Source organism: Bifidobacterium avesanii, assembly GCF_009299475.1.
Classification (GTDB): domain Bacteria; phylum Actinomycetota; class Actinomycetes; order Actinomycetales; family Bifidobacteriaceae; genus Bifidobacterium; species Bifidobacterium avesanii.
The window spans coordinates 1-56,949 of sequence record NZ_WBSN01000012.1 but is presented as its reverse complement, the minus strand read 5'-3'; the positions used below and the strand labels follow the sequence as shown (position 1 = coordinate 56,949).

Below are 56,949 nucleotides of genomic sequence, written 5' to 3'. Positions count from 1 at the left end.
TCTGGCACATCTACTCGGCTTTCCGAGGGCAGTGCGAGACCGATGCCTCAAGTGTTTGGACTCCGAAAACTGCCAAATACCGCCATGCGACGATGGCGCTATTCGTGGATATCGGATTTCAGATGCCCTGGGAAGGGCAAGTAGATCCTCGCAAAGCTCCGAATCTGCCCTCGGAAGGCCAGATAGACAAATCCAATGGCTATGTACGCACATGGCTGTGAGCGCATGACTCTCAGCGAGCCCATGGCGCCGTCCATCGGCTCCGCGGCACCCGCTCCCACAACGGGATTTTCCTGCGGCGTCGCGGATCGCAGATTTGACGGGTCGTCAGCCGGGCGATGAGCGGAACGGGAACACCCAAAACCGTTTCGCAACGTGAAGCGATGCGTTGCGCGAGGGCTTCCTCGCCCGATTCGTCGCGGAGATCCACGACGGTGACCTTGATGTAGATCCAGCCGTCATTCTCCAACGCTTCGCGGCGCTTGTCGTCTCGCAGCACCTGAGCCCCGCTGAACCGGTGATATCCGCCATCGTATTCAATGGCTATCTTGAGTTCCGTGTAAGCCATATCGAGGAAAACGACTGCGCCCGAACTGAGCCGTACCCGGACATTGACCTCCGGCTCGGGCAATCCATAGCGCAACAGGGCCAGACGAGTCCGCGTTTCCTGCGAGGAATCGGTGTTCGGCCGCATCATCGTCAGGGCGAGGCGGCAATTGTCCTTGCCCACGAACCTGCCCGAGCGATTCAGATAATCCTGAAAGTCGTCGAGGGACGCGCGGGTGAGGCGCCCGTCTCGGCGCATCATCGAATCCCCAAGCGTTATAAGTTCTTCCAAGGTGAGTATCGCCGCATAATGCGCCCATGTCGCCGGCGGCGAGGTGCAGAGCATATCGCCGCCAATGCGCTGCGTCTCGATGGGACCGTTCCATGTGAGGAACCGGACGCCAAGGAGATGGGTCTTTTCCCGGACGCCGCCCACCACCACGTCGGCGTCGGCGCGAAGCCGCTCGGACGCCGGCTCGATGGGCTTTTCCACGGCGAGAAGCTCCAGCGCCTCGGACCGTGCGAACACGAGTTGGCGCCCGGTGCGGCGCTGGATGGCGTCGCATGCCGCGAATCGTCGGCGCTTGATGTCGCTGAGCGCCTCCAGCGAAAATGCCGTTGCCGTCATGCTCTCGACGCTAGACGGGCGGGCGGCGAAAAGTAAAGCCGAACAGGGGCATGTGCACGAACGTGGGCGTTCCGTGCGTGTTATGCAACGGGTTATCCACCGCGGCGCGATCGACACGCGCGAACATGCAAGACCGGGGGGTACGTTCGCGCACAGAGGGCGGTTCGGCTTGAGACGGGCCGCGGCGATGCGGCACAGTGGGAATCACCGCGCAGACCGCGGCGCCGGAAGACACGACGAGAAGTCCGACCCATATCCCTCAAGCTTCTCTCCTCGTCGGGGTTCCTGCAGAGGCGCCATGGTCTGCGGCGGGCCAACTCCCATCGAAGGAAAGGAAACGCCATGGCAGCGCAGCAAGGCATCATCACCGTCAACGGATACGTGGGCGGCCAGCCCAAACGGCTTGGACAGACCGGCGGCACGCCCATCAGCGTGTTCAACATGGGCACCACGCGAAGCTTCTACGACCAGAAGACCGGCAACTGGGTGGACCTTCCCACCACGTGGCTCAAGGTCAAGGCGTTCCGGGCGCTCGCCCTGAACGTGATGACCTCCATTCACAAGGGCGATCCGGTGATCGTGACCGGCCAGCTCGGCACGGAGGAGTGGAAGGACCGCGACGGCAAGCAGCAGAGCTCCGTCGTGATCAACGCGACCAACATCGGGCACGATCTCAACACCGGTAGCACGAAGTTCACCAGAGTCGTACATCAGCGAGACCCGTTGGTGAACAACCAATCCGAGGCGCCGCAGCCGGGACCGTTCGGGCCGCCGGCGGCGACGGGGGATGCACCCATGCGGCAGGACGGCCAGTCGTCGCAGTACGCGCAGTCGCAGCGGCTCATGGACACCCAGTCCTTCGGCGGGCAGGGCGGCGACGGTTCGGATGGGCGGGACCCATGGGCCCCGCCCGAGGGGACCGCGCAGTCCGTGCAGGCTGCGTCCTCCGCGCAGACCGCCGGAGGCGCGCCGCAGCCGCCTGCGGCATTGCAGAACGCGGGCGGTTCCGCCGGCCCGGCCACCGGTGACGAAGGGGAACCGACGTTCTGACGGCCCGATGGGGGAAATGCCAGAACGTCGGGATTCTCCACGAAGGAGTCGTCATGGTGCAGGTCGGCGAAACCGCCCGTCACGAAAGCCTCCGGGCCGACCATGAGAAGGGGGTCGGCCTCGGGGAGCTTGTCCGCAGGACCCGGCTGTACCGGATGCGCGCGCCCGTGCTCTACCAGATGCGCACGCGCTCGGACGGGTCCAGCCACATGCCGTCGCCCGGCTTCACGTCGAACGCCTCGGCGAACAGGTCCACGTTCCTCGCGATGCCGTTGGTGCGGCACTCGGCGGGGGAGTGAGGATCGATCTGCAGGTACTGCTCGGCCAGCTCGTCGCGGTTCTTGGTGCGCCAGATCGAGGCGTAGCTCAGGAATAAGCGCTGCAGGCCGGTGAAGCCGTCCATCTCGGGGGCCGTGTCGAGCGCGGCCTTGATGGCCTCCGGGGTGCCGGATTCGGCGCTGGCCGGGTCGAGCGCGAACGCGTAGGCCTTGAGTGCGATGTTCACGCCGCCCAGGTCGCCGATGTTCTCGCCGATGGTGAGCGCGCCGTTGACGTGCGGGGCCTTGGCCGGGTCGTCGGCGTACTTGGCCTTGAGCTGGGTGGGCACGAAGGCGTTGTACTGCTCGATGAGCGCGTGCGTGCGGGCCTCGAAGTTTTTGCGGTCCTCGTCGGTCCACCAGTTGTTGAGCTTGCCGTCGCCGTCGTACTGCGAGCCCTGGTCGTCGAAGCCGTGGCCGATCTCGTGGCCGATGACCGCGCCGATGCCGCCGTAGTTCGCGGCGTCGTCCGCGTCCGGGTTGAAGAACGGGGGCTGCAGGATGGCGGCCGGGAACACGATCACGTTCATGGTCGGCTCATAGTAGGCGTTCACGGTCTGCGGGTTCATGAGCCACTCGTCCTTGTCGACGGGCTTGCCCGCCTTGGCGAGCTGGTAGCCGGTCTCGTACAGGGCGGCGGCCTTGGCGTTGGCCGCGTAGGGGGCGTCGGCCTTCACGTCGAGGGCGGTGTAGTCGCGCCAGTGGTTGGTGTAGCCGATCTTCGGCGTGAACTTGGAGAGCTTCTCCAGCGCCTTGGCCTTGGTGGCCTCGCCGAGCCAGTCGGAGTTGGAGATGGACACGCGGTAGGCGTCGATCAGGTTGGCGACGAGCTGCTCCATGCGGTGCTTGGAGCTTTCGGGGAAGTGGCGCCTCACATACTCGCGGCCCACGTCCTCGCCGCAGATCCCGTTGACGAGGCTCACTCCGCGCTTCCAGCGGTCGCGTTGGGCCTTGGCGCCGGAAAGTACCTTGCCGTAGAAGTCGAAGTTGGTCTCGTCGAACTGCTTCGACAGGCCGGACGCCGCGGCGATGATGGTGTGCACGCGCGCCCACAGCTTGAGGCCGTCCAGTTCGGCGGCGTCCCAGAACGCGTCGAGGCCGGTGAGGAAGCTCGGCTCGTGCACGATCACCGTGGCGAACACGGCCTTGAAGTCGATCGGCTGGGCCTTGGCGGCGTTCGTGGCGTCGTAGGCGGCCTGCCAGGCGTCGATCCACGACTTGAGGTCGAAGTGGGAGAGCGTTTGGGCGAGCTGGTCGAAGCCGGTCGGGTTGTAGGTCTTCACCGAGTCGCGCGTGGCCACGTTGTCCCAGTGGTTGGCGGCGATGCGGGTCTCCACGTCGAGGTAGCGCTTGGCCTGCGCTTCGGCGTCCGCGTCGTCCTTGGCGTAGCCGGCGTTGGCGAGCTGCTTGGCGACCATGGCCACGTAGGCCTCGCGCACGGGCGCGTAGTGGTCGTCGCGGTAGTAGGCCTCGTCGGGCAGACCCAGACCGGCCTGCTCGAGGTGGGCGACGTTGACGTCCGGATTGCCCGGGTCACCGAAGATGTACAGGCCGAACAGGTCGGGGCCACCGGCGGGGTTGAGCGAGCCGAGCACGCGGGTGAGCGCCGCCTTGTCCGCGGCGGCGTCGATGGCGTCCAGATCGGCGCGGATCGGCTCGATGCCGGCCGCCTCGATGGCGTCCACGTCAAGGAAGCTTTTGTACAGCGCTGCGGACTTGGCCGCCGGGCAGCCGTCCTCCTCGAGGATGTCGCGCACCTGCTTTTCCGCGTCCTCGGCGAGCTTGTCGAAGGAGCCGTAGCGGGAGCGGTCGTCGGGCAGACGGTAGGTGTCGATCCACGGGCCGTTCACGTAGCGGAACAGGTCGTCGGAGGGCTTGGTGACGGAGGAGAAGGATGCCGGGTCGAGCCCGGAGATCAGTGCATTGGTCATGTGGCCCAGCCTATCCGCGTTTGGCGACACGGGCGGGGCGATGCATGACGTCGTGGCGGGTGAACGCGATCGCTAAATAGACAATGTGTTGATCATCGTTGAGATTTTGAGCAAACTCCCAAGAACCGTCCTTATTCATGGAGGCGGAAGGCGGGATGGCGAGACGTCATCCCGCGCGAACGGCATACGGTGCAAGGCCAGGCACAGGGCCAAAGGAGTGATGATGACTGATTTCAACGACGGCGCGAACAGGGCGTCGAACGACAACGCCGCCAACGCCAGCAATGGCAGCAATGCCGGCAACGTCAACGGCGACGCGTCCAACGCCGCGAATACCCAAGGCGCGGGCAATCAGGGCGAGCCGTACGTGGAGAATCCCAACGGCTTCGGGGCGAACTACGCGAACCAGCCACCCGCGTCGGGGCGGGGCCCCAGCGGCGGCCAGCAGTACGGCGTTCCGAACGGCGCATACGGGCAGGGGCAGTACGGTCAAGGACAGTATGATCAAGGACAGCAGTATGGTCAAGGCCAATACGGACAGGGACAATACGGACAGGGCCAATACGGTTCCTATGGCCCATGGGCCGGGCAAGGACAGCCGGCCGCGGGACAGGGCCAGCCGGCAGGTGGGCCCGCCGGGCAAGCCGATGACCGGAACCAGCGGCAGGATCAGGGCCGGCAGACACCGTATGGCCAGCCCTACGCCTATGTGCCGCCGCAGCCGCAGCCCGGCCAGCCCGGATGGCAGGGCCAGCCCGGATGGAACGGGCAATCCAACTGGTACGCCGAGTTCTCCCGCACCGACTTCGACCCGTTCAAACTGATCGAGGAGCATCTGCCGCAGCGTGCCAAGAACTGGATTCGCGCGGTGTATGCGGTGGTCGGCGCGGCGGCGCTCGTCATCGGTCTGGCGCTGCTCGTGTGGCCCGGGCCGACGCTGGTGGTCGCCACCGTGGCGCTCGCCGTCTACTTCGTGGTCTCCGGCATCGTGCGCGCGGTCACCGCGTTCGCCGTGCAGGGCGTGCCCGGCGGGTGGCGCGTGCTCGACGTGCTCGTGGGCGTGCTGCTCACCATCGGCGGCATCGTCATGCTCAAGAACACCACGCTGTCCGCCTCCACGCTGGTGATCCTCATCACGTCGGTCGTGGGCATCAGCTGGATCATGGAAGGCGTGATGAGCCTCGCCGAATCGTGGCGCGTGCCGGCGTCCGGCTGGGCCGTCGCCTACGGGCTCATCTCCATCTTCGCCGGTTTCGTGCTGCTCGTCACGCCGGTGCAGTCCACGGCGTTCCTGGTGGTGTTCGCCGGGTGCGCGCTGGTGGTCATGGGCGTCACGGCGCTCGTGCGGGCCTTCAAATTCGGCCGCGCGCCCAAGTCCCGCTGACCGTTCGCCGTCCGTCTGCCGACCGTCCGTTTGTTGGGCGCTCGCGCTAGGGTTGGGTGTTAACTGAGAACCATGTTCGGTAGAAAGAAACTCATGATTGAACTCAAAACGCCTCAGGAAATCGAAGAGATGAAGCCCGCCGGGCGCTTCGTCGGCAGCATCCTGCGCGAACTGCGCGACATGACCAAGGTCGGCACCAACCTGCTGGAGATCGACGAGTACGTGCACAAGAAGATCGTCGACCGCAAGGGCGCCGAATCCTGCTACGTGGACTACGCCCCGGACTTCGGCACCGGCCCGTTCGCCCACTACATCTGCACGTCCGTCAACGACGCGGTGCTGCACGGCGTGCCCTACGACTACAACCTCAAGGACGGCGACCTCGTCAGCCTCGACCTCGCCATCAGCGTGAACGGCTGGGTCGGCGACTCGGCCATCAGCTTCGTGGTCGGCAAGGACCAGGACTCGAGCGACCTGCGCCTCATCAAGTGCACCGAGGAGGCGCTCGCGGCCGCCATCGACGTGGCGCAGCCGGGCAACCGCCTGGGCGACGTGTCCTCCACCATCGGCGACGTGGCGCGCGAGTACGGCTACCCGATCAACCTCGAGTTCGGCGGGCACGGCGTGGGCCACATCATGCACGGCGATCCGCATGTGGCCAACGACGGCCGCGCCCACCACGGCTACAAGCTGCGCCCGGGTCTGGTCATCGCCATCGAGCCGTGGTTCCTCAAGACCACCGACGAGATCTACCAGGACTCCAAGGACGGCTGGACGCTGCGCTCCTCCGACGGCTCGCGCGGCGCGCACACCGAGCACACCATCGCCATCACCGAGAACGGTCCGGTGATCCTCACCACGCGCGATTAGTCGTTTTATCGGCTTCGACGCGGTGAAATCCCGGTGATCTTGGCGATCCCGTCCCGACCATGTGGCTGGGACGGGATTTTTGCATTGCGGAGCGCGGCCATTCCGCAACATGGTGCGTGAAAGACGTTCTAAGCTTTCCTCGTCGGGACTACTCGGCCCTCCGAGGGCAGATTTATGGACTTGCGGACATCCACTCGGCTTTCCGAGGGCATGTCCTTGCGGATGCGCGTTTGCAGGCGTGAGAATATTTTGTTGGAAATTCGCGGAAATCAGCGGCGGAACTGAGTGCCTTTGCTCGCTGTTCGCCGATTGGGGTGCCCTCGGAAGGCCAAGTGGATGTCCGCAGCGGTGGAAATCCGCCCTCGGAAGGCCGGGTAGCATGACGAAAAGGCCGCCGGGCCAGTCCTGCCCGCATTTCAGTCACGAAACATGCGGATTTACCGCCGGTTGCTATGGTTGGCACAACCAAAAGCCGAAAGGGGTAGCAATGGCGACTGCCAAGCTTGACGTCGATTCGAGCAGTTTCAATCTGCCGGTGGTGAAGGCCACCGCGGGCCCGGACGGCATCGTTGTCTCCAAGCTGCGTAACGACGGGTGGGTCACGCTCGACCCCGGGTTCCTCACCACCGCCCAGTGCGAGTCGAAGATCACGTACATCGACGGCCAGCATTCCATCCTGCGCTACCGCGGCTACCCCATCGAGCAGCTGTGCGAGCAGTCGGACTTCCTTGAGGTGGCGTGGCTGCTGCGCTACGGCGAGTTGCCCACGCGCTCCGAGTTCGACCAGTTCGTCCGGGACATCAACCACCGCACCATGGTGGGGGAGGACTTCCGCACGTTCATGGGTTCGTTCCCGCGCACCGCGCATCCGATGAGCGTGCTCGCCTCCGCCGTCAACGCGCTGGCCACGTTCTACCCGGACACCACGGACATCGAGGACTCCGACCAGCTCGACGAGGCGGCCACGATCATCATGGCCAAGGTGCGCACGATCGTGAGCTACATCTTCCGCCGCCGCCGCGACGAGCCGATGCTCTACCCCGACTACGCGCGCGGCTACGTGGACGATTTCCTGCGCATGTGCTTCGCCGTGCCGTACGAGCCGTTCGAGTCGGACCCGCTGTATGTGCACGCGCTCGGACGCCTGCTCATCATCCACGCCGACCACGAGCAGAACTGCTCCACGTCGGTGGTGCGCATCGCCGGGTCCGCGCACGCGAACCTGTATTCGGCGGTCGCGGCCGGCATCAACGCGCTGTCCGGCCCGCTGCACGGCGGCGCGAACGAGGCGGTGCTCCGCCAGCTCAAGGCCATCCGCGACTCGGGCAAGAGCGTGCGAGAGTTCGTGGAGGACGCCAAGGCGAACGGCACGCGCATCTCCGGGCTGGGCCACCGCGTGTACAAGTCGTATGACCCGCGCGCGGCCATCGCCCGCCATTACATGGACCAGATCATGGAACGCGAGGACACCTCGAAGCTGCCGAGCGACGAGCGCGCCCTGTTCGACGTGGCCAAGGAGCTGGAGTCGATCGCCCTGCACGACGACTACTTCGTCTCGCGCAACCTGTATCCGAACGTGGACTTCTACACGGGCCTGATCTACCGCGCGATCGGCTTCGACCCGGCCATGTTCACCACGCTGTTCGCGCTCGGCCGCATCCCCGGCTGGATCGCCCAATACCGCGAGATGCTCGCCGACCCGGCCACGCGCATCGGCCGCCCGCGTCAGGTGTACACGGGGGCCACGCTGCGCGACTACGTGCCGATCGACGAACGGTGACGGTGGATTGATGGCGGATTGATGGACGACGCCGGCGGGACAGCGCAAACCAAGGCCGCAAACACGGCGAAACCGGCCTTGACTCCCCACTTGCGCCCCAACATGGTGTGACGGGGCTCCTCGACGAGCCCCATTCGTGTTAACGATAACGCTTCGTTTCCGCGTCCCGCAAGGCTGAATCTTCCGTTTCCGTGAGGATGGGGATGCGCGCGTAGCAGTTCCATTGCCATTGGCCGGAATGCCAGACGAGTTCGCCGCCGATGTGCCGGATGATGAGCCGGTGGGCGCTCAGTCCCTGACCGCCGACCTCCGGTGCGGTGATCGTGGGACGCGGGGCCGTCCAGCGGCACAGCTCGCTGATCTCGATGCGGTCTGCGGAGCAGTGCACGGACAACTCGTACACGCTGCTTGCGGAGGTGCAGTGCTTGTCCACGTTGGCGCACAGCTCGTGCACCAAGGCCAGAATCTCGTCGCGCGTGGCGGCGTCGGGTACGCGCTCGAGCTCGCCGGTCACGGTCGCCTTGCCTATGAAGCCCAATCCGGACAGCCGCCGCTGCTCCTGCTCCACGGTCTGCCGAAGCGTGCGCACGAACACCTCCGCGGACAGCTGCCGCGGGGTGAGGGCGTTGTGGTCCCGATCGGCGTCGAGCAGACGCGCGACCACACGGTGCAGGTTGCGCAGCGCCCGCGTCACGTCCGCGTTCACGGCCTTCCACGCCGCGCGCTGGTCCGTGGACGCGGTCTGCTCGCCGCCCATTTCCGCAAGCCTTATCTGGCGCTGGGACTCGCGCGCCGCGAGGGACAGCGGCCCGCTCACCTCGTCATGCAGGTACGCGGCGAGTCTGGCGCGTTTCAATTGGTCGGAATCGCGGTTCGTCCCGGCGTCCCGCTCCTCAGAGCACATAGCGCCGACCGTTCTTCTCGCTGCCGCTCCAGCGCAGCAGCGCCTGCCAGCGGGTGCTCACGCCGAGCTTGTGCATGGCGGTCTGCACGTGCTTGCGCACGGTGTCGCGCCCGATCTGCAGGCGCTTGGCGATCATCTCGTCGTCGAGCCCCTCGGCGAGGAGATCCATGGTCTGCGCCTCGCGCGTGGTGAGCATGTCCTCCACGGTGGCGGGCGCGCATTCGAGCCGGTAGTGGGCCATGGCGGCGGTCTCGAATCCGCCCTCGCCGTACGTGCCGCCGTCCACCACGGCGTTGAGGCCCGCGACCAGATCGTTCTCGTTGTTCTTGCTGGCGATGCCCTGCGCGCCGCAGCGGCCCGCGTCCTCGGCATACAGGCCGAGCGTGAAGGAGGTGATGGCGAGCATCGGCACCTCGTTGGTGGCGCGGCGGATGCGGCGGCAGATCATGAGCCCCGGCATGCTCTCCATGGACATGTCCACCATGAGCACGTCCGGCTGGGTGCGCTGGCTCGTGGCGTAGATGACGGCCTGCGGCCCCTCCTGCGTGGTCCACAGCACGGTCGCGTCCGGCACGCGTTCGGCGATGATGCGTTCCAGCGAGCGCAGGGACAACGCGTCGTTGTCCGCTATGCCCACCGTAAACGTTCCGGTACTGCCGGTTTCATCCATCGCGCGACCTCCGTGTGACGGAAGGCTCCCCCTCTTGAGCGCCTTCGTAATTCCGCGTCCCAGTATAGTTGGCCGGTTTTTCGCCATTGGCTTTCTCCCTCACGGAAGCGGAAGATACCGGGGATTCCGCGTTGCCGTCGCGGTCGCGCGGACGTAGTCTGGAAGTGTCCGTTGACGGGGTGCTCGGTGAGGAGGACCATATGGGCGGCGTGCGATCGGGGAGGATCGGGGCATGGCGTGGGGTGCCCGCGGCGCTGGTTCCGGCGCTGGTTCTGATGGCGGCGTTGGCGGGCTGCGCGGGCGGCTCGTCGGGTACGGACGGGCGCGCGGCCGGTGTGACCGACGAGATGGTGCGCGGTTCGCGCTCCACGTACGCCCAGTTCACCGCCGATATGACGCTCAGCCCCGCGTACATGCAGCGGATCAACAACGAGCTGGCCGCGGGGACGAACAAGCGCGGGCACGAGGCGGTCCACGCGGTGGTGGACGACGGGGTGATCACCGCCGACGAGATGAACGAGGCGGAGCGCCGGATGGTGGGCTGCTACGCCAAGTACGGTTACGAGGTGAACCGCGACTACTGGCTCGGCGACTACGGCGGGCTGAGCCCGTTCGTCAAGAAGAGCGAGGACACGTGGGAGCACGTGGACGAGATCAGGGCCGAATGCGAGGACGACACCGGCTGGGGATGGGTCAGCCAGTACTACTGGGCCGTCTACACGAATCCGGAGAACATCGATCTGGGGCCGTACCAGTACCAGTGCCTCAAGGAGAAGGGCATGCTGCTCAAGGACTACCCGTCGTACGAGGACTTCAAGCGCGACTGGGAGAATCCGGGCAACAACGAGCCGGTCATCAACTCGTCGAAGTCGGCGCAGGCGTTCGATGCGCGCGCCAAGTGCTTCAGCGATCCGCTGCACAACATCTCGAATGCGCCGACCGGACAGTGACGGCAGAAGGAAAGACCAATCATGAAAAATGTGGATCAAATGGTTGACGGGCAGCTCCATTGGAGATGCCTTTTGACAGGAGGATGCGATGCGTCGAACCACATGGGGAAAGACCATGGCAGTGCTTACCGTTGTATTGTGCATGTGCTGCGGTTGCTCCGGTCCCGTGAGTAAATCCGGTGCCGCCGGTGATCGGCCGGCTGGGGTCCGTGACGGCTACGGGCAATATTCGTCGGATGCGAAAGTGTCACCGGTGTGGAGGAAGAAGATCAATGCCGGATTGAGCAACGCCTACAAGGACGGTGCCGATGCCGTCAACCAGATACTGACGGACGGCGTCATCACGGCCGATGAGATGAACATCCTGGAACGGCAGGTGGTGGGATGCTACGCCAGGCACGGTTTGCAAGCCAATGCCGATTACTGGTTTTCGCAAGGGTCCGGCATTGATGTGTGGAGCACGTCGAAGGTGAAGGGAGACAACCCCTATGAACGGGAGTGCGAGATCGAATCCGGCTACCAGATTCTGGTTTACTATTACAACGCCATCCTGCGCAATCCGGACAGCATCGACTTGGAACCCTACCGGTACCAGTGCTATAAGGAGCACGATCTGCTGACGCGGGACTACTCATATGAGGAATTTGAGCGGCTCTCCGCGCAGGGGAGCGCGACTCCTCTGCTCAAGGGCGGCAATTCCGGGGATCCGGCGACGTTGCAGGTGAGTAAATGCACCGATGATCCGCTGCACAACATCTCGAATGCGACGCCCGGACGGTGACGGCGGTTTGTCGTCCGTTCGGGCGGAACGCGGCCGGCGGAGGGCGCGTGCGGGCACGGCGGAGATCGGCGGCGGTAGACTGGAGACACCGTTGAACGACGCGAATGGGATGGCGGCGCAAGGATGCGCGGAGAGGCGGTCGACATGTTCGGCAAGGGAGGAAACGGAAAATCGGACGGGCGGCGCGGGCCGGTGCTCGGCAGGCAGATGACCGCGCTCGTGGCCGTGGCGTGCCTGCTCGCGGGCATGGGCGGCACGGCCGTGGTGTTGGCGCCGCATCCGCCGCAGGTGCTGGCCCCGGCGAACACGAACGCCACCATGCCCATCGAGACGCAGCAGGTCAACGACGGGCGGTCCGTCACCATCAACGCGGAGGAGATCGCCATGGCGCCGGTCGTTGCGCCGCGCTCCGGCATGGTCACCGCCTCGAACTGCAAGCCCGGCGCCTCGCTCGCCTCCGGGCAGTCGATCATGAGCATCGACGGCAAGGGCGCGCTCATGCTCGCCACCGCCGAACCCCTGTGGCGCCCGCTCAAAGTCGGGGACAAGGGCCCGGACGCGGAGGGACTCAACAACGCGCTCAAGGCGATCGGCGCCGGGGACGTGGACGGGGACACGGTCACCGAGGCCACCATTGATGCGTTCGTGGCGGCCGCGGCCAAGGCGGGCATCACGCTCGCGAAGGACTACGCCGTGATCGATACGGCGGACGTGGCGTGGCTGCCGTCCGACGGGGTGACCGTCTCCGCGTGCCCGGCGCCCGTGGGGCAGATCGTCGGGCAGGGCCAGTCGATCGCGGAGCTGCCCGCCATGGCCGCCTCCGCCAAGGCGCAGAGCCTGCCCACGGGCGCGGTGGCGGGGGAGCGCGTCATCCAGGCCGGCGACGTCACGCTCGACATCACCGATCAGGGCGACGTGATCGACCTCGTCTCGTTCTCCCGATCGAGCGCGTTCCGCACCGCCGCCACCGCCATGCAGAGCAACGTGCGGCAGGTCAACGTGCAGTGGGTGCTCAAGAACCCCGTCGCCGTGGGCGTGGTGCCGGCGTCCGCCATCGGCGTCGTGGGTGGGACCGCAGCCGGCGGGACTGCGTCCGGCGGGGCGCAGGCGTGCATCGTGGTGACAGGCGGGACGGGCGGTGGGAATGCCGCCGCGGACACGGCCGGGGACCGGGCTGTCAACGTGAACATCGTCGGCTCCATGCTCGGGCGCACCTATATTCAGGGCACGGACGGCTCCATCCCATCCGGAAGCGTGCGCCTCACGCCCAACGCGGGAGGCTGCTCATGAACGGGGCCATGGCGGATGCCGGTCCCAAGCGCGTGACGCTGCGCGACCTCGGTCACGCCTACGCGGCCGGCGACTTCCTGTTCCGGCATCTCAACGCCACGCTCGTCGCCGGGCGCATCCATGCGCTCATCGGCCCTTCCGGATCTGGCAAGTCCACGCTGCTCGCCATCCTCGCCGGGTGGCTCGAGCCCACCGAGGGCACGGTGGAGAAGTACGGCGTGGACGTGATGAACTGGGTGCCGCAGCTGCCGCTCGGCGTGGCCAAACGCAGCGTGCTCGACCATGTGGCGCTGCCCATGCTCGTGAGGGGCACCCCGCGCGACGTGGCGAACGCGGAGGCGCGGCGCATTCTCGGCCAGTTCGGACTCGCGGACGTGGAGGACCACCGCTACGGCAGCCTGTCCGGCGGCGAGGCGCAGCGGCTCATGCTCGCCCGCGCGGCCGCCACGCGCTGCGACCTGCTGCTGGTGGACGAGCCCACCGCGTCGCTCGATCGCAACAGCGCGCGCACGGTCATCGCGCACATCCGCGGGCTCGCCGGGCGGGGCAGCGTGGTCGTGGTGGCCACGCACGATCTGGAGCTGCGCGACGCGTGCGACGACGTGGTGGATCTGGCCGCCGCGCAGCCGGTGGACGCAGATGTGGCGAATGCGGAGGCGCGGCCATGAGCGGGAAGCATCGCGACGCCTCATGGTGGTGGCCGCTCGCCGAAGCCAAGCGGGACCTCGTCGCCGGCGTGGGCAATCCCGGACTGTGGGCGTGCCTGTTCATGGTCATCCTGCTCATGTGCGGTGGCGCGGATGCATTAAGCGTGCGGCAGCTTGCGGACGCCGCGTGGGCCTACCGCGAATCCGGCGGCGACATCCTCACCATCAGCTCGCCGGGCGGCATCCGTGGACGCGACTGCGCGGCGCTGGGCTCCATCGACGGCGTTCAGGGCGCCATGGCCATGCGCGGGGCCGACGCCGTCACGCCGCTCGCCCTGCCGGACGCGCCGTACCTGGCCTACGAGGTGACCGACGGGGCCCGCAACCTCATCGACATCGACGGCGACGACGGCTTCGTCATCGCGTCGAAGATCGGCGAACAGCTCGGCATCGGCGCGGGCGACGGCCTCGTCACCGCGGACGGGATCTCCCACACGGTCACCGGCACCTACGCGTGGCCCAATGACGGGCGGCTGCCGCAGTACGCGACCACCATCCTTCTCGCCACGCCCGCCACCGAGCTGGACACCATGTTCGACTCCTGCTGGGTGCGCGCGTGGCCCATGACCGCGCAGATCCGCGACGCGCTCAACGCTGTGGTCACCAAGGCGCGGGACGTGGGGCCCATCGGCGGGACGTCCGTCCCCACACCCACGCGGCTCAACCCCCTGCTCGCCGGCAATGCGCCCGGCGCCGCCGACTACCGCGGGCGCATCACCCGCTTCGCCGTCGTGCCCGCCATGCTGCTCTCGGCGGTGGCCGGCGCCGCGGCCGTGCTGCAGCGGCGCGTGGAGCTCGCCATGCTCCGGCAGTTCGGCGCCACGAGGCCGCAGGTGGCGGAGAAGATGCTCGGCGTGGCGTTGGGGTGGTCCGTGCCCGCGGCGGTGGCGTCGCTCGGCCTGCTGGCGCTTGTGCTCGCCCCGGCGGCCGGTTCCGTATCGGATGCGCTGCGGCTGTTCGGCGACGTGGCCGTGCGCGCGGTGGCCGGCGGCCTGTGCGGGTTGTATCTGGGCACGTTGGCGGCGGCCTGTTTGATCAGCCCGCGCTCGCTGCCCGCGCTGGTGCGCATGCGGTAACGGACGGGTGCCGGACGTCGGGTGTCAGTTGCCTGGTGTCGGGATTCGTCTTCATGGCCGCGCCGCCGCACTGGATCCGCTCAATTCATGCCGTGCGGAATGTGGATTGAGCGAATCCAGTGCATAAGCGGGGGAAAATGGCCGCCACCACACTGGATTCGCTCAATGTGCCGTCATGGAGCGGCGGATTGAGCGAATCGAGTGCCGGACGCGTGAAGAGAGCGGGGGGAACGGCAACGCAGGCGCATGGGAACAACGGGAACGGCAGGCGGCCGGCGCGGCGCGGACCGTCATATGATCGGTTCGCGGGCGCATGGTGGGACCAATGAGCGGTGAATGATCGGGGCGGTATAGGGTGGTCATGGTATTGGAACGGTGCCGTGACGGCGCATGACGGTATGCGCGGGGCATGAATGGAGGGGTTATGGCTCAGGAGACCTTCCGCATCGGAGCGGACGGAACCAGCGGGGAGCTGTTCTCGTTCGAGGACGCGATCCGGCAGTTCGTATACGTGGAGATGCCGTTCGACGGCGACGGGGACGGTGGGAACGATCTGATCCGCGTGGACATCATCCGCCCGCGCGAGCTCGACGGCGACGGGCAGGTGCCGGTGATCATGGAACCGAGTCCTTATTATGGGCTCTACCCGCGCCACGGCGAGCGCAAGACCTACCTGCACGACGACGACAAGTGGAACAGTCCGCTCGTCACGTTCCCGCTGTTCTACGGCAACTACTTCGTGCCGCGCGGCTACGCGGTGCTGCTCACGGAAAGCTCGGGAACCGCGCTGTCGCAGGGGTTCTGCGACATCGGCGGCAGACGGGACATCGCCTCGGTGACCGCCGTGGTCGACTGGCTCAACGGCCGGGCGAACGCGTACTGGACGCGCGACGACCGCAGCGAGGCCAACCGCGCCACCGCCTACTGGGCCACCGGCGCGGTGGGCATGCTCGGCCAGTCCTACGACGGCACGCTGCCCATCGGCGCCGCCGCGACCGGCGTGGAGGGCCTGAAGACCATCGTGCCGATCTCCGCCATCTCCAGCCAGTACGACTGGTACCACCCGTTCGGCTGCCTGCTCGACGGCGACGACGCGGACGGCGGCTGGTACGAGCCGTACAACTTCGCCGAAGTGCTGCAATCCACGGCGAACGGGCTGCTGCAGCGCTTCGAGGTGGCGCCGAACGGATACAAGGAGCTCAAGGCGGGCAGCGACAAGGAGCACCGCTGCTACAACGACTTCTGGCGCGAGCGCAACTACCGGCTCACCATGGACAAATTCAAGGCGAGCGTGTTCATCGTGCACGGGACCAACGACCTCAACGTGATGACGAACCAGGTCGAGCCGTTCTGGAAGCTGCTCGGCGAGGCGGGCGTGCCGCGCAAGATGTGGCTGCACCAGTACGCGCACGACGACCCGTTCGACTTCCGCCGCGACGCGTGGGTGGAGACGATCCACCGCTGGTTCGACCGGTGGCTGCTCGACGTGGACAACGGCATCGACCGCGAGCCGGCCGTGTCCGTGACCGATCCGGACGACGTGTGGCGCGATTACGCGAGCTGGCCGGTGCCGGGGACTGAGGAGCATGAGTGGGGACTGCGCGCGGATGCGGAGGGCGCCGGAGCCGTTCTGGGCGAGGCCGCTCCGGGTAAGGCCGCTCCGGGCGAAGCCGGGGCAGCCGCTTCGGCGGCGACCTTCCACTTCAAGGGCGCGCGCGTCAAGGAGTTTGTGCCGCGCGGCGAATCCGCCAAGCCGCACGACGACCGCCTGCTCGCCGTTTCCGCGCCGCTGGAGCGGGACATGCACCTGTCCGGCGCGCCGAGCCTGCGCCTGCGCGTGCGGCTCGCGGCCACCGGTCTGGGCGCCGCGGCCGTCACCGAACTGGACACGAACCTTGCGGCCAGCCTGATCGAATACGGCGAGGGCAACTACCCGGAGCCGGACGCGGATCTGCACGTCATGACGGAGATGGCGGACCGGACCAGCACGTTCGGCCAGAGCGCCCCGCAGGACAAGGCCACGTACAAGCTCAAGTTCCCGCGCCGCGCCTACGAGGTGGAGCACGTGGTGACGCGCGGGTGGATCGCGCTCGCCCACCGGAACTCGTTCGAGCGGTTCGAGCCCGCGCCCGTGGGCGAGTGGCTGGATGTGGAGGTGCCGCTGCTCGCGTGCGACTGGACCGTGCGCGCGGGGCATAGGCTCGCGCTGCAAGTCGCCAACACCACCACGCGCCTCGCCAAGGTGGATCTGGCCGACTTCGACGTGGACGCCGCGTCCGTGAGGCTCACGCTGCCGTACTGCTGAGCCCGTGAGCCCGTGAGCGCGCCATCGCCGGCCTGATGCCGGGCGAGTGCCGGGCGGGTGCGATTTCTGACCTAAGCAGTCGGGAAAGATGCGGTTTCGAGCAGGCGGTGTCGTTGTGGTTCCGCCGTTTTCGCGGTCGGGCGCGGCGTCTTTCGCGGCTCGTTAGGTCAGAAATCGAAAGCTCACTTGTGATAGGGCTCGTGGGCGTTGATTTTGTACGCCCGGTAGATCTGCTCGAGCAGGATCACGCGCATGAGCTGGTGCGGGAACGTCATGCGCGAGAAGCTCAGCAGGTAGTCGGCGCGCTTGAGGACCGCCGGCGCGAGCCCCAGGGAGCCGCCGATGACGAGCTGGATGTGGCTCACCCCGCGCAGGCCCAGATCGGCCACCTTCGCGGCCAGTTCCTCGGAGCTCAGCTGTTTGCCCTCGATCGCCAGCGCGATCACGTACGCGTCCGGCGCAAGGTGCTTGGCGATCCGCTCGCCCTCGATCTCCTTGATGCGCCGGTCCGTGCCCTCGCTGGCGTTCTCCGGCGTCTTCTCGTCCGCGACCTCCACGATGGCGAGCTTGCAGTAGCGAGAAAGCCGCTTCGAATATTCGGCGATCGCGTCGCGCAGATACGATTCCTTGACCTTGCCGACGGTGATGAGCGTGATCTTCATGCGTCCCACTGTAGCCGGTGCCGCCGCATCGCAGCGCATCCTACATTATGGGATGTGGTTTCAACAATTAGTACACTTGGGTGCGGCCTCGGGCAAGGGGCCGGAGGGAACAGCCGGAGCAACCGGAACAGCCGGGGCAACCGGAACAGCCGGGGCAACCGGAATAGCCGGGGCAACCGGAATGGCCGGAGCAACCGGAGCAGCCAAGGGAGATCGAATGGGCACCGCAAGTACGTACAGGGCGTTGGGTTTCGCCGCCGGCATGGGATCGCTGCTGGGATCCGGCGCGATCATCGCGCTATCCGCCACGCTGTCCCTGTGGCAGCAGGCGCTCGGGCTCGACGCCATGCAGGTGGGCATGCTCTCCGCAGCGCTCATGTTCGCCTTCGCCGTCGGGTCGTTCTGCGGGGGACTGGTGGCCAGGCGCGTGGGGCTCACCGTCACCTTCAACCTGACCATGATCGTGTGCGCCGCGGCGTTCGCCCTGTGCGCCGGGTCACTTGACTTTGCGATGCTGCTCGCGGGCGTCACGCTCTCCGGGCTCGCCGCGGGCGTCGAACTGCCCGTGTCGCTGAGCGTGATGGGACGCGACATACGGGACGTCGCGCCGCGCACCAAGGCCATCGGCAATTCGCAGGTGCTGTGGTCCGCCGGCATCCTCGGATCGTACGTGCTGGCGTTGGCGGCCAGCCCGATGCACGCCGTCGGGGCGCGGGCGGTGTATGCCGCGCTCGCCGTGATCGCCGCGCTCGTGGGCGTGTGGCGTCTGACCGACCGCCGGTTCGCCGCACTGCACGCCGTTGCGCTTTCGGGCGACGATCGGCGCGGTGGGGCCGTCGCGGCCGGCGTGGCCGATAGGACCGACGGGGCCGGCGAGATGGCGGCGCCCGGCTCCCTTCGCGCGGTGCTGCGCGGAACGGACGGCTTCGGACGGCCCTATGCGCGCACGTTCGCGCTCATCGCGCTGTTCTATCTCATGTGGAACCTCATGGCCAACAGCATCAACCAGTTCCAGACCTACCTGCTGGTGGTGCAGCACGCCACGCAGCGGCAGGCTGTGGTCGTGGGCATCGTGGCCTCGGTGCTGTGCGTGGCCGGCGGCATGGTGTACACGCGCGTGACCTCGAAGCGCGGTCGTCAGGTGATGTTCTGGCTCGGAAGCGCCATGCAGGTGGTCGCCATGGCGGTGCTGGCCGCGGGCGGCACCATGGCGGCCACCGTGGCGGCGGTGCTCATCTTCCAGTTCTTCTGCAATTTCGCCGGCGAGATGAACGCCAAGGTGTGGACGCAGAAATCCTTCCCCGGCACGGTTTCCACGCAGGCGCAGAGCCTGATCCTCGGGCTGAGCCGCTTCCCGTGCGCGGTCGCCTCGCTGCTGCTGCCCACGTTCATGGCGCCGGGGACGATTGGCGCGTTGCTGTGGGCGTTCGTCGCGGTGGCGGCGGCATCCATGCTGTTCGGGGCGCTGTTCGTGGCCGGCGATCGGCGCACCCGATAGGGGCGTGCCGCCGGGCTTTCGGATCGTCGGGCTTTCGGATCGTCGCGTTTGCGCGTCCTTGCGGCGTCGTGATTCCGCGTCTCGGTCGCCGAACGTTCCGTGCGGACCGCCTCTTCTATGATGTCGGAAACGCCGCTGAAAACGTCGCCGGAGGGAGGTCCCATGCAGACCGTATTGACGAAGTTCCGGGTCAAGAGCGGGCGGGAGGAGCTGGCCCGCGAATGGATGCGCTTTCTGGCCGACCATCTGGAGGAGGGCAACGCCACGCTGCCGGATGAGGGCGCGCATGTGGAGACGTGGTTTCTGGGCGAGGAGCCGGATGGGCTGTGGGTGTACACGTACACGATCGTGGACGACGCGCGCGAGCAGCAACGGCGGTTCGAGGGCAGCTCCCGCATGATCGACGCCAAGCACAAGGAATACATGAAGGCGTGCGTGGACTATGGCAGCTTCGTGCTGATGAAGCCGGCCGTGGCGTTGGGCGACTATTCGGTGTTCGGGCGATAGCGTTCGTTCTTTCCCCGAATCTCGTCTCCGGCCGCGCGTTGGACACACGCGCGATTTGCGCAATGCGCGATCATGTGCCACGATGTTCGGGTTTGCCCGATAAGGCGGGCGATGCGCCCCGATAGCTCAGTGGTAGAGCACTTCCTTGGTAAGGAAGAGGTCGTGAGTCCGATTCTCACTCGGGGCTCCATGTTTGTGCCGGGTGCGTCGCCCGAGTTGCATGACGCGCGAAAAATGGTGGCGGATCGAGACGCAAAATGCGCCTTTTGCGTCCGGAATCGCCACCAATTCTGGAAATGGACGCGGCTTGAGACACACCCCCGGTGCGGTTCCGCGCGTTGGTCCGCGCCTTACGCACCGAATTCGCTCAATCCGGAAGCTTGGTGTGGCGGATTGAGCGAATTCAATGCGGTGGGGCCCTCGGAACAACTCTCATGCACTGGATCCGCTCAAAACTGGCGGCTCATTGTGATGGATTGAGCGAATCCAGTGCGGTAGGGCCTTCGCAACGGTCCTCACGCATTGGATCCGCTCAATCCGCGGAATTGGGTGATCGGATTGAGCGAATCCAGTCGCGGGATGCTTTGGTTCCGGACCGGGGCGGGCATTGAACTGGGGAGCGGAGTGTTGAACCGGGGGAGCGGAGTGCTGGACCGGGAGCGCCCGCTCCTTGTCCAACGCGGTGCGCATCGGCGTGATTGCAACGTTTTCCAAGTTGCCGGACAAGGAGTGCCCGCTCCCGGTCCGACAGGCATGCGCCCCATGGCCGCGACGGTTGCACAAGAATACCGGGCTGCTGACCGTGCGCTGGCGTGTGCGGCCTCAAGGCGCGCCGGGGAAAGGCGTGCGTCGGCACGTCGACCGAGGAGCAACGCGGAGGACGCTCCGCCAACGTGCGGTCAGTTCTTGTGCAGCTTGGCGTTGAGCTCGATTCCGGTCTTGCGGTAGCGGGCCTCGATGCGGCCGTTGACCGAGTTGCGGATGAAGAGGATGTTGTCCTTGCCGGACAGGTCGGCGCCCTTGACCACGTCGAGCGGTTCGCCGGCGGCGGCCTTGGCCTTGTCCCAGACGGTGACCTTGGTGCCGGCGGTCACGTACAGGCCCGCCTCGACGACGCAGTTGTCGCCCAGCGAGATGCCGATGCCCGCGTTGGCGCCGAGCAGGGAGTGCTCGCCGATGGAGTTGCGCAGCTTGCCGCCGCCGGACAGGGTGCCCATGATGGACGCGCCGCCGCCGATGTCGGAGCCGTTGCCCACGACGACGCCCTGCGAGACGCGGCCCTCGACCATGGAGACGCCGAGGGTGCCGGCGTTGAAGTTCACGAAGCCGGCGTGCATGACGGTGGTGCCCTCCGACAGGTAGGCGCCCAGACGCACGCGGTCGGCGTCGCCGATGCGCACGCCGGAGGGGACCACATAGTCGATCATGCGCGGGAACTTGTCGACGGACAGCACGTTGACGTCCGCGGTGGGCAGCGGAGAGCCGGCGGCTGCCTTGAGCACGTCGAGCTTGCGCAGGGCGAAGTCCTCGACGGCGAACGGGCCGTAGTTGGTCCACACCACGTTGTTGAGCTTGGCGAAGATGCCCTCCAGATTCAGCGTGTTCGGCTTGGCCAGGCGCATGGACATGAGGTGCAGCTTCAGGTAGGCGTCGGCCGCGCTCGCGATCGGCTCGTCGAGCTGGGAGACGGTGAACACCGGGACGCGGCGCACGCCGCGGGCGTCGGCCTCCTCGTGGGCCAGCGGGCCGAAGTCATGGTTCGGGCGGCCGGACTCCGCAGGCGCCTCGCCCAGCGTCAGCTGCGGGTACCACACGTCGAGGGTGTTGCCCGCGGCGTCCACGCTCGCGAGACCCCAGCCCCATGCGGTGCGTTCGTTCGTCATGGATTGCTCCTTACACATTGATGGACGGATTGACGGCCGGACGACGATATGACCGGCCCGATGGCCTCCAGTGTAACGGCCGGAGCCCGGACGCGCGGACGCCGGTTCGATTTCTGACCGCACGCCGCGCAAAGGAACCGTCCGTGGCGGAGGACGATCGTTGCGATGTCGCCGTTTTGCGATGGGCGAGGCGCGGCTTTTGCCGGGGGATGAGGCCGGAAATCGGCAAAATCCAGCGCGCCCGTTATGATATCTCACCGTGAGTGATTACCGGGTTGAACGAGAGCAGCGCGAACGCCGCCGCCGCAATGTGATGCGTGCGGTGTGCATCGTCGTGGCCGCGGCCATGCTCGTCAGCCTCGTCGTCCCCGCGATGATCTACGCGGGCCTTTGACGTTCCCGTGGCCCGGCGCACGTCCCCAACGCGAGGCGACGCGACGCCGGGGCGGCCGCGTGCGCCGTGGCGGGCCGCGAATCGGGGATAATCGAAACAATCAGGTTTTTCACAAGTAGAAATGTATGGTGGTAACGATGGCAGAATTTGATTTCTCGCAGGCGATCGGCGACGCCCGATCCAAGTACGACACGATCGCCGAGGCGCTCGACGTGGACAAGCTCAAGGCCGAGATCAAGGAGCTCGAGGCCAAGGCCAGCGAGCCGGGCCTGTGGGACGATCCCGACAACGCGCAGAAGATCACGAGCAAGCTCTCCGGCACGCAGGCGCAGCTCAAGCGCCTCACGGACATGGGCCAGCGCATCGACGACGTGGAGACGCTCGTCGAGCTCGCGCAGGAGGAAGAGGACGCCGACTCCCTCGCCGACGCCAAGACCGAGGTGGAGTCCATCGCGAGCGATCTGGACGACCTCGAGATCCAGACCCTGCTCGACGGCGAGTACGACGAGCGCTCCGCGGTGGTCACGATCCGCTCCGGCGCCGGCGGCGTGGACGCGGCGGACTTCGCGCAGATGCTGCTGCGCATGTACCTGCGCTACTGCGAGCGCAACGGCTTCAAGGCCAAGGTGATGGACACCTCGTACGCCGAGGAGGCGGGCATCAAGTCCGCGACCTTCCAGGTGGACGCGCCTTACGCGTACGGCAGGCTCAGCGTGGAGGGCGGCACCCACCGCCTGGTGCGCATCAGCCCGTTCGACAACCAGGGCCGCCGCCAGACCAGCTTCGCCGCCGTCGAGGTGGTGCCGCTCGTCGAGGCGACCGACCACATCGACATCCCGGACACGGACATCCGCGTGGACACCTACTGCTCGTCCGGCCCCGGCGGCCAAGGCGTGAACACCACGTACTCCGCGGTGCGCATCACCCACCTTCCCACCGGCCTCGTGGTGACCATGCAGGACGAGCGCTCGCAGATCCAGAACCGCGCCGCTGCCATGGCCGTGCTCCAGTCCCGACTGCTCGTGCTGCGCCACGAGGAGGAGGCCAAGAAGAAGAAGGAGCTCGCGGGCGACATCAAGGCCAGCTGGGGCGACCAGATGCGCTCCTACGTGCTGCACCCGTACCAGATGGTCAAGGACCTGCGCACCGGCTACGAGACGAGCCAGACGCAGGCCGTGTTCGACGGCGACATCGACGGGTTCATCGCGGCCGGCATCCGCTGGCGCCACCAGCAGCGCCGCGAGGCCGCCGAAGAGTAAGCCGCCGAAGGGCAAAGCGCATTCCACGGTAATTGAGGCGTAATAGGCGTAATGAAGGAGCGGGTCAAATGGCATTGATTGCACTGGACCATGTGAGCAAGATCTATCCCAAGGGGTCGCGTCCCGCGCTGGACGACATCAGCCTGGACATCGAGCGCGGCGACTTCGTGTTCCTCGTGGGCGCGTCCGGGTCCGGCAAGACCACGCTCCTGAGCCTGCTGCTGCGCGAGGAGGAGGCGACCTCGGGCGAGATCCGCGTGGCCGGCAACGACCTGCGGCGTCTGCCCGCGCGCCAGATCCCGCAGTACCGCCGGTCGATCGGCTTCATCTTCCAGGACTACAAGCTGCTCGCCAACAAGACCGTGTGGCAGAACGTGGCGTTCGCGCTCGAGGTGATCGGCACGCGCCGGTCCACCATCAAGTCGCTCGTGCCGCAGGTGCTCAAGACCGTGGGACTGACGGGCAAGGAGCGGAACTTCCCGCACGAGCTGTCCGGCGGCGAGCAGCAGCGCGTGGCCATCGCCCGCGCGTACGTGAACCATCCGCAGATCCTGCTCGCGGACGAGCCGACCGGCAACCTCGACCCGACCACGTCGCTGGGCATCATGGAGGTGCTCGACGCGATCAACCGCACGGGCACCACGATCGTGATGGCCACGCACAACGAGGAGATCGTCAACTCCATGCGCAAGCGCGTGGTGGAGCTCAAGGCCGGCAAGATCATGCGCGACGAGCAGCACGGCTCCTACGACTCCGCGCTGTTCTTCCCCGACGCCGAGGTGGCGAGCCGGGCGCACGAGGCGATCCACGGCGACGGCACGCCGGCGGCCGAGCTCAACCTGCCGGAGGGGTCGTACACGGACCCGACCGCCGTGACCAACGTGGACGGCCCGGACGTGGCGTCCGCGCTGCACGGCGCCGAGCACGGCGACGACGGCATCGCGCGGCTGGCGAGTTCCGTGCACTCGGGGCGCACCGGACGCTACGGCGAGGTGTTCCAGTCCGTGGAGGACACGCTCACGTGGGGCAGGGGCCTGAGCCTCGACGCGATGGCGGCCGCCGAGGAGGCGAGCAAGCCCGCGGACGACTTCGAAACCGTGGAGCCCGCTGTGGAGCCGGATGCGCAGCCCGCCGCGGCGGAGAAGCCCGCCGGGAACGCCGAAAACGCCGGGGATGCGGAATCCGCCGCGGCCGACCGGAACGAGACGGTCGAGCTGTCCGGGCCGCTCATGCCGCCCGCGCCGCCGGCCCCGCCCGCGCCCGCGAAGCACGACGACCACGCCGAAGGGGAAGGAAACGAACAATGAGGACGCGATTCATCCTGTCCGAAACCTGGACGAGCCTCAAGCGCAACGGGTCGATGATCCTGTCGGTCATGCTCGTCACGTTCATCTCGTTCCTGTTCATCGGCGCATCGGCGCTCATGCAGGCGCAGATCACCAAGGCCAAGGGCACCTGGTACGACCAGGTGGAGGTCGTGGTGTACTTCTGCCCCGACGGCGCCAGCCAGGCCGCCACCTGCGCGTCCGGCAAGTCGCCCAGCCAGGAGGACATCGCGGGCGTGATCGACCTCATCAAGCAGGAGCTTCCCAACGATGTGGCGAACATCACATACGTGAGCAAGGAGGACTTCTACAACGACACGTTCCTCAAGGAATACCCGAACGGCGAGTACAACGGGCGCACGCTCACGGCCGCCGACATGCAGGATTCGCTGCGCCTGAAGCTCAACGACCCGACCAAGTACCAGGTCGTCTCCGAGGTGCTTTCCGGACGCACGGGCATCGAGGAGGTCGTGGACCAGCGGCAGATCTTCGACCCGATCTTCAACGTGCTCAACAAGGCCACGGCGGTGACCGCGGCGCTGGCCGGCGTGATGGTCGTGGTGGCCATCCTGCTTACTGGCACAACGATTCGCATGTCCGCCGCCTCCCGCAAGAACGAGACCGAGATCATGCGGCTGGTGGGCGCGTCGAACTGGACGATCCGCCTGCCGTTCATCCTCGAGGGCATGTTCGCCGCCCTGCTCGGCTCGCTGCTGTCCGTGGGCGCGCTGACGGGCATCGTGAACGCGTTCGTGACCAACGGCGTGGCCAAAACGGTCAGCTGGATGCCGTTCGTGAACCAGTCCACCGTGCTGCTCACGGCCCCCGCGCTCATCGCCGGCGCGCTGCTGCTGAGCGCCTTCGCCTCGGCGATTTCGCTGCGGCGTTATCTCAAAGCGTAATTTCTCCCAGCCGCGCCCTGTACAATCGGCCGGGACCCTGACGGAAACGAAGGAAGTCGACCCATATGATGAACCAACGAGCCAAAGCATGGGCTGGATGGGCGCTGTGCGCCACCACGCTGCTGACCTGCGGACTGGCGAGCATGTCCACCGGCGTCGAAGAGGCGTCCGCCGTGCCCAGCTACTCCGAATACCAGCAGAAGCTGGCGTCCGCCGCGGACCTCAAGGCCCAGCTGGCCGGCGCGAGTGCGGACCTGCAGGACCAGATCGTCGCGCTCGACGACCTGACCGAGAACCAGATCCCCGCCGCGCAGGACGCCGCCGACCAGGCCGTGGCCGCCGCGCAGACCGCCAAGGAGGCCGCCGATGCCGCCGCCGAGCGACTGCAGGCCGCGCAGAAGGACAAGGCCGACCTCGAGGCGAAGATCGCCGAGACCGGCGCCGACTACGACGACGCCAAGGCCGCCGTGGCGCAGCTCGCCCGCGAAAGCTTCCACGGCTCCGACGCCTCCAAGGTGATGAGCGTGGTCACCAACTCGTCCACCGCGGACGACTTCGTGCAGAAGATGCAGGCCGACGCCGCCGTCACCCGCTCCGAGACGAACGCCGCGAACGACGCCGCCTCCACCCTGAGCACCTCCATGAACCGCCAGCAGCGCCTCGCCGCCATCGAGCAGGAGATCACCACCCTGAAGAAGCAGGCCGATCAGGACGCCGCCACCGCGCAGAAGGCCGCCGAGGACGCGCAGGCCAAGCAGCAGGAGCTCGAGGCCCTGCGCGACGAGGGCGACCAGAAGCGCCAGGCGCTCGAGGCCAAGGTGGCCCAGCTCACCGACGCCTCCGCCAAGGAGGCCGCCGAGGCGGTGCTCATCAAGTCGCAGATCGACGACTACAACAAGCAGCTCGCCGCCCAGCAGGCCGCCGCGGCCGCCGCCGCGGCGAAGAACGCGACGCAGGCGCAGGACGCCCCGTCCTCCAACTCCGGTTCGTCCAACTCGTCCAACAAGGGAAGCAGCTCCTCGGGTTCGTCGAGCTCCAGCTCAAACAAGGGCAGCTCCTCGAGCTCGTCCTCCAGCTCCACGCCGGTCAACAACAACGCTACCGCCAGCGGCATGAACTACTCGGTGCCCGGCAACTGCGCCCCGCACTCCCAGACCTGCTACGGCCACGCCACGCACGACTACTCCAGCACCTACCCGTGGAGCCAGTGCACGTGGTACGCGTACAACCGCCGCCACGACCTCAACCTGCCGGTCGGCACGCAGTTCGGCAACGGCGCGGACTGGGCGAACTCCGCCCGCTCCTACGGCTACCTCGTCAACAACACCCCGCACGTGGGCGCGGTGATCGTGTTCCGCCGCGGCCAGAACGGCGCCAGCGCGCAGTACGGCCACGTGGGCGTGGTGGAGCAGGTCCGCTCCGACGGCACGATCCTCATCTCCGAGTGCGGCGCCCGCATGATGGGCAAGGCCGGCACCCGCGTGATCCGCGATCCGCAGAACTACCAGTTCATCCACTACTGATCGTCACGGCGGGCGGGCCAACCGTCCGAACCGACGACGAACGCGCCGCATCCCGTCCGGGACGGCGCGTTCGTGCTATCGTAGACGCCTTGCAGCGTCGGAACGGGATTCGCCGGGACGCTGACGACTTATGTGACGACTTATGAAGGGAGGGCGCAATGGCCAAGGAACAGGGCACCAAGCTGATCGTGCAGAACCGCAGGGCGCGGCACGACTACACCATCGAGGACAAGTACGAGGCGGGCCTCGCCCTGACCGGCACCGAGGTGAAGTCCCTGAGGGAGGGGCGCGCGTCGCTGGCCGAGGCGTTCATCTCGATCGACCGCCGCGGCGAGATCTGGCTCGAGAACGCGAATATCCCCGAATACCTCAACGGCACGTGGAACAACCACGCGCCCAAGCGCAAGCGCAAGCTGCTGCTGCACGCCGCGCAGATCGCCAAGCTGTCGCGCCAGATCGAGGCCAAGGGCTACACGATCGTGCCGATCAGCCTGTACTTCAAGGACGGTCGCGTCAAGGCGGAGATCGCACTGGCCCGCGGCAAGCGCGAGTTCGACAAGCGCCAGGCCCTGCGCGAGGAGCAGGACAAGCGCGAGGCGCTGCGCATCATGCGCTACAAGAACATGCGGTGACGACATGCAGGTGGCGCCCGGCCGGTAATGGTCAGGTAACGCGCGCGTAGCATAACCTCCTTAAGGTTTCCCGTACTGGCCCGGTGGATCCTTCCCGGGCCGCAACGAGAGGAAACCCCATGAAGATCAAGTCCCTCGCCGCCGCCGTCATGGGCGCGGCAATGCTGTTCTCCGTCGCCGCGTGCGGCACCAGCGACGCCACCGACAACAACGCATCCGCCGGAGCGTCCGGCTCGTCGAACGCCACGCAGGGCTTCGACGTGAGCTCGGTCGCCAAGGACGACGCGATCGCCGCCCTCGTGCCGGACTCCGTGAAGTCCGACGGCAAGCTCACCGTGGGCATGGACACCTCCTACGCGCCGGCCGAATTCCTCGACGGCAGCCAGAAGCCCGTCGGCTACGACGTGGACCTCGCCAAGGCGCTCGGCAAGGTCATGGGGCTGGAGACCGAACCGGTCACGTCCACCTTCGACTCGATCCTGCCGTCCATCGGATCCAAGTACGACATCGGCATCTCGTCGTTCACCATCACCGACGAGCGCAAGGACGCCGTGGACTTCGTGAGCTACTACAAGGCCGGCTCCACATGGGCCGTGAAGAAGGGCAACCCGGAGAAGTTCGACTCCTCGAACCTGTGCGGCCTCAAGATCGCGGTGCAGACCGGCACCACGCAGGAGGAGGAGGTCAACGCGGACAACGAGAAGTGCCCGGCCGACAAGAAGATCGAAATCCTGTCCAACAAGCTGCAGACCGACGTGACCACCAACGTGGTGACCGGCAAGGCCGTCGCCTTCTACGCGGACTCCCCGGTGGCCGGCTACGCGATCAGCCAGACCGGCGGCCAGCTCGAATCCTTCGGCGAGGACGTGGGCGTGGCCACGCAGGGCATCGCCATCAAGAAGGGCGACTCCGCGATGGACGAGGCCGTGCAGAAGGCCGTGACCAAGCTCATGGACGACGGCACGTACGCGAAGATCCTCGACCAGTGGGGCGTCAAGTCCGGCTCGGTCGACAAGGCGGAGATCAACCCCGTCGCCGACTGACGCGGCACCGGCCCGTCGGGGCGCGTTGATTCCAAGCGGCCCGTCCGGAAATGACGCCCATGAGGGGACGCCGTTTTCCGGGCGGGCCGCTTAACGTTGTCGTAGCAGGACGTCATTATGGTGTTTTCCCAGTAGAGACACCGAGAGTGAAGGAAACGCATTCCATGACGTTCAGGTTCAAGTCCGCCGTCGCCGCGCTCGCCGGCGCATCCATGCTGATGTCCCTCGCCGCGTGCGGCACCACCGACGAGGGCGAGGCCGCCCCCGAAGGCACCGTCACGCAGGGCTACGACGTGAGCTCGGTCGCCAAGGACGACGCGATCGCCGCGCTCGTGCCCGACTCCGTGAAGTCCGACGGCAAGCTGTCCGTCGGCATGGAGCTGAGCTACGCGCCCGCCGAATTCCTCGCCGCCGACGGCACCACGCCGCTCGGCTACGACGTGGACATCTCGCACGCCCTCGCCAAGGTGATGGGCCTCGAATCCGAGATCGTCTCCTCCACCTTCGACTCGATCGTCCCGTCCGTGGGCGCCAAGTACGACCTCGGCATCACGGCCATGACCATCACCCCCGAGCGCCTCGACGCCGTGGACTTCGTGAGCTACTACAAGGCCGGCTCCACGTGGGCCGTCAAGAAGGGCAACCCGAACGGCGTGGACACCTCCAACCTGTGCGGCCTCAAGGTGGCCGTGCAGACCGGCACCGTGCAGGAGCAGGAGGCCAACGACGCCAACGCGAACTGCCCGGCCGACAAGAAGATCGAGGTGCTCTCCAGCAAGCTGCAGACCGACGCCGCCACCAACGTGGTGACCGGCAAGGCCGACGTGTTCTACGCGGACTCCCCGGTGGCCGGCTACGCGATCAGCCAGACCGGCGGCCAGCTCGAGGCGCTCGGCGGCAACGTCGGCTCCGTCAAGCAGGGCATCGCCATCAAAAAGGGCGACGCGGCCATGGACGAGGCCGTGCAGAAGGCCATGACCAAGCTCATGGACGACGGCACGTACATGAACATCCTCAAGCATTGGGGCGTCGAGTCCGGCGCTCTCGACAAGGCCGAGATCAATCCGACCGACCTCGAGTAAACCGGCTTCGGGCAAGACGACAAAGGGGGCCGACATGGCGAAGAAGGAAATCGACGGCGAGGGGCTGGACATCCCCAACCGCATCAAGGCGCTGCCCGTCAGGCGCACGGGTCCGATCGTCGCCGCGGTGATCGTGGCGCTGTTCGCGGCCATGCTCATCCAGGGGCTCGTCACCAACGAGCGCCTCGACTGGCCGACCGTGTGGAAGTACCTGTTCAACGAGAACGTGCTCAACGGCGTGCGCTACACGCTCGAGCTCACCGTCATCTCCATGGTGGTGGCCATTATCCTGTCGGTGATCCTCGCCGTCATGCGCAAGTCCATCAACCCGGTGCTCAGGGGCGTGAGCTGGTTCTTCATCTGGTTCTTCCGCGGCACCCCGGTCTACACGCAGCTCGTGTTCTGGGGCCTGTTCTCCGTGCTCGTGCCCAAGCTCTCGCTCGGCATCCCGTTCACTGACGTCTCGTTCTGGAGCATCGACTCGTCCGTGGTCGTCACCGCGTTCAACGCCGCGTGGATCGGTCTGGCCCTCAACGAGGCCGCGTACCTGTCCGAGATCGTGCGCGCCGGCCTCGAGGCCGTGGACAGCGGACAGACCGAGGCCGCCGAGGCGCTCGGCATGGGACGCACGCTGATCATGCGCCGCATCATCCTGCCGCAGGCCATGCGCATCATCATCCCGCCCACCGGCAACGAGACCATCGGCATGCTCAAGAGCACGTCCCTCGTGCTCGCCGTGCCGTTCACGTACGAACTCCAGTTCGCCACCAACGCCATCGCCAACCGCCTGTACAAGCCGATCCCGCTGCTGCTCGTGGCGTGCATCTGGTACCTGTTCATCACCTCCGTGATGATGGTCCTGCAGGCGCGGCTCGAAAAGCACTTCGGCAAGGGCTTCGACGCCCGGCCGGTCGGCACCAAGGGCAAGCAGCCGCCGTACGACCCGCCCTACCCGGGCCGGTCCGACGGCGAGCAGCGCGACGACGTCGCCAAGCTCAACCAGGCGACCTTCACCGGACTCAACGCGTAGGGAGGCAATCATGGCAGATACGACCACTCCGGCCATCAGGGCCATCGGCGTGCACAAGGCCTTCGGCTCCCTGCACGTGCTCAAGGGCGTGGACCTCACCGTCATGCCCGGCACCGTGACCGTGATCCTCGGGCCGTCCGGCTCGGGCAAGTCCACGTTCCTGCGCCTCATCAACCAGCTCGAAACGCTGACCGGCGGCGAGATCGACGTCAACGGCGAGATGATCGGCTACAAGACCGTCGAACGCCGCGGCAAACAGGTGCTCCAGACGCTCAACGACAAGGAGGTGGCCGCGCAGCGCGCCAAGCTCGGCATGGTGTTCCAGCGCTTCAACCTCTTCCCGCACATGACGGCCCTCGAAAACGTCATGGAGGCGCCGGTGCACGTCAAGCACATGAACAAGCACGAGGCGCGCGAACTGGCTGCCATGGAGCTCAACCGCGTGGGGCTCGGCGAGCGGCTCGACTACTACCCGGCACAGCTGTCCGGCGGCCAGCAGCAGCGCGTGGCCATCGCGCGCGCCCTCGCCATGAAGCCCGAGATCATGCTGTTCGACGAGCCGACCTCCGCGCTCGACCCCGAGCTCGTGGGCGAGGTGCTTAACGTGATGCGCTCGCTCGCCAAGGAGGGCATGACCATGGTGTGCGTGACCCACGAGATCGGCTTCGCGCGCGAGGTGGCCGACCAGGTGGTGTTCATGGACGGGGGCGTCGTGGTGGAGAAGGGCGGCCCCGAGATCATCGCGAACCCGACCGAGCCGAGGTTCAAGGACTTTTTGCAGCATGTGCTGTGAGTTCCTGTTCGTTGCACTCCGCCGCGGATAAGGACGCACCCCTCGCGATGCACTCGGGGCCGTTCGGCCTCGCACGGCCTTACGGCCGCGCTGATGACGATCGCGAGGGGTGCGTCCTTATCCGCGGCTCTGCACAGTGGCTTGTTGAGCGCCGCATGGTGCGTGTCCGGTTCCGGAGCGTTATCGGCGCAACGGCTCGGGGAGGCCGCCTGAAGCGCAAGGTGGGCGCAGGGGAATTGTGCGGATAGCGTGAGACGGCGGGTTGCGGTTTCGGGGTGCAACATCCATCCGCTAGGCTGTTGAGCCATGTGTGGAATCGTTGGATATGCAGGATCAGTCAAAACGGCGTGCGGCAAGCCCCTTGAGGTTTGCCTTCAGGGACTGCGGCGTCTCGAGTACCGCGGCTACGACTCGGCCGGCGTGGCGCTGAGCGCCCCCGGCATGGACCAGGTGGCCGTGCGCAAGAAGGCCGGCCGTCTCGACAACCTTGTGGCGGACATCGAGCGCAACCCCATGCCGGCCGCCACCGTGGGCATCGGCCACACCCGCTGGGCCACCAACGGCGTGCCGAGCGACGTGAACGCCCACCCGCACACCAGCCGCGACGGCAAGGTGGCGATCATCCACAACGGCATCATCGAAAACGCCTCGCAGCTGAGGCTCGACCTGCAGGCCGAGGGCTACCGGTTCTCGTCCAGCACCGACACCGAGGTGGCCGCCAAGCTGCTCGGCAAGATCGTCGGCACCATCATCGCCGAGGAGGGCAGGCCGGACCTGTTCAAGGCGGTCCGCCGCCTCGCGCGCATGCTCGAGGGCGCGTTCACCATCCTCGCCACCGACTGCCGCCAGCCGGACATCGTCGTCGGTGCGCGCCACGACTCGCCGCTCGTGGTGGGTCTCGGCGACGGCGAGAACTTCCTCGGCTCCGACGTGGCCGCGTTCGTCGCCTACACCAAGAACGCCATGGAGATCGACCAGGACCAGGCCGTGTGCGTGTCCGCGGACAAGGTCGTCGTCACCGACTTCGACGGTAACGTGGTGGAGAACCCCAAGACCTACACCGTGGACTGGGACGCCTCCGCCGCGGAGAAGGGCGGCTGGGACTCGTTCATGGACAAGGAGATCCACGAGGACCCCGCCGCCGTACAGCGCACCCTGCTCGGGCGCCTCAACAAGGCCGGCGACCTCAACCTCGACGAGGTGCACATCGACGAGCACGACTTCAAGGCCGTGGACAAGATCATCGTGATCGCGTGCGGCACCGCCTCCTACGCGGGCATGGTCGCCAAGTACGCGATCGAGCACTGGGTGCGCATCCCCGTGGAGGTGGAGCTCGCGCACGAGTTCCGCTACCGCGACCCGATCCTCACGCCGCGCACGCTGGTGGTGGCCATCTCGCAGTCCGGCGAGACCATGGACACGCTCATGGCCCTGCGCCACGCGCGCGAGCAGGGCTCCAAGGTGCTCGCCATCTGCAACACGCAGGGCGCGTCCATCCCGCGCGAGTCCGACGCCGTGCTCTACACGCACGCCGGCCCGGAGGTGGCCGTCGCGTCCACCAAGGCGTTCGTGGCGCAGATCACCGCCGCCTACCTGCTCGGCCTGTACCTCGCGCAGGTCAAGGGCGCCATGTTCCGCGACGAAATCCATCAGGTGCTCGACTCCCTCAAGCACATGCCCGCCAAGATCCAGTGGGTCATCGACACGCAGTCGTCCGCCATCCAGGCCGCGGCCAAGCGCATGGTCGACGCGAAGTCCTTCCTGTTCCTCGGCCGCCACGTGGGCTACCCGGTGGCGCTCGAGGGCGCGCTGAAGCTCAAGGAGATCGCCTACACGTTCACCGAGGGCTTCGCGGCCGGCGAGCTCAAGCACGGGCCCATCGCACTCGTGGACGAGGGCGAGCCCGTGGTGTTCATCGTGCCGCCCGAGCGCGGGCGCAATGTGCTGCACGCCAAGGTCATCTCCGGCATCGAGGAGGTTCGGGCCCGCGGCGCGTTCGTGATCGCCGTGGCGGAGGAGGGCGACCCGGACGTGGAGCGCTACGCGGACGTGGTGTTCTGGCGTCCCAAGTGCCCCACGCTCATGAGCCCGCTCGTGGACGTGGTGCCGCTGCAGCTGTTCGCCATGGACATGGCCAACCTCAAGGGGTACGACGTCGACAAGCCGCGCAATCTGGCGAAGTCCGTGACCGTGGAGTAGTGAGCCTCATTTACTCCGGCGTCGGAAGCCGCATGGCATGCGCGACGCGCTCGAGGCCGCCCTGCCATCGCTCGTTGCGCTCGCTGGCCTACGGTCGCGCGTGCCATGCCCATGCGGCTTCTCCGGCGTCTTTGCGTATTCCGGTAATGGCTTCACGGGTTGGAATACGCGTATTGCGCGGGGCCGACTGGTCGTTGAAGCGCCAAATGGGAGTTGGTCTGCGGTTGATCGGGTGGGCGAGGAGGATGCGTGACGGAGAGAGCTGAGAGACCACACCGGTGGGTGGTGGAGGAACCGCGGATCCCGTTCGACTTCGAGGTGCTGTACGAGGACGAGCGGATCGTGGTCGTGGACAAGCCGCACTTCCTCGCCACCACGCCGCGTGGCATGTGGTACCGCGAAACCGCGCTCATCCGGCTGCGGGAACGGTACGGGGAACCGGACATCACGCCAGCGCACCGGCTCGACCGGCTCACCGCGGGCGTGGTGGTGTTCGTGCGCAGGCCGGAGTTCCGCGGCGCCTACCAGATGCTGTTCCAGAATCATGTGGCCGTGAAGACCTACGAATGCCTGGCGCCGTGCGCTCCGGCGGCGCGGCCCCGGTTCGGCACCGTGGAGCGTCTGGAGCCGCCGCGCGTGTTCCCGCTGCTGCGGCGGTCGCGCATCGTGAAGCGGCGGGGGATTCTGCAGGCGTACGAGGAGCCGGGCGAGGTGAACGCGGAAAGCGTCATCGAGCTGGGGGCCGTTGGGGCGAACGGGATCGGGAGTTTCGACGGCGGGCGCGGCGGCTGCGCGGACGGGCGCGGTGCCGGGCGCGACGAACGTTCCGGATGCGGCGGCGTGCGCTCCGGCGGCCGCGGTCCCGGCGTGCGCGCGTACACGCTGCGCCCGCGCACCGGCAAGACCCACCAGTTGCGCGTGCACATGGCCTCGCTGGGACTGCCCATCGTGGGCGACGACTTCTATCCGGTGCTGCGCGAGCCGCGCCCCTACGACGACTTCTCCGAACCGCTGGAGCTGGTGGCGCGCACGCTCGAATTCACCGACCCGGTGACCGGGGAGCCGCGGCGGTTCGTCTCGCGCGTGCCGCTGGGCGGCCGGTGAGCGGAGACGGTTTTGCGGGACGCGTTTTGGCGGAGCGTTGACCAATGCATCGCGTCGATCCAGACGGCCGCGAGTGACTTCCGCGACCGATTCTCGCGCTATTCGGCTTTCCAAGGGCGGATTTTCCGCCGTGCGAACATCTACTTGGCCTTCCTAGGGCACTCGTCTGACGGTAATCGAGGCGAAAACCGCTGAAAATGGCGACGATACGGTGAAGCCACGCCGTCGCTCCCGCATTGAGGCGCCCTCGGAAGAGCGAGTAGATGTCCGCATCTTCCGAAATCTGCCCTCGGAAGGCTGAGTAGCGGCTCATACGGTGGTTTGGCGGCGCCGGATGCGGGTGCATGGGTGGGGCGGACCGTGCAGAGGGCGCCGTCTGCGGGCATTTGGGGTTCCGCATGCACCCGTGCGGTGGCTTATGCCGGTCACCGGACGGGTGCATGCGGAACCCCTTCGGCGGCTATGCCCGGCCGCTAGGCCCCGCGGCGACCGAGCCGCGCTTCACCAGCTCCACGGGCAGCACGTTGCGCACGCCGGTGGGTGGTTCCTCGCCCTCGCATGCGCGCATCACCATGGTGAACGCGCGCTCGCCGATCGCGTCGAACGGCAGGCGCATAGTGTCGAGGTCGAGCCGCGGCACGACGGCGGTCAGGGAGTCGTCCACGCCGATCACGCTCACGTCCTCGGGCACGCGGCGGCCGCTGGCGCGCATGGCGAGCATGCAGCCGTACGCCATCTGGTCGTTGGAGGCGTACACCGCCGTGCAGTTCGGATCGCGGGCGAGTTCCAGACCCGCGTCGTAGCCGGAGTCGGCGCTCCAATCGCCGCGCAGCACCGGGGGAGCGGCGGCGCCGCGGCGCTCCAGCGCCGCCCGCCACGCCTGCTCGCGCTCCTGCGAGGAGCATGAGGATTCCGGTCCGGCGATGTGGTACACCGTGCGGTGCCCTTCGTCTAGCAGCAGCCCCACCGCCTGCTCGGAGCAGTCGAGCTGGTCGGCGTCCACGGTGATGCAGCCGGGCAGCGGCCCCTCGGTGATGAGCACGATGGGCAGCCTTTCGGTCGGCAGGAACGGCGTGAGGTCCGCGGGCCGGCGTTCCAGCGCGATGATCACGCCGTCGATGGGCAGCGTGCGCATGCGCGCGAGGGCCCGCGCGGGCGTGAAGGCGGGCTCACCGGCGGTGGGGGCGAGGTTGGCGGAGCCATGGCCGTCGTCCCCGTCGTTTCCCCCGTCCAGCGTGAGCAGCGTGACGGCGTAGCCGTGGCGCGCGGCGGTGGCGCTGATGCCGGACAGGATGCGCATGTTGCCGGTCTGCGTGGTGTTGAACAGGATGACGCCGATGTTGTTGAACCGGCCGTGCTTGAGCGCGCGGGCCGCGTAGTTGGGTCGGTACCCGAGTTCGCGCATGGCCCGGCGCACGCGCTCGGCGGTCTCGGGGCGCACGAGGTCGCTGCCGTTGGCGACGCGCGAGACGGTTTGGGATGACACGCCGGCGTATTGCGCCACCTCGCGCAGGGAAACCGAGCCGTGTCGCCGGGAATTGGTCATGCCGCCGCCTTTCGTGCGTCTGTTGTGCGTCTGCCGTGCGTCTGCTGTGCGTCGGTCACGCCATCGGCCGGGCGTGTTCGCGAAGGCGCGAAGTCGTTGCCCCTGCTATGATGATAACGCAAACATTCCTGCGGTCCGGGACTTCCGGGCCACAAGGACAATCGTAACGACAAGGAGGTCAGATGGCACGCAGGGAACACCGATGGCCGCAGCCGCTCGCCGGGCAGCAGGCCCGCATCTGGTACGGCGGCGACTACAACCCTGACCAGTGGCCGGAGGACGTGTGGGACGATGACGTGCGCCTGATGAAGAAGGCCGGCGTCAACCTCGTTTCCGTGGGCATCTTCAGCTGGGCGAGGATCGAGACGTCGGAGGGCGTGTTCGACTTCGACTGGCTCGACCGCATCATCGACAAGCTCGGCAAGGCCGGCATCGCCGTGGACCTCGCGTCCGCCACCGCCTCGCCGCCGATGTGGCTCACCCAGGCCCACCCCGAGGTGCTGTGGAAGGACTACCGCGGCGACGTGTGCAACCCCGGGGCCCGCCAGCACTGGCGCCCCACCAGCCCCGTGTTCCGCGAGTACGCCCTCAAGTTGTGCCGCGCGATGGCCGAGCACTACAAGGACAACCCGTACGTGGTCGCCTGGCACGTGGGCAACGAGTACGGCTGCCACAACCGCTTCGACTACTCCGACGACGCCATGCGCGCGTTCCAGGATTGGTGCAGGGCCCGCTACGGGACCATCGACGCCGTGAACGACGCGTGGGGCACCGCCTTCTGGTCGCAGCGCATGAACGACTTCAGCGAGATCGTCCCGCCGCGCTTCATCGGCGACGGCAACTTCATGAACCCCGGCAAGCTGCTCGACTTCAAGCGCTTCAGCTCCGACGCCCTCAAGGCGTTCTACGAGGCCGAACGCGACGCGCTCGCCGAGATCACGCCCGGTCTGCCGCTGACCACCAACTTCATGATCTCCGCCGGCGGCACCTGCCTCGACTACGCCGACTGGGCCGACGAGGTGGACTTCGTCTCCAACGACCACTACTTCACGCCCGGCGAGGCGCACCTCGACGAGCTCGCGTACGCCGCGTCCTTCACCGACGGCGTGGCGCGCAAGGACCCGTGGTTCCTCATGGAGAACTCCACGTCCGCCGTGAACTGGCGCGAGGTCAACTTCCGCAAGGAGCCCGGACAGCTCGTGCGCGACGCCCTGACGCACCTTGCCATGGGCGCGAACGCGATCTGCTTCTTCCAGTGGCGGCAGTCCAAGGCCGGCGCCGAGAAGTTCCACTCCGCCATGGTCCCGCACGCGGGCGAGGACAGCCAGGTCTACCGCGACGTGTGCGAGCTGGGCGCGGATCTGAACAAGCTCGCCGACGAGGGCCTGCTCGGCACGAAGCTCGTCAAGTCCAAGGTGGCCGTGGTGTTCGACTACCAGTCGCAGTGGGCCACCGAGCACACCGCCACGCCCACGCAGCATGTGCGTCACTGGACCGAGCCGCTCGCGTGGTTCCGCGCGCTCGCCGACCAGGGCGTGACCGCCGACGTGGTGCCCGTGGGCGGTGCCTGGGACGAGTACGAGGCCGTGGTGCTGCCCAGCCTGTACCTCATCGACGAGGCGACCGCCCGCCGCGTGCGCGAGTATGTGGCCGACGGCGGCAAGTTGCTCGTGAGCTCCTACACCGGCATCTCCGACGAGAGGGACCACGTGTGGCTCGGCGGCTACCCGGGCGCCATCCGCGACGTGGTGGGCGTGCGCATCGAGGAGTTCGCGCCGCTCGCCGAGGGCGACGGCACGCCCGACCACCTGGATCTGAGCAACGGGGCCGTGGCGCACGACCTCGCCGACGTGATCACCTCCGTGGCCGACACCGCCAAGGTGCTCGCCACGTTCAGGGACGACCCGTGGACCGGCATGGACGGACGTCCGGCCATCACCGTCAACGAGTACGGCGACGGCAAGGCCGCGTACGTGGCCGGTCTGCTCGGGCGAGAGGGGCTGGCGCTGAGCTTGCCGCAGCTGCTCGACGAGCTGGGCGTCGACACCCCGATGGAGACGGATTGCGCCGACGTGCTGCGCGTGGAGCGCGCGGACGAGTCGGACGAGAACCACTTCGTGTTCCTGTTCAACCGCACGCACGCGGACGCCGTGGTGGACGTGGAGGGCGAGCCGGTCGTGAGCTCGCTGGTCCACCTCACCATGAGCGAGCACTCCGCCGTCATCAAGCCGAACGGCGTGCTCGTCGTGAAGCTGTAGGCGGCGTAGGGCCGTAAAGACGGTGGGGGCTCGCTTCCGCGCAATGCGGAGCGGCCCCCACCGCCGTTTTACGGATTGCCCGCGTGCGGCCTACCGCGCGGCGCGGGTGCGCTGGTGGATGATCGCCATGCCCTTGAAGATGAGGTCCGGGTCGTACACGTCGATCAGGTCCGTGTCGTCGGCGAACACGCGGCCGAGCCCTCCGGTGGCCACCACCTGGAAGTCCTCGTCGATCTCGTCGCGGAACTGGCGGATCGTGCGCTCGATGCCGCCGAGGAAGTTGTAGTACAGGCCCGCCTGCATGGCCGTCCTCGTGCCCTTGGCGAGGATGGTCTTCGGACGGGTGATCTCCACCTCGGGCAGCTGCGCGGTGCCGCCCCACAGGGCCGCCGCGGCCGTGCGGATGCCCGTGGTGATGAGCCCGGCGGTGATGGTGCCGCGCCCGTCCACGTAGTTGAACGTGGTGGCCGTGCCGAAGTCCGCCACGAGCGCCGGGCCGCCGTACACGTGGTAGGCGCCCGCGCAGTCGGCGAGGCAGTCGGCGCCCATGGACTTCGGGTCGTCCATGCGGATGTTGATGCCGGTCTTCACGCCCGGTCCCACCACCATGGGCTCGATGCGCAGGAACTTCACGATCGAGGCGCGGAACGAGTGCATCACCTTCGGCACCACCGAGGCGACGATCACGTCGTCCACGTCGTCCGGCGAGAACCCGGACATGTCGAGGAATTCGGTGAGCAGCAGGCCGTACTCGTCCGACGTGTGGTTGGCCTTCGTGGTGATGCGGTACGTGCCCGCGATCCGGCCCCCCTCGAGGAATCCGAGCTTGATGTTGGTGTTGCCGATGTCGACTGCGACGAGCATGCGTTCTGCGTCCCTTCTCTTGGTTCGTGGCGGCTGGTTTGCGGCGGTGGCGGGCGTTCCGGTCAGGACTTGTGGCGCTGCCGTGCGTAAATGATCGCGAGGCCCTTGAAGATGAGGTCCCGGTCGTACACGTCGATCGCCGCCGTGGCGTGCGTGAGGATCCCGCCGAGACCGCCGGTGGCGACGACCGTGAAGTCCGCGCCCGTCTCCCTGCGGAACTGGCGGATCGTGCACTCCACGCCGCCCAGAAACCCGTAGAACAGACCGGCGCGCATGGCCGCCGTGGTGTTGGTGCCCATGACCGTGCCCGGGTCGCCGAGCTCCACCTCGGGCAGCTGCGCGGTCTGGCCCCACAGCGCGTTCGCCGCGGTCTGCATGCCGATGCCGATCGCCCCTGCGCAAAACGAGCCGTGCGCGTCCACGTAGTCGTAGGTGGTGGCGGTGCCGAAGTCGATCACCAGCACGGGCCCGCCGTACAGCGCGTACGCGCCCACCGAGTCGGCGATGCGGTCGGCGCCCACGGCCTTGGGGTTGTCCATGCGCACGTCGAGCCCGGTGGGCACGCCCGGGCCGAGCACGACCGGCTCGAGCCCCAGGAACTTCACGATCGAATTGCGGAACGCGTGCATGACCTTCGGCACCACGGAGGAGATGACCACGCCGTCGAACTCGCGCGGCCGCACGCCGGACATGGCCATGAACCGCTTGAGCATGAGCGCGTACTCGTCCGACGTGTGGTGGTTCTTCGTGGTGATGCGGTACGTGCCGACCACCGTGCCGCCGTCGAGGAAGCCCACGGAGATGTTGGTGTTGCCGATGTCCACCGCGAGGAGCATGCCTCAGGCCTCCCGCACGAAGTCGACGTCGAACATGGGCTGCTCGGCGAGCTTGTTCGCGTGGATCACCGCGAGGCGCTTCAGGATCAGCCCGGCGAGGTCCCCCTTGCCCATGATCGACAGCGGCTCGGGCGCGGCCCCGGGGGTGAGCACCGTGACCACGTTGGTGTCCGTGGCGAATCCGGCGCCGCGGTCGTTGAGGTTGTTGGCCACGAGCATGTCGCAGCGCTTCTCGTTGAGCTTCTCGGAGGCGCGCTCCACCAGATGCTCGGTCTCCATGGCGAAGCCGCACAGCACCTGCGGGCGCGGCTCCTCGGTGCCGTCGCCCAGCCGCACGCCCTCGCGCTTGTGCGCGCCGGCCCACGCGAGGATGTCCGGGTTGGAGACGAGCTTGAGCTCGAGCGTGTCCCGCCCGTGCTTCTTGATCTTCTGCGGGTGCACGTTCTCGGCGCGGAAGTCGCCCACGGCGGCGGCCATGACGGTGATGTCCGCGTCCCCGAATCGCTTGGAGACCGCGTCGAACATGTCCTTCGCGCTGGTCACGCGCACGGTGTCCACGCCGTCGGGGGCGTCGAGCGCGACCGGGCCGGAGACGAGCGTCACGTCGGCGCCCATGTCCCGCGCGGCCTCGGCGATCGCGTAGCCCATCTTGCCGGTCGAATGGTTGGTGAGGTAGCGCACCGGATCGAGCGATTCCTGCGTGGGGCCGGCGGTCACCAGCACGTTGAGGCCCCTCAGGGGCAGGGTGGACGGGTCGGCGTGCGCGCGCAGCAGGGCGGCCACGGCCCGCTCGATCACGGCCGGCTCCTCCATGCGCCCCTTGCCCACGTCCTCGCAGGCGAGCACGCCGGACTCCGGCTCCACGACCGTCCAGCCGTCCGACTTGCAGATCGCGAGGTTGCGCTGCGTGGCCGGGTTCGCATACATGTGCGTGTTCATGGCAGGGCACAGCATCTTCGGGCCCTCGTAGGCCAGCACGGTGGAGGTGAGCTCGTCGTCCGCGATGCCGTTCGCGATCCGCGCGATCACGTCCGCGCTCGCCGGGGCGACGACCAGCACGTCCGCCCACTTGGCGTCCTCGATGTGGCTGATGCCGGACGTGCCCGCCGCGTCCGAACCCGCCGCCGGGCCGTGGCCGAACATGGCCGTGCGCACCGGGTGGTGGGTGAGGGCGTTGAACGTGAGCGGGGTGACGAACTGCGCGCCGGCGGCCGTCATGACCACGCGCACCTCGTGGCCGGCCTTGGTCCAGTCGGAAGCCAGATGACAGGCCTTGAACGCGGCGATGCTGCCGGTGACCCCCAGAAGAATGTGCGCCATGAAACCTCCGATGCGCTTTACGGTCGCCGCGGGTCCATCCCGGTCGGCGCCGTCCGTCGATGCCGCCACCAGTATAGCGGCGGCGGGGGAGCGGAGGCGGGCGGTTGTGCGCATTTGGCACGGGATCGGGGGGATGGTCGCCGCGGCGGATTCGGACGCACAATGGGGATATGAACACATCGACGTGGGCCGCTCGGTCGCTGCAAGTCGCCGTGGGCGCGGTCATGGGGCTTGGCACGTTTGCCGCGGCACGGATGGCGGGCACGCTGTACGCGAACTGGCCGGAGCTGCTGTACACGAAGCCGCTGGCGACGTCGTTCGTCGTGATGACGGGATGCCTGATGCTGTCCATTGCGGAGGCCGCGATCACGCTGGTGCGCCGGCTGGCGGCCGGGGTCCGCGACGGCGCCGGGATAAGGCGTGCCGCGGCGACGGCGGGATGGCTGTGCGTCGCGCTCGGCGTCGAGGCGGTCGGCCATGCGGTCGCGCTGTGGGCGATGACGGGCCTGACGCACGTCACCGTCGTCGCCGCGGCGGCGGGCGTGCTGTGGGCCGCCGTCAGCGGGGCGCTGTGCTGCCGCGGGGTGGCCTCCGCCGCCACCGCGATGCGATGATGTGACGAATCTCTCATTAGGCGGTTGCCTCGGGGTTGGGTAGGATGGACGCCGGCGATGATCGACCCTCAGCGGCGGTCAATCGCGCGAAGAGAACATCACAATCCCAAGGAGAGACGAAGCATGTCTCACAACAGTGGTGCGCACGGCGACGCCGGCGCAACCAAGCAGAACAACGCGGCCAGCACCGACGCCTCGCTCAACGCCCGCGCGAAGTCGCCCCGCGGCGGCAAGCCCAAGGGCTGGCTCATCTCGCTCATTTCCGTGCTCGTGGTGGTGGCGGTCATCATCGGCGTGACCATGTACTTCAACGGCAAAACCGCGTCCGACGCCGGCGCGGGCGATGCAGGGGCCAACGGCGCCTCGCAGACCGCGGACACCGTGACCGTGGGCATCAAGCTCGCCCCCGTCAACCTCGACATCCGCCACCAGTCCGGCTCCGCGCTCGAACAGCTGCTCATCGGCAACGTGTACGAGGGCCTCGTCTCGCGCGACTCGGACAACAAGGTGCAGCCCGGCCTCGCCAAGAGCTGGGAGATCAGCGCCGACGGCCTGACCTACACGTTCCACCTCAACGAGAACATGAACTTCTCCAACGGCGACGCGCTCGACGCCGACGACGTGGCCTGGTCCATCAACGAGCTCAAGGCGCAGAAGTACTACAACTACGATCAGGTCAAGAACCTCGACAAGGCCGAGGCCGTGGACGCGGACACCGTGAAGATCACGCTCTCCGCGCCCGACTCCAACATGCTGTGGTACCTGTCCGGCCGCCCCGGCCTCGTGTTCGACAAGGACGCGCAGTACGACGCCAAGACCTCCGCGGTCGGCTCCGGCCCATACGACGTCGTCTCCTTCGACGCCAGCGACAAGCTTGTGCTCAAGGCCAACGACAAGTACTGGGGCGCCGACCACAAGGCGAAGACCCCAAACGTGGTCGTGCGCTTCCTGCCCGACGACAACGCCGCCGTCAACGCACTGAAGAGCGGCGACGTGCAGGTGCTCTCGCCCATCACCGCCACCCTCGCCAAGCCGTTCCAGTCCGACCCGGAGCACTACACCGTGGCCGCCAACGACGGCTCCGACAAATTCGTGCTCGCCTTCAACGTGGCCAACCCGAAGCTCGCGGACCAGCGCGTGCGCCAGGCCATCCGCTACGGCATCGACCACGCGCAGATCATCGCCTCCCGCGGCGGCGTGGACGCGGCGCTCGGCGGACCGATCCCGTCCGTGGACCCCGGCTACGAGGACCTGACGAACCTGTACCCGCACGACGCTGACAAGGCCAAGGCGCTCATGGCCGAGGCCGGCTACACCGCGGACAAGCCGCTGCAGCTCACCCTCACGTACGCGAACGTGTACGGCACCGAGCTCGGCGACCAGCTGAGGAGTCAGCTGAAGGAGATCGGCATCGATCTCAAGATCAACTACGTGGAGTTCTCCACGTGGCTGCAGGACGTGCACACCAACGGCGACTACGAGCTCTCCCTCGTGGACCACGCCGAAAGCCACGACTTCTACAAGTGGGCCACGCCGAGCTACTACTACCACTACGACAACAAGCAGGTGCAGGACCTGTACGCCAAGGCGCTCGCCGCCACCACCGACGCCGAGGCCGACGACTACCTCAGGCAGGCCGCGAGGATCGTGTCCGAGGACGCGCCCGCCGACTGGCTGTTCGGCTACCGCGTGACCGTCGCCATGGCCAAGGGAGTCGACGGCTTCCCGTCCAGACTCAGCCAGAGCGTCCTGCCGCTGTACAGTGTGACGTACCGCAAGTAGCCGGAGCCCCCGGAACTCCGGAGCCCGCCGGAACCCCGCCCGGGGTGACGGAGGCCCGGCTCGGTCAAGACCGTTCGATTAAGGTTGAACCATGCGCTTTCTCGCACATCGACTGCTGCTGTTCGCGGCGGCGCTGTTCGGCGTCTCCGTGCTGGTGTTCGTCGCCCTGCGCATCCTGCCGGGCGACGTGGCCGCCGTCATGGCCGGCACCGCCGCGACGCCCGACCGCATCGCCGCGCTGCGCGTCCAGTTCGGGCTCGACCGGCCGCTCGTCGTCCAGTACTTCGACTGGGTCGGCGGCCTGCTGCGCGGCGACCTCGGCACCTCGGCGCTGACCGGCCGCGCGGTGATCGCCCAGGTGGGCCAGCGCGCGGCGATCACGTTCCCGCTCATCGTCATGAGCCTCGCGGTGGCGCTGCTCATCGGCCTGCCGCTCGGCTGCGCGTCCGTGCTCGCCCGCGGCCGGCGCATGCGCGGGTTCCTGCACGTGCTCGCCATCGTCGGCGGCGCGGTGCCGGCCCTGTGGAGCGGCCTGCTGCTCATCCTGCTGTTCTCGCGCGGCATCGGCCTCATCGGGCTCTTCCCCTCGCAGGGCTTCCCCTCCGAGGGATGGCATGACTTCGGCCGCGCGCTGGCCTCGCTGGTGCTGCCCGCCGTGGCCACCGGCGTGGTGGCGGGCGCGAGCATCACGCGCTACACGCGCGCGGCGGTCGGCGACGTCGCGGACGGCGGCGCGGTCGACATGGCCATGGCGTGCGGCATGACCCGCACCCAGGCCGTCCTGCGCGTGGGGCTGCGCCTCGCGACCCCGCAGCTCGTGTCCGTGGCGGGCCTCACCTTCGCGCAGATGATCACCGGCGTGATGGTCGTGGAAAGCCTGTTCGCGCTGCCGGGGCTCGGCGCGCTGCTCATCGGCGACGTGGGCAACCGCGACCTCATCGCCGTGCAGAGCGAGCTGTTCCTGCTCGCCGCGTTCTTCCTCGCGCTGGGACTGGCGATCGACCTGATCCACCGCGCGCTCGACCCGCGGCTCAAGGCGACGAACGCGAACGGAGACGAATGATGGCGAATCCATCCAAATTGGCCAATCTGCCGCGCGCCCTGTGGCGGCGGGGATCGGGCCGCTACGCGCTGGTCGTGCTCGGCCTGTGGCTGGCCGTGGCGGCCGTGTCCCTGTTCTGGACGCCGCAGCCGCTGCTCGCCACGGACGGCTACCACGTGTGGGAGGCGCCCTCCGCCGCGCATCCGCTCGGCACCGACGGCACCGGAGCGGACGTGCTGAGTTGGCTCATGGCCGGCTCGCGCACCAATCTGGTCATCGCCGCGCTCACCGTGGTGTGCTCCGGGGCGCTGGGCCTGCTGCTCGTGGGGTGCATGGTCTCCCGGCGCGCCGGGCTCGGCTCCGTGACCGTGGCCGTGGTGGACGCGCTCATCTCCATCCCGACCGTGCTCATCGCCCTGCTGCTCACCGTGCCGTTCGGCGCGTCCGTGGGCGTGATCGTGGGCGCCTGCTCGATCGCCTACGGGCTCAATCTGGCCCGCATCGCACGCCCTGCCGCCATGCTCGCCGCTCGCGGCGACTACGTGGCCTCGGCGCTGGCCGGCGGCGCGTCCGGCTGGTACGCGTTCACGCGGCACGTCGTCCCGAACATCGTCCCGGTGCTCAGCGTGCAGCTCACCGTCTCCGCCGGCACCTCCGTGCTCGCCGAGGCCGGGCTCACCTATCTGGGCGTCGGCGTGGGCGCGGGCGTGCCGAGCTGGGGACATTCGCTCGCCACGTCCGTGAAGTTCATCAACGTGTTCCCGCTCACCGTGCTGTGGCCGGGACTGGTGGTCACGCTCGCCGTGGTGGCGCTCAACTTGCTGGGCGACGCGCTGAACTCGGCGCTTGCCGTGGGAGGCATGGAACGGAGGGAAGACGATGGGCGTTGACATCCGCGGACTGAACGTGGCGATCGGCGGCCGGCCGGTCGTGCGCGACGTGAACCTCTCGGTCGGCGACGGGGAGCGCGTGGGGCTCATCGGCTCCTCCGGCTCCGGCAAGTCCATGATCGCCAAGTCACTGCTCGGCCTGCTGCCGCGCGGGGCGGAGGCGTCCGGATCGGCTGCGCTCGGCGGCACCGAGGCGATCGGCGCCGCCGAACGGACGCTCGCGGACCTGCGCGGACGCTACGTGGGCGTGGTCTTCCAGAATCCCGGCGCGACGCTCAACCCGGTCGCCACCGTGATGCGGCAGGTCGAGCTGCCGCTGCGCCTCCACTACGACCTGGGCCGCGACGAGCGCCGCGACCGCGTCATGTCCATGCTGCGCAAGGTCGGGCTGGACGAGTCCGTGGCCGGCAAGTACCCGCACGAGCTGTCCGGCGGGCAGCAGCAGCGCGTCGGCATCGCGACGGCCCTCATCACCTCGCCCCGCCTCATCGTGGCCGACGAGCCGACCACCGCGCTCGACTCGATCATCCAGCGCCAGATCGTGGATCTGCTGGTCTCCCTCGTGGACGACGCCGGCGCGTCCATGCTGTTCATCACGCACGACTTCTCCGTGCTCGCCCGCGCCACCACGCGCTGCTACGTGATCGACGACGGGGCCGTGGCCGAGGAGGGACGGACCGCGCGGCTGCTTGCCGCGCCGAACGCCGACGCGACGCGCGGGCTCGTGGCGTCGGCGCGCCGGCTCACGTTGTCGGCCGAACCGATGGCCGCCGAACCGATGACAGTCGAGCAAGGAGGTGCCCGATGACCGCGCTGGTGGCCGCGAACCACATCGTCAAAACGTTTCCGCGCGCCGGCGCGTCCGAACGGCAGCAGGTGCTGTTCGATGTCTCGGCCTCGGTGGGCGCGGGGGAGTGCCTCGCGGTGATCGGCGGCTCCGGCTCCGGAAAATCCACGCTGACGCGCATCATGCTGGGCTTGGAAAACGCGGACTCCGGGGACGTGTCCTATGCGGGCATGCCGGTCGTGGCGGGTCGTGGCGGGCGTCTGCCCGGCTCCTCGGACGGGTTCCGCGCCCTGAGGCGGGAATCCGGGCTCGTGTTCCAGAACCCGTTCGCTTCGCTCGACCCGCGCTGGACGGTCCTGCGGTCCGTCGCCGAACCGCTGGTGCTCGCCGGGCGCAGGCTCTCGCGCGGCGATGCCGTCGAAGTCGTGTCCCGGGCGCTGCGCACGGCCGGGTTGGAGCCGGAGGACATGCTGGACCGCCTGCCGTCTGAATTGTCCGGCGGACAGGCTCAGCGCGTGGCCATCGCGCGTGCCATCGTGGCCGAGCCGCGCGTGATCCTCGCTGACGAGCCGATGAGCGCCATCGACGTGACCGCACGCGTGCAGATCCTCGACGCGCTGAACGCGATCCGCGCCGCGCATCCGGACATGGCGCTCATCGTCGTCTCGCACGATCTGGGCGTGGTACAGCACCTCGCCGACCGGATTCTGGTGCTCCACGACGGGCATATGGTGGAAACCGGGCCCACGGAGACGGTGCTGGGCGGTCCCGCCGAGGACTACACGCGCCAGCTGGTGGCCGCGGCCTCGCTGTGACGCGGCGGACGCGTCAGCGGGCCGTCCGGCTCACCACTTCGGGTTGACGATCTGCATGGCCACGCCGTCGGACATGAGCGTGAAGCCGTGCGCCTCGTAGAACGTGGCGTTCTTGCTCTCCTCGGGCATGACCTCGATGTAGAAGAAGTCGCGGTACTTGTCCTTGAGCATCTCGACCATATGGCCGGCGATGCCGCGGCCCTGATACTCCGGATCGACCAGCACGTAGTGCACGTACGCCAGCATCGCGCCGTCGTCGAGCGCGCGCACCAGCCCGACCAGCCGGTCCCCGTCCCATGCGGAGATGACCGTGGAGGAGCCCATGAGCGCGCGGTGCAGCTGCTCGGGGTACCTGCCGGAGACCCATCCGACGGACAGGAACAGGCGTTGGACCTGCTCGGCGGTGAAGCGGCGCTCCTCGGTGAAGACGATGGGCCGCGGCGAAGATGATGACGGTGAGGCGTTGTCTGGCATAACCACAGGATACGGCCGCATGGCCGGGCGGGGCGGACGGGCGTCTGCATGGTGGCCGACGTGCGCCCGTCCCCGGCGGTCCCGTCCGCCGCTGGGGTCCGGCATATGAGACGCCGCGACACGCGGGAGCCGGAACGGGTGCTATGGTGGTGGCCATGACGTATCTCATGTGTTGCTGTTGTCGCTGACCGACGCCCCAAGGGCGAGCGGTTGACAACGCATAACTTGAGATAGGATTCCTTCGCGAAGTTCTCGCAAATTCCAACGATCACGCATAAGCCGAACTGTATTGGCATACGTGCATCCAACTGCATTCGCATCCGTCCGCAAGCCGGGCGGGAGTCCCGTTTCAACCCGCGCTCAGCCGTGAAGCCGTTCATCTCCGAACCAAATCCGCACCGCAAAAATCACGCAGACCGCACCTCAAGGAAACGAGACAGCCATGACCATCCACAACAACGTCACCGAACTCATCGGCGGCACCCCGCTCGTCAAACTCAACCACGTCACCGACGGCGTGAAGGCCACCGTCGCCGTGAAGATCGAATACCTCAACCCCGGCGGCTCGTCCAAGGACCGCATCGCTGAGCGCATCATCGACGCGGCCGAGCGCTCCGGACAGCTCAAGCCCGGCGGCGTGATCGTCGAACCCACCAGCGGCAACACCGGCGTGGGCCTTGCGCTCGTGGCCCAGCAGCGCGGCTACCGCACCATCTTCACCCTGCCGGACAAGGTCTCCGAATCCAAGCGCGCGGTCTTGAGGGCCTACGGCGCGGAGGTCGTCGTCACGCCCACCGACGCCGGCCCCGGCGACCCGCGCTCCTACTACGACGTGTCCGACCGCCTCGCCCGCGAAATCCCCGGCGCGTTCAAGCCCAACCAGTACGACAACCCCAACGGCCCGATGAGCCACTACGCCACCACCGGCCCCGAGGTGTGGGAGGACACCGACCACCGGGTCACGCACTTCGTGGCCGGCATCGGCACCGGCGGCACCATCTCCGGCACTGGCCGCTTCCTCAAGGAGACGTCCGACGGGGCCGTGAAGGTGATCGGTGCCGACCCGGAGGGCTCTATCTACTCCGCGCCCAGCGAGGCCGACGTGCACCAGTACAAAATCGAGGGCGTGGGGGAGGACTTCTACCCCAAGGCGTTCGACCGGAACGTCACCGACGACATCGTCAAGGTGAACGACGCGGAGGCCTTCGAGATGACCCGCCGCCTCGCCGCCGAGGAGGGCCTGCTCGTGGGCGGGTCCTCCGGCATGGCCGTCGCCGCCGCGCTCAAGTACGCCCGCGCCAACGACCTCGACGAAAACCAGCTCGTCGTGGTGCTGCTGCCCGACTCCGGCCGCGGCTACCTCGAGAAGATCTTCGACGACGACTGGATGCGCGCCAACGGCTTCGGCGACGTGGTGAACCGCACCACCCGCCCGTCGCTCGCCGAACAATACCTGTGAGCCGTCTGTGAGCTCCGCCCGATCCCGATCCATCCGATAATCCGTTATCAGCAACGTCGATACCGACACGCGGCGCGGGACGCCCCCGCCGCCGTACCCTCGAAACCATTACACACCGAAAGGAAACCAACCATCATGTCCGCCGAGTACAACGCCAAGTTCGCCGCCACCGACATCGCCACCCGAGCCATCCACGCCGGGCAGGAGCCCGACCCCACCACCGGCGCCGTGGTCACGCCGATCTACGCCACCTCCACCTTCAAGCAGGACGGCGTGCTGGGCTTGAGGGGCGGACACGACTACTCGCGCTCCATCAACCCCACCCGCACCAGCTTCGACGAGCAGCTCGCCGCCGTCGAGGGCGCGAAGTACGCGCTCTCCTTCGCCTCGGGCCTCGCCGCGATCGACGTGCTGCTGCGCTCCACCCTCAAGCCCGGCGACAGCGTCCTGCTCGGCAACGACGTGTACGGCGGCACCTACCGACTGCTCGCTAAGGTGTTCGTGCCGTGGGGCGTCGGCCTCGACGTGGTCGACATCACCGATGCAAGGGCCGTCGAGGAGGCGCTCGCCGCCAAGCACTACGAGTACGTGTGGGTCGAAACCCCGTCGAACCCGCTGCTCAACATCACCGACATCGCCCTGACCTCGCAGATCGCGCACAAGTACGGCACCAAGGTCGTCGTCGACAACACGTTCGCCTCGCCCGCGCTCCAGCATCCGCTCGACGAGGGCGCCGACGCGGTGGTCTACTCGACCACCAAGTACATCGGCGGCCACTCCGACGTGGTCGGCGGCGCCGTGGTGCTCAACGACGAGGAGGTGCGCGATCAGGTCGCGTTCCTGCAGAACGCTGCCGGCGCCGTGCCCTCCCCGTTCGACTCCTGGCTCGACATCCGCGGCCTCAAGACCCTCGACCTGCGCGTCAAGCGTCATTCCGCCAACGCGCTCAAGGTCGCGCAGTGGCTCGAATCCCAGCCGTCGAGCGTAGTGGAGCGCGTCTGGTACCCGGGCCTCGAGTCCCACCCCGGCCACGAGATCGCCGCCCGCCAGATGCACGGCGGCTTCGGCGGCGTCGTCTCCGTGCAGCTCGCGGCCGGCGCCGAGGCGGCCAAGCGGTTCGTCGACCACACCGAGATCTTCACGCTCGCCGAGTCGCTCGGCGGCGTCGAAAGTCTCATCGAGGTGCCCGCCGCCATGACCCACGCCTCCGTGGCCGGCACCACCCTGCAGGTGCCCGCGAACCTCATCCGCATCTCGGTCGGCATCGAGAACGCGGACGACCTCATCTCCGACCTCGATCAGGCGCTCAAGGCCATCTGATCGTTGCCGTTTGCGGCAGAAGTTGCATATCCGGGCGCATGCACGCCGGTTCGGACGCCGGATGCGCCCGGATATGCAACTTCCGCCATGGGCCGGCCGGGGACGGGCCCGGGACGGGTGCGCCGACCGGGTAGAGTGGAACGCATGACAGACAATGCGACGGGCCGGACGACGGGCCGGACGGACCAGACGACGGGCCATGAGGCGGCGCTGGGGGCGCTCAAACAGTACTTCGGCTACGATTCGTTCCGCCCCGGGCAGTCGGGCATCGTCGACGCGCTGCTCGCCGGACGCGACGTGCTCGGCGTTATGCCCACCGGCGCCGGCAAGTCCGTGTGCTACCAGATCCCCGCCATGCTGCTGCCCGGCGTGACCGTCGTCGTCTCGCCGCTCATCTCGCTGATGCGCGATCAGGTGGACGGGCTCAACGACGCCGGCATCCCCGCCGACTTCGTCAACACCACGCAGTCGCCCGACGAGCAGGGCATGGTGCTCTCGCAGGCCGCCCGAGGCGAGGTCAAGCTGCTGTATGTGGCGCCGGAACGTCTGGAAACCGAGCGGTTCCGCAGCTTCGCCGCCCGCACGCCGATCTCCCTGATCGCCGTGGACGAGGCGCACTGCGTCTCCCAGTGGGGTCAGGACTTCCGCTCGAGCTACCTCGGCATCGGGGACTTCATCGCCTCGCTGCCGTCGCGTCCCGTGGTCGGCGCGTTCACCGCCACCGCCACCGAACGCGTGCGGCGCGACATCGTCGCCATGCTGGGCCTCAGGAACCCGGCCGTCACCGTCACCGGGTTTGACCGCGAGAACCTCTACTTCGACGTGATCAAGATGGAGACCAAGCGCAAGGCCGCGTGGGTGGCGCGATACGTGGCCGACCACCCCGACGAGTCGGGCATCGTGTACTGCTCCACGCGCAAGGAGACCGAGGCGCTCGCGGCCACGCTCAACGAGGCCGTGCCGGCGCTGCGCGGGGCGGGTGCGGGGAATGGCCCGGACTCCGGTCCGGTCGCGGTCGCCTACCACGGCGGCATGCCGGCCGAGGCGCGCGGCCGGGCCCAGCGCGACTTCGTGACCGACGCCGTGCCGGTCGTGGTGGCCACCAACGCGTTCGGCATGGGCATCGATAAGTCGAACGTGCGCTACGTCATCCACCACAACATGCCCGAGTCGATCGAGGCCTACTATCAGGAGGCCGGGCGCGCCGGGCGAGACGGGCTGCCGAGCCGCTGCACGCTGCTGTGGAACGAGTCTGACATCGTCACGCGCCGCCGCCTGCTGGACTCCGACTACGAGAACGACCGGCTCACCCCCGAGGAGCAGGAGGCCGTGCGCCTGTCCAAGCGCCGCCTGCTCGACGGCATGGTCGGCTACTGCCGCACCGCCGACTGCCTGCACATGTACATGACCCGCTACTTCGGCGAGGAAACGCCCGCCTCCGCGCGCGGCGGCGACGGCAAATGCAAGGGCGGCTGCACCAACTGCGACAGCACTTTCGAGACCATCGACGTGACGGACGTGGCGCGCGCCATCAGCCGCTGCGTGCACGACGTGATGTACGATTACGACGACGCCGGCCGTCCCACGCGCGCGGCCGTGCGGCAGGGACTCGGCTCGGGCAAGATCGTCGCCATTCTGCGCGGCTCGCAGGCGCAGGACGTGCTCGCCCGCCGCCTCGACCGCTGCCCGAGTTACGGCAGGCTGCGCGAGACGCCGGAGGCCCGCGTGCGCGACATCCTGAGCCAGATGGCCACCGACGGCTTTCTCGTGATCTCCGAGGGCCGGATGCCGATCGTCGGGTTCGGACGTCGCGCGGCGGAGACCGTGGCGCCGGACTTCCACTACGAGATCAAGCGGATCGAGCGCAAACCGGCTCGGGGCATGGGCGCGGGCGCGCGCGGCGGCGCCGGTGCGCCCGGTTCGGCCGGTGCGTCGGGCACGTTCGGCGCGGCGCTCGCGGACGGCGGCGGGGAGCCGACCGAGGCCGACGAGGCGCTGTTCCGCAAACTGCGCGAGCTGCGCCTCGAGATCGCGCGCGAGGCCGGCAAGCCGCCGTACATCGTGTTCAACGACAAGGCGCTGCGCGACATGGTCCGGCTCCGTCCCACCACGGACGAGCAGTTCCTCGAGGTCAACGGCGTGGGCGAAAGCAAGCTCAAGCTGTACGGCGAGCGCTTCATGGCGGTCATCGCGACCGAATCGTGAGGCGGTCGGCGGCGGTTGCGGTGCCGACCGGCTCCATCCGTCGGCGGACACCGTGCAGGCGCCGAGCGCGACGCGGAGGCGCTTCATGCGTTGGAGAACGGATCGGAACATAGGCTGGGTGGAATGCGGATGCTTGGCAAGACCTTCGACCGCATTGCGCTAATTGCGATGGGAACCTGTGCATCCGATTTCATTATGTTACAATGTATGTATGATGTTATGACATCGGCATGATGATAGGAGACATCAATGGCGGATATGACAACTATCACCTTCCGTACGGATTCCCAGGTCAAGCAGCGCGCCAAGGAACTATATGAATCGATGGGTTTGGATTTGTCGACCGCATTGAACATGTTCCTACGTCAGTCGGTGGTTGATAACGGCATGCCGTTCCGCGCCACAAGAGAGAACCCCGCGAACATTCTGGCGCGCGCCCAAGCCGATGCGCATGAAGGTGAATCGTTCGGGTCGGTTGACGACTTGATGAAGGATTTGCTGGATGCTTGATTCGGTCTTCCGCACCACGCAGTTCAAACGGGACTTCAAGGCGCTGCTCAGGAAGCACTACGATGCGGACAAAATGCGGGCGGCGATCGAAGCGCTCATGAAACAGGACAAAGACCTGTTGTCGACCAAGTACCGTGATCATGCCCTTGTTAACAACTGGAAGGGGTACCGAGAGATCCATGTCGAAGGGGACTGGCTGCTTATCTACCGCATCGAATGGTCCGAGCTGCAACTGGTGTTGACGCGAACCGGTTCTCATGACCAGTTGTACTGATTTTTCTGGTGCATGGTCTTATGCGTCAAGAAAATCATCGGATACCCGAATGCTTTCCGATCCGCTGAGGCGTAGCCAATGTACGGCGGAATGACTCCGTGCCCTCAACGGCGTGGGCGAAAGCAAGCTCAAGCTGTACGGCGAGCGCTTCATGGCGGTCATCGCGGCCGAATCGTGAGGCGGAATCGTGGACTGGAATCGTGGGCTATCGATTCTTTCGATAACGGTGGCGGCCGGACCCGGCCCGATGTGCGGTCAGGCCGCGGCGGGCCGGAGTAGCATGGGGCTCGGTTGTCCGATTTTCCATGGAACGGAGGAATCATGGCGGAAAACGATCAGTCCGAAACCAAGCCCCAAAAGCCCGTGGTGGAGAGCTTCCAGCTCGACCACACCAAGGTCAAGGCGCCGTACGTGCGCTACATCGACACGGAGAAGGGCCCGCACGGCGACGTGATCTCCAACTACGACCTGCGACTGGTGCAGCCGAACGAGAACGCAATCCCGACCGGCGGCCTGCACACCATCGAGCACACCATCGCCGTGCTGCTGCGCGAGCGCATCCCGGGCTACATCGACTGCTCGCCGTTCGGCTGCCGCACCGGCTTCCACCTGCTCACATGGGGCGAACACTCCACCGAGGACGTGGCCCGCGCGCTCAAGGAGTCGCTCGAGTTCATCGCCTACAAGGCCACGTGGGACGACGTGCCCGCCACCACGATCGAAAGCTGTGGCAACTACCGCGACCACAGCCTGTTCACCGCGAAGGAGTGGTGCAAGGACATCCTGGCCAAGGGCATCAGCTCCGACCCGTTCGAGCGCAAGGTCGTCTGAGCGCGTCGGACGCCCCGGACGCCCGGGGCGTGGGACGCCGCGGGTGACGGCCACAGGTCCGCCCGGTCGAAACGGACGTTTTCGGGTTCTCCGCCGTCCGTTTCGACCGGGCGAACGCGTCTTCGGTCGGGCGAACGCGTCTCAACCGGGCGAACGCGCAATTCAGCGGTCCGGGCCGCCATCCGCCACGGCGGACGGTTTGCGTTGATGCGGCAACGGTGGGCGCCCGGTCAAGGCATTGCGCTGACCGGTACTTTTTTGACATGCCGGTCCGGGATTTCTTGGCCGGGAGCGGAACGGGCGCCGGGCGGCGGCCCCGGAGCGGGACAATGGTGGGGCGAGGCCTCGGGGCCGGCGGCGGATTGCGCCGGCAGGCCCCGGATGCCGGGCGTCGCAACGGTTCCGCACATGGAAAGGATGATGTCATGGCCGATGATCAGCGTGTGAAGGTGGGCGGCAGCGATCTGGAGGTGTTTCCGCTGGTGCTGGGCGGCAACACGTTCGGCTGGACCAGCGACGAGGCGACCAGCCGCAGGGTGTTGGACGAGTACGTGGAGGCCGGCGGCAACTTCGTCGACACGGCGGACGTGTACTCGGCGTGGGCGCCGGGCAACGCGGGCGGCGAATCCGAGATCATCCTCGGCCGCTGGCTGGCCGTGCGCGGCAACCGCGACCGCGTGGTGATCGCCACCAAGGTGAGCGAGCACCCGCAGTACAAGGGCCTGTCGCGCGCGAACGTGCTCGCCGCGGCGGACGAGTCGCTGCTGCGCCTGGGCGTGGACGAGATCGACCTGTACTACGCGCACTTCGACGACAAGGCCACGCCGCTCGAGGAGACCGCGGCTGCGTTCGACGAACTCGTGAAGGCCGGCAAGATCCGCGCGATCGGCCTGTCGAACTACACGGCCGACCGCATCGAGGAGTGGTTCCGCATCGCCCGCGAGCACGGCTACGCGCTGCCCGTGGCGCTTGAGCCGCACTACAACCTCGTCCACCGCGGCAACTACGAGCGCACGCTCGCCCCGATCGCCGCGCGCGAGAACCTGTCCGTGTTCCCGTACTTCTCACTGGCGGCCGGCTTCCTGACCGGCAAGTACCGCTCCGCCGCCGACGCCGAGGGCAAGGCGCGCGAGGGCATGGTGGCCGGCTACCTCACCGCCGCCGGATTCGCACTCGTCGACGCGCTGGACCGGGTGGCCAAGGCCCACGATGCGGCGATCGCGACCGTGGTGCTGGCCTGGCTGCGCCACCGTCCGCAGGTGGCCGGGCCGATCGCCTCCGCGCGCACGCCCGAGCAGCTGCCGGCCCTGGTCGCCTCCACGACGCTGGACCTGACCGCGGACGAAGTGGCCGCGCTGGACAGGGCGTCCGAGCCGTTCGCCAAGTAGGCCGACGCTCAGCCGTTCAGCCGTTCGCGGCGATGCGCGTGATCGCGTCCGCGGATTCGTCCACGATGCGCCGCATCGCCGCCTCGGCGCCGGCCCCGTCGCCCTTGCGGATCAGGGAGGCGACCTCGACGTGGAGGTCCAGCGCCTCCTGATTGGCGATGGCGGGCATGAGCTCGTGCGCGGTGCGGCCCTCCAGCGTGGAGGCCACCACGTCGCCGAGCGCCGCGAACATGAGGTTGCCGGACGCCTCGAGCAGCGTGCGGTGGAATCGCGTGTCCGCGTCCAGATACGCCTGCTCGTCGGCGTGGTCGGAATGGGAGACCATGCCGACGGCCGCCTCGGTGAGCTCGCCCCACTGCGCTGGCGTGGCCGCCGCCGCCGCGAGGCGCGCGGCCACCGGCTCCACGGCTGAACGCAGTTGGGACAGCTCGTTCAGCGCGTTGAGGCGGTACGCGCCGCCGAGCCTCCATCGGATCACCTGCGGGTCGAAGACATTCCACCGGTCAATCGGGTTCACGACGGTCCCGGCCTTGCGCCGGACGGTCACCAGTCCCATGGATTCGAGCACGCGGGTGGCCTCGCGGGTCACCGTGCGCGACGGCGCGGCGCCGTCGGGGCCGGGCGAGGGGGGCGCCCGACGGTCTCTGGGGGCGATGCCCCCGCCTCTGCTGGCGCAGCCCCCTTCGTCGAGCCGACGGTGGGGCAGCGG

At 67.6% G+C, this 56,949-nt stretch carries 50 protein-coding genes and 1 tRNA gene; 39 read left to right on the top strand and 12 right to left on the bottom strand.

The features are described 5' to 3' along the window. Window positions 1–232: 232 nt before the first annotated feature. Window positions 233–1,174, bottom strand: a complete 942-nt coding sequence (locus DSM100685_RS07285; protein WP_152350696.1) for a hypothetical protein — start codon at window positions 1,172–1,174, stop codon at window positions 233–235. Window positions 1,175–1,516: 342 nt separating this feature from the next. On the opposite strand from DSM100685_RS07285, the gene DSM100685_RS07280 reads away from it, so the two are divergent. Continuing rightward, window positions 1,517–2,224, top strand: coding sequence for a single-stranded DNA-binding protein (locus DSM100685_RS07280; RefSeq protein ID WP_152350695.1), 708 nt, complete (start codon window positions 1,517–1,519; stop codon window positions 2,222–2,224). 172 nt (window positions 2,225–2,396) lie between these two features. On the opposite strand, the gene DSM100685_RS07275 is transcribed toward DSM100685_RS07280, so the two are convergent. Further along, on the bottom strand, window positions 2,397–4,472 hold the full coding sequence (locus DSM100685_RS07275; RefSeq protein ID WP_152350694.1) for a M13 family metallopeptidase: 2,076 nt from the start codon (window positions 4,470–4,472) through the stop codon (window positions 2,397–2,399). A gap of 367 nt (window positions 4,473–4,839) precedes the next feature. Here DSM100685_RS07275 and DSM100685_RS07270 point away from each other — a divergent pair, with 367 nt between their 5' ends. The 3 genes from DSM100685_RS07270 (at window position 4,840) to DSM100685_RS07260 (ending at window position 8,506) form a co-directional block, all read left to right on the top strand. Beyond that, a complete protein-coding gene (locus DSM100685_RS07270; RefSeq protein ID WP_240811895.1) occupies window positions 4,840–5,856 on the top strand; it encodes an HdeD family acid-resistance protein in 1,017 nt (338 codons plus the stop codon). A gap of 93 nt (window positions 5,857–5,949) precedes the next feature. Then, entirely contained in the window at window positions 5,950–6,726 is a 777-nt protein-coding gene (map, locus tag DSM100685_RS07265) for a type I methionyl aminopeptidase (protein ID WP_152350692.1), read from the top strand. 487 nt (window positions 6,727–7,213) lie between these two features. Next, a complete protein-coding gene (locus tag DSM100685_RS07260) occupies window positions 7,214–8,506 on the top strand; it encodes a citrate synthase (RefSeq protein ID WP_152350691.1) in 1,293 nt (430 codons plus the stop codon). Window positions 8,507–8,645: 139 nt separating this feature from the next. Here the strand turns inward: DSM100685_RS07260 and DSM100685_RS07255 are convergent, their stop codons facing one another. Both DSM100685_RS07255 and DSM100685_RS07250 read right to left on the bottom strand, forming a co-directional pair. Further along, window positions 8,646–9,410, bottom strand: a complete 765-nt coding sequence (locus DSM100685_RS07255; protein WP_152350690.1) for a sensor histidine kinase — start codon at window positions 9,408–9,410, stop codon at window positions 8,646–8,648. Continuing rightward, window positions 9,400–10,047, bottom strand: a complete 648-nt coding sequence (locus DSM100685_RS07250; protein ID WP_163200831.1) for a response regulator — start codon at window positions 10,045–10,047, stop codon at window positions 9,400–9,402. Before DSM100685_RS07250 ends, DSM100685_RS07255 begins: the two co-directional genes overlap by 11 nt. 308 nt (window positions 10,048–10,355) lie before the next feature. Between DSM100685_RS07250 and DSM100685_RS07245 the strand changes: the two genes are divergently transcribed. The 6 genes from DSM100685_RS07245 to DSM100685_RS07220 all read left to right on the top strand — a co-directional run bounded on the left by DSM100685_RS07245 (window position 10,356) and on the right by DSM100685_RS07220 (window position 17,189). Further along, the gene (locus tag DSM100685_RS07245) at window positions 10,356–11,030 is read left to right on the top strand and encodes a hypothetical protein (RefSeq protein ID WP_170284995.1); all 675 of its coding nucleotides are present in this window, start codon (window positions 10,356–10,358) and stop codon (window positions 11,028–11,030) included. 115 nt (window positions 11,031–11,145) lie between these two features. Beyond that, entirely contained in the window at window positions 11,146–11,811 is a 666-nt protein-coding gene (locus DSM100685_RS07240; RefSeq protein ID WP_152350687.1) for a hypothetical protein, read from the top strand. Between the two features lie 123 nt (window positions 11,812–11,934). Beyond that, a complete protein-coding gene (locus DSM100685_RS07235) occupies window positions 11,935–13,101 on the top strand; it encodes a hypothetical protein (protein ID WP_152350686.1) in 1,167 nt (388 codons plus the stop codon). Beyond that, window positions 13,098–13,769, top strand: a complete 672-nt coding sequence (locus DSM100685_RS07230) for an ATP-binding cassette domain-containing protein (protein ID WP_239512607.1) — start codon at window positions 13,098–13,100, stop codon at window positions 13,767–13,769. The genes DSM100685_RS07235 and DSM100685_RS07230 overlap by 4 nt, the downstream gene beginning before the upstream one ends. Then, window positions 13,766–14,884 (top strand): hypothetical protein, encoded by a 1,119-nt coding sequence (locus tag DSM100685_RS07225; protein WP_152350685.1) that lies wholly within the window; start codon window positions 13,766–13,768, stop codon window positions 14,882–14,884. The genes DSM100685_RS07230 and DSM100685_RS07225 overlap by 4 nt, the downstream gene beginning before the upstream one ends. Before the next feature lie 424 nt (window positions 14,885–15,308). Continuing rightward, window positions 15,309–17,189, top strand: a complete 1,881-nt coding sequence (locus DSM100685_RS07220) for a CocE/NonD family hydrolase (protein ID WP_163200829.1) — start codon at window positions 15,309–15,311, stop codon at window positions 17,187–17,189. A 182-nt stretch (window positions 17,190–17,371) separates the two neighbouring features. Here DSM100685_RS07220 and rlmH read toward each other — a convergent pair whose 3' ends face one another. Further along, window positions 17,372–17,851, bottom strand: a complete 480-nt coding sequence (rlmH, locus tag DSM100685_RS07215) for a 23S rRNA (pseudouridine(1915)-N(3))-methyltransferase RlmH (RefSeq protein ID WP_152350683.1) — start codon at window positions 17,849–17,851, stop codon at window positions 17,372–17,374. Between the two features lie 217 nt (window positions 17,852–18,068). On the opposite strand from rlmH, the gene DSM100685_RS07210 reads away from it, so the two are divergent. From DSM100685_RS07210 to DSM100685_RS07200, 3 genes are all read left to right on the top strand, one after another. Continuing rightward, window positions 18,069–19,349 carry an MFS transporter gene (locus DSM100685_RS07210; protein ID WP_163200827.1) on the top strand — a complete coding sequence of 427 codons (1,281 nt, stop codon included), beginning with the start codon at window positions 18,069–18,071 and terminating at the stop codon, window positions 19,347–19,349. A gap of 162 nt (window positions 19,350–19,511) precedes the next feature. Further along, window positions 19,512–19,856: a DUF6176 family protein gene (locus DSM100685_RS07205; RefSeq protein WP_152350681.1), complete on the top strand. Its 345-nt coding sequence runs from the start codon at window positions 19,512–19,514 to the stop codon at window positions 19,854–19,856. 115 nt (window positions 19,857–19,971) lie between these two features. Further along, window positions 19,972–20,046, top strand: a tRNA-Thr gene (locus DSM100685_RS07200). A 709-nt stretch (window positions 20,047–20,755) separates the two neighbouring features. On the opposite strand, the gene dapD is transcribed toward DSM100685_RS07200, so the two are convergent. Continuing rightward, a complete protein-coding gene (gene dapD, locus DSM100685_RS07195) occupies window positions 20,756–21,739 on the bottom strand; it encodes a 2,3,4,5-tetrahydropyridine-2,6-dicarboxylate N-succinyltransferase (RefSeq protein ID WP_152350680.1) in 984 nt (327 codons plus the stop codon). Window positions 21,740–21,998: 259 nt separating this feature from the next. Here dapD and DSM100685_RS11100 point away from each other — a divergent pair, with 259 nt between their 5' ends. From DSM100685_RS11100 to DSM100685_RS07140, 12 genes are all read left to right on the top strand, one after another. Beyond that, entirely contained in the window at window positions 21,999–22,133 is a 135-nt protein-coding gene (locus DSM100685_RS11100) for a hypothetical protein (protein WP_276608025.1), read from the top strand. A 137-nt stretch (window positions 22,134–22,270) separates the two neighbouring features. After that, window positions 22,271–23,392, top strand: a complete 1,122-nt coding sequence (gene prfB, locus DSM100685_RS07190; protein WP_152350679.1) for a peptide chain release factor 2 — start codon at window positions 22,271–22,273, stop codon at window positions 23,390–23,392. Between the two features lie 68 nt (window positions 23,393–23,460). After that, window positions 23,461–24,699, top strand: coding sequence for a cell division ATP-binding protein FtsE (ftsE, locus tag DSM100685_RS07185; RefSeq protein WP_152350678.1), 1,239 nt, complete (start codon window positions 23,461–23,463; stop codon window positions 24,697–24,699). Next, window positions 24,696–25,619 carry a permease-like cell division protein FtsX gene (gene ftsX, locus DSM100685_RS07180; RefSeq protein ID WP_152350677.1) on the top strand — a complete coding sequence of 308 codons (924 nt, stop codon included), beginning with the start codon at window positions 24,696–24,698 and terminating at the stop codon, window positions 25,617–25,619. The genes ftsE and ftsX overlap by 4 nt, the downstream gene beginning before the upstream one ends. A 65-nt stretch (window positions 25,620–25,684) precedes the next feature. Further along, a complete protein-coding gene (locus DSM100685_RS07175) occupies window positions 25,685–27,142 on the top strand; it encodes a CHAP domain-containing protein (RefSeq protein ID WP_152350676.1) in 1,458 nt (485 codons plus the stop codon). Window positions 27,143–27,300: 158 nt separating this feature from the next. Beyond that, window positions 27,301–27,774, top strand: coding sequence for an SsrA-binding protein SmpB (gene smpB / locus DSM100685_RS07170; protein WP_152350675.1), 474 nt, complete (start codon window positions 27,301–27,303; stop codon window positions 27,772–27,774). 119 nt (window positions 27,775–27,893) lie between these two features. Continuing rightward, a complete protein-coding gene (locus DSM100685_RS07165; RefSeq protein WP_152350674.1) occupies window positions 27,894–28,817 on the top strand; it encodes an ABC transporter substrate-binding protein in 924 nt (307 codons plus the stop codon). A gap of 164 nt (window positions 28,818–28,981) precedes the next feature. Then, complete coding sequence (locus DSM100685_RS07160) at window positions 28,982–29,899, top strand: ABC transporter substrate-binding protein (protein ID WP_152350673.1); 918 nt, start codon at window positions 28,982–28,984, stop codon at window positions 29,897–29,899. 34 nt (window positions 29,900–29,933) lie between these two features. Further along, window positions 29,934–30,929: an amino acid ABC transporter permease gene (locus DSM100685_RS07155; protein WP_152350672.1), complete on the top strand. Its 996-nt coding sequence runs from the start codon at window positions 29,934–29,936 to the stop codon at window positions 30,927–30,929. A gap of 10 nt (window positions 30,930–30,939) precedes the next feature. Further along, window positions 30,940–31,722, top strand: coding sequence for an amino acid ABC transporter ATP-binding protein (locus tag DSM100685_RS07150; RefSeq protein WP_152350671.1), 783 nt, complete (start codon window positions 30,940–30,942; stop codon window positions 31,720–31,722). A 306-nt stretch (window positions 31,723–32,028) separates the two neighbouring features. After that, entirely contained in the window at window positions 32,029–33,921 is a 1,893-nt protein-coding gene (glmS, locus tag DSM100685_RS07145) for a glutamine--fructose-6-phosphate transaminase (isomerizing) (RefSeq protein ID WP_152350670.1), read from the top strand. Between the two features lie 282 nt (window positions 33,922–34,203). Then, entirely contained in the window at window positions 34,204–35,025 is an 822-nt protein-coding gene (locus DSM100685_RS07140) for a pseudouridine synthase (RefSeq protein ID WP_152350707.1), read from the top strand. A 460-nt stretch (window positions 35,026–35,485) separates the two neighbouring features. On the opposite strand, the gene DSM100685_RS07135 is transcribed toward DSM100685_RS07140, so the two are convergent. Beyond that, entirely contained in the window at window positions 35,486–36,571 is a 1,086-nt protein-coding gene (locus DSM100685_RS07135; RefSeq protein ID WP_152350669.1) for a LacI family DNA-binding transcriptional regulator, read from the bottom strand. Window positions 36,572–36,753: 182 nt separating this feature from the next. On the opposite strand from DSM100685_RS07135, the gene DSM100685_RS07130 reads away from it, so the two are divergent. Next, window positions 36,754–38,829: a beta-galactosidase gene (locus tag DSM100685_RS07130; RefSeq protein WP_152350668.1), complete on the top strand. Its 2,076-nt coding sequence runs from the start codon at window positions 36,754–36,756 to the stop codon at window positions 38,827–38,829. Window positions 38,830–38,919: 90 nt separating this feature from the next. Here the strand turns inward: DSM100685_RS07130 and DSM100685_RS07125 are convergent, their stop codons facing one another. The 3 genes from DSM100685_RS07125 to coaBC all read right to left on the bottom strand — a co-directional run bounded on the left by DSM100685_RS07125 (window position 38,920) and on the right by coaBC (window position 41,849). Continuing rightward, window positions 38,920–39,693, bottom strand: coding sequence for a type III pantothenate kinase (locus tag DSM100685_RS07125; RefSeq protein ID WP_152350667.1), 774 nt, complete (start codon window positions 39,691–39,693; stop codon window positions 38,920–38,922). Window positions 39,694–39,755: 62 nt separating this feature from the next. Then, window positions 39,756–40,529 (bottom strand): type III pantothenate kinase, encoded by a 774-nt coding sequence (locus DSM100685_RS07120; protein WP_152350666.1) that lies wholly within the window; start codon window positions 40,527–40,529, stop codon window positions 39,756–39,758. A gap of 3 nt (window positions 40,530–40,532) precedes the next feature. Then, window positions 40,533–41,849 (bottom strand): bifunctional phosphopantothenoylcysteine decarboxylase/phosphopantothenate--cysteine ligase CoaBC, encoded by a 1,317-nt coding sequence (gene coaBC / locus DSM100685_RS07115; protein ID WP_152350665.1) that lies wholly within the window; start codon window positions 41,847–41,849, stop codon window positions 40,533–40,535. Window positions 41,850–42,019: 170 nt separating this feature from the next. Here coaBC and DSM100685_RS07110 point away from each other — a divergent pair, with 170 nt between their 5' ends. The 6 genes from DSM100685_RS07110 to DSM100685_RS07085 all read left to right on the top strand — a co-directional run bounded on the left by DSM100685_RS07110 (window position 42,020) and on the right by DSM100685_RS07085 (window position 47,779). After that, on the top strand, window positions 42,020–42,463 hold the full coding sequence (locus tag DSM100685_RS07110; RefSeq protein ID WP_152350664.1) for a hypothetical protein: 444 nt from the start codon (window positions 42,020–42,022) through the stop codon (window positions 42,461–42,463). 123 nt (window positions 42,464–42,586) lie between these two features. Continuing rightward, entirely contained in the window at window positions 42,587–44,245 is a 1,659-nt protein-coding gene (locus tag DSM100685_RS07105; RefSeq protein WP_152350663.1) for an ABC transporter substrate-binding protein, read from the top strand. 91 nt (window positions 44,246–44,336) lie between these two features. Next, on the top strand, window positions 44,337–45,308 hold the full coding sequence (locus tag DSM100685_RS07100; RefSeq protein ID WP_152350662.1) for an ABC transporter permease: 972 nt from the start codon (window positions 44,337–44,339) through the stop codon (window positions 45,306–45,308). Next, on the top strand, window positions 45,305–46,177 hold the full coding sequence (locus DSM100685_RS07095; protein ID WP_152350661.1) for an ABC transporter permease: 873 nt from the start codon (window positions 45,305–45,307) through the stop codon (window positions 46,175–46,177). Before DSM100685_RS07100 ends, DSM100685_RS07095 begins: the two co-directional genes overlap by 4 nt. Next, window positions 46,167–46,985, top strand: a complete 819-nt coding sequence (locus DSM100685_RS07090) for an ABC transporter ATP-binding protein (protein ID WP_152350660.1) — start codon at window positions 46,167–46,169, stop codon at window positions 46,983–46,985. Before DSM100685_RS07095 ends, DSM100685_RS07090 begins: the two co-directional genes overlap by 11 nt. Beyond that, window positions 46,982–47,779: an ABC transporter ATP-binding protein gene (locus DSM100685_RS07085; protein ID WP_152350659.1), complete on the top strand. Its 798-nt coding sequence runs from the start codon at window positions 46,982–46,984 to the stop codon at window positions 47,777–47,779. Before DSM100685_RS07090 ends, DSM100685_RS07085 begins: the two co-directional genes overlap by 4 nt. Before the next feature lie 30 nt (window positions 47,780–47,809). Here the strand turns inward: DSM100685_RS07085 and DSM100685_RS07080 are convergent, their stop codons facing one another. After that, the gene (locus DSM100685_RS07080) at window positions 47,810–48,253 is read right to left on the bottom strand and encodes a GNAT family N-acetyltransferase (RefSeq protein WP_152350658.1); all 444 of its coding nucleotides are present in this window, start codon (window positions 48,251–48,253) and stop codon (window positions 47,810–47,812) included. Window positions 48,254–48,695: 442 nt separating this feature from the next. On the opposite strand from DSM100685_RS07080, the gene DSM100685_RS07075 reads away from it, so the two are divergent. The 7 genes from DSM100685_RS07075 (at window position 48,696) to DSM100685_RS07045 (ending at window position 56,240) form a co-directional block, all read left to right on the top strand. Then, on the top strand, window positions 48,696–49,712 hold the full coding sequence (locus tag DSM100685_RS07075; RefSeq protein WP_152350657.1) for a cystathionine beta-synthase: 1,017 nt from the start codon (window positions 48,696–48,698) through the stop codon (window positions 49,710–49,712). Between the two features lie 135 nt (window positions 49,713–49,847). After that, window positions 49,848–51,032, top strand: coding sequence for a cystathionine gamma-synthase (locus DSM100685_RS07070; RefSeq protein WP_152350656.1), 1,185 nt, complete (start codon window positions 49,848–49,850; stop codon window positions 51,030–51,032). Between the two features lie 144 nt (window positions 51,033–51,176). After that, window positions 51,177–53,237 (top strand): RecQ family ATP-dependent DNA helicase, encoded by a 2,061-nt coding sequence (locus DSM100685_RS07065; RefSeq protein ID WP_152350655.1) that lies wholly within the window; start codon window positions 51,177–51,179, stop codon window positions 53,235–53,237. A gap of 249 nt (window positions 53,238–53,486) precedes the next feature. Further along, window positions 53,487–53,747 (top strand): type II toxin-antitoxin system RelB/DinJ family antitoxin, encoded by a 261-nt coding sequence (locus DSM100685_RS07060; RefSeq protein WP_152350654.1) that lies wholly within the window; start codon window positions 53,487–53,489, stop codon window positions 53,745–53,747. After that, window positions 53,740–54,021: a type II toxin-antitoxin system RelE/ParE family toxin gene (locus DSM100685_RS07055; RefSeq protein ID WP_152350653.1), complete on the top strand. Its 282-nt coding sequence runs from the start codon at window positions 53,740–53,742 to the stop codon at window positions 54,019–54,021. Before DSM100685_RS07060 ends, DSM100685_RS07055 begins: the two co-directional genes overlap by 8 nt. A 321-nt stretch (window positions 54,022–54,342) precedes the next feature. Then, a complete protein-coding gene (locus tag DSM100685_RS07050; protein ID WP_152350652.1) occupies window positions 54,343–54,852 on the top strand; it encodes an S-ribosylhomocysteine lyase in 510 nt (169 codons plus the stop codon). A gap of 425 nt (window positions 54,853–55,277) precedes the next feature. Beyond that, a complete protein-coding gene (locus DSM100685_RS07045) occupies window positions 55,278–56,240 on the top strand; it encodes an aldo/keto reductase (RefSeq protein ID WP_152350651.1) in 963 nt (320 codons plus the stop codon). A gap of 16 nt (window positions 56,241–56,256) precedes the next feature. On the opposite strand, the gene DSM100685_RS07040 is transcribed toward DSM100685_RS07045, so the two are convergent. Next, window positions 56,257–56,949: FadR/GntR family transcriptional regulator (locus DSM100685_RS07040; protein ID WP_152350650.1), on the bottom strand; the 693-nt coding region annotated here is incomplete at its 5' end.

Excerpts from the sequence above, each read along its gene's own strand:
- DSM100685_RS07285 (WP_152350696.1), bottom strand. The coding sequence starts at position 1,174 with ATGACGGCAACGGCATTTTCGCTGGAGGCGCTCAGCGACATCAAGCGC.
- DSM100685_RS07280 (WP_152350695.1), top strand. The coding sequence starts at position 1,517 with ATGGCAGCGCAGCAAGGCATCATCACCGTCAACGGATACGTGGGCGGC.
- DSM100685_RS07275 (WP_152350694.1), bottom strand. The coding sequence starts at position 4,472 with ATGACCAATGCACTGATCTCCGGGCTCGACCCGGCATCCTTCTCCTCC.
- map (WP_152350692.1), top strand. The coding sequence starts at position 5,950 with ATGATTGAACTCAAAACGCCTCAGGAAATCGAAGAGATGAAGCCCGCC.
- DSM100685_RS07260 (WP_152350691.1), top strand. The coding sequence starts at position 7,214 with ATGGCGACTGCCAAGCTTGACGTCGATTCGAGCAGTTTCAATCTGCCG.
- DSM100685_RS07255 (WP_152350690.1), bottom strand. The coding sequence starts at position 9,410 with ATGTGCTCTGAGGAGCGGGACGCCGGGACGAACCGCGATTCCGACCAA.
- DSM100685_RS07245 (WP_170284995.1), top strand. The coding sequence starts at position 10,356 with ATGGCGGCGTTGGCGGGCTGCGCGGGCGGCTCGTCGGGTACGGACGGG.
- DSM100685_RS07240 (WP_152350687.1), top strand. The coding sequence starts at position 11,146 with ATGGCAGTGCTTACCGTTGTATTGTGCATGTGCTGCGGTTGCTCCGGT.
- DSM100685_RS07235 (WP_152350686.1), top strand. The coding sequence starts at position 11,935 with ATGCGCGGAGAGGCGGTCGACATGTTCGGCAAGGGAGGAAACGGAAAA.
- DSM100685_RS07230 (WP_239512607.1), top strand. The coding sequence starts at position 13,098 with ATGAACGGGGCCATGGCGGATGCCGGTCCCAAGCGCGTGACGCTGCGC.
- DSM100685_RS07225 (WP_152350685.1), top strand. The coding sequence starts at position 13,766 with ATGAGCGGGAAGCATCGCGACGCCTCATGGTGGTGGCCGCTCGCCGAA.
- DSM100685_RS07220 (WP_163200829.1), top strand. The coding sequence starts at position 15,309 with ATGGCTCAGGAGACCTTCCGCATCGGAGCGGACGGAACCAGCGGGGAG.
- rlmH (WP_152350683.1), bottom strand. The coding sequence starts at position 17,851 with ATGAAGATCACGCTCATCACCGTCGGCAAGGTCAAGGAATCGTATCTG.
- DSM100685_RS07210 (WP_163200827.1), top strand. The coding sequence starts at position 18,069 with ATGGGCACCGCAAGTACGTACAGGGCGTTGGGTTTCGCCGCCGGCATG.
- DSM100685_RS07205 (WP_152350681.1), top strand. The coding sequence starts at position 19,512 with ATGCAGACCGTATTGACGAAGTTCCGGGTCAAGAGCGGGCGGGAGGAG.
- dapD (WP_152350680.1), bottom strand. The coding sequence starts at position 21,739 with ATGACGAACGAACGCACCGCATGGGGCTGGGGTCTCGCGAGCGTGGAC.
- prfB (WP_152350679.1), top strand. The coding sequence starts at position 22,271 with ATGGCAGAATTTGATTTCTCGCAGGCGATCGGCGACGCCCGATCCAAG.
- ftsE (WP_152350678.1), top strand. The coding sequence starts at position 23,461 with ATGGCATTGATTGCACTGGACCATGTGAGCAAGATCTATCCCAAGGGG.
- ftsX (WP_152350677.1), top strand. The coding sequence starts at position 24,696 with ATGAGGACGCGATTCATCCTGTCCGAAACCTGGACGAGCCTCAAGCGC.
- DSM100685_RS07175 (WP_152350676.1), top strand. The coding sequence starts at position 25,685 with ATGATGAACCAACGAGCCAAAGCATGGGCTGGATGGGCGCTGTGCGCC.
- smpB (WP_152350675.1), top strand. The coding sequence starts at position 27,301 with ATGGCCAAGGAACAGGGCACCAAGCTGATCGTGCAGAACCGCAGGGCG.
- DSM100685_RS07165 (WP_152350674.1), top strand. The coding sequence starts at position 27,894 with ATGAAGATCAAGTCCCTCGCCGCCGCCGTCATGGGCGCGGCAATGCTG.
- DSM100685_RS07160 (WP_152350673.1), top strand. The coding sequence starts at position 28,982 with ATGACGTTCAGGTTCAAGTCCGCCGTCGCCGCGCTCGCCGGCGCATCC.
- DSM100685_RS07155 (WP_152350672.1), top strand. The coding sequence starts at position 29,934 with ATGGCGAAGAAGGAAATCGACGGCGAGGGGCTGGACATCCCCAACCGC.
- DSM100685_RS07150 (WP_152350671.1), top strand. The coding sequence starts at position 30,940 with ATGGCAGATACGACCACTCCGGCCATCAGGGCCATCGGCGTGCACAAG.
- glmS (WP_152350670.1), top strand. The coding sequence starts at position 32,029 with ATGTGTGGAATCGTTGGATATGCAGGATCAGTCAAAACGGCGTGCGGC.
- DSM100685_RS07135 (WP_152350669.1), bottom strand. The coding sequence starts at position 36,571 with ATGACCAATTCCCGGCGACACGGCTCGGTTTCCCTGCGCGAGGTGGCG.
- DSM100685_RS07130 (WP_152350668.1), top strand. The coding sequence starts at position 36,754 with ATGGCACGCAGGGAACACCGATGGCCGCAGCCGCTCGCCGGGCAGCAG.
- DSM100685_RS07125 (WP_152350667.1), bottom strand. The coding sequence starts at position 39,693 with ATGCTCGTCGCAGTCGACATCGGCAACACCAACATCAAGCTCGGATTC.
- DSM100685_RS07120 (WP_152350666.1), bottom strand. The coding sequence starts at position 40,529 with ATGCTCCTCGCGGTGGACATCGGCAACACCAACATCTCCGTGGGCTTC.
- coaBC (WP_152350665.1), bottom strand. The coding sequence starts at position 41,849 with ATGGCGCACATTCTTCTGGGGGTCACCGGCAGCATCGCCGCGTTCAAG.
- DSM100685_RS07110 (WP_152350664.1), top strand. The coding sequence starts at position 42,020 with ATGAACACATCGACGTGGGCCGCTCGGTCGCTGCAAGTCGCCGTGGGC.
- DSM100685_RS07105 (WP_152350663.1), top strand. The coding sequence starts at position 42,587 with ATGTCTCACAACAGTGGTGCGCACGGCGACGCCGGCGCAACCAAGCAG.
- DSM100685_RS07100 (WP_152350662.1), top strand. The coding sequence starts at position 44,337 with ATGCGCTTTCTCGCACATCGACTGCTGCTGTTCGCGGCGGCGCTGTTC.
- DSM100685_RS07095 (WP_152350661.1), top strand. The coding sequence starts at position 45,305 with ATGATGGCGAATCCATCCAAATTGGCCAATCTGCCGCGCGCCCTGTGG.
- DSM100685_RS07090 (WP_152350660.1), top strand. The coding sequence starts at position 46,167 with ATGGGCGTTGACATCCGCGGACTGAACGTGGCGATCGGCGGCCGGCCG.
- DSM100685_RS07085 (WP_152350659.1), top strand. The coding sequence starts at position 46,982 with ATGACCGCGCTGGTGGCCGCGAACCACATCGTCAAAACGTTTCCGCGC.
- DSM100685_RS07080 (WP_152350658.1), bottom strand. The coding sequence starts at position 48,253 with ATGCCAGACAACGCCTCACCGTCATCATCTTCGCCGCGGCCCATCGTC.
- DSM100685_RS07075 (WP_152350657.1), top strand. The coding sequence starts at position 48,696 with ATGACCATCCACAACAACGTCACCGAACTCATCGGCGGCACCCCGCTC.
- DSM100685_RS07070 (WP_152350656.1), top strand. The coding sequence starts at position 49,848 with ATGTCCGCCGAGTACAACGCCAAGTTCGCCGCCACCGACATCGCCACC.
- DSM100685_RS07065 (WP_152350655.1), top strand. The coding sequence starts at position 51,177 with ATGACAGACAATGCGACGGGCCGGACGACGGGCCGGACGGACCAGACG.
- DSM100685_RS07060 (WP_152350654.1), top strand. The coding sequence starts at position 53,487 with ATGGCGGATATGACAACTATCACCTTCCGTACGGATTCCCAGGTCAAG.
- DSM100685_RS07055 (WP_152350653.1), top strand. The coding sequence starts at position 53,740 with ATGCTTGATTCGGTCTTCCGCACCACGCAGTTCAAACGGGACTTCAAG.
- DSM100685_RS07050 (WP_152350652.1), top strand. The coding sequence starts at position 54,343 with ATGGCGGAAAACGATCAGTCCGAAACCAAGCCCCAAAAGCCCGTGGTG.
- DSM100685_RS07045 (WP_152350651.1), top strand. The coding sequence starts at position 55,278 with ATGGCCGATGATCAGCGTGTGAAGGTGGGCGGCAGCGATCTGGAGGTG.